Origin of the sequence: Rhizobium sp. RHZ02 (assembly GCF_014851575.1) — a bacterium.
Lineage (GTDB): Bacteria > Pseudomonadota > Alphaproteobacteria > Rhizobiales > Rhizobiaceae > Rhizobium > Rhizobium altiplani.
Genome location: NZ_JACUZX010000010.1, coordinates 111,668 through 160,046, shown reverse-complemented (window position 1 = coordinate 160,046; position 48,379 = coordinate 111,668). Strand labels below are relative to the sequence as shown.

62 protein-coding genes and 1 tRNA gene (1 of these 63 only partly in view) are annotated in these 48,379 nt (G+C 59.5%); 37 read left to right on the top strand and 26 right to left on the bottom strand.

Annotated features, from left to right (window positions below):
- Nucleotides 1–37 precede the first annotated feature (37 nt).
- From IB244_RS17200 to IB244_RS17120, 17 genes are all read left to right on the top strand, one after another.
- Nucleotides 38–187 (top strand): hypothetical protein, encoded by a 150-nt coding sequence (locus IB244_RS17200; protein WP_192304895.1) that lies wholly within the window; start codon nucleotides 38–40, stop codon nucleotides 185–187.
- A complete protein-coding gene (locus tag IB244_RS17195; RefSeq protein ID WP_192304893.1) occupies nucleotides 180–665 on the top strand; it encodes a transposase family protein in 486 nt (161 codons plus the stop codon). The genes IB244_RS17200 and IB244_RS17195 overlap by 8 nt, the downstream gene beginning before the upstream one ends.
- Nucleotides 658–894, top strand: a complete 237-nt coding sequence (locus IB244_RS17190; RefSeq protein WP_192304891.1) for a hypothetical protein — start codon at nucleotides 658–660, stop codon at nucleotides 892–894. Before IB244_RS17195 ends, IB244_RS17190 begins: the two co-directional genes overlap by 8 nt.
- Entirely contained in the window at nucleotides 878–1,642 is a 765-nt protein-coding gene (locus tag IB244_RS17185) for an ERF family protein (protein ID WP_210334283.1), read from the top strand. Before IB244_RS17190 ends, IB244_RS17185 begins: the two co-directional genes overlap by 17 nt.
- Complete coding sequence (locus IB244_RS17180) at nucleotides 1,635–2,303, top strand: lambda exonuclease family protein (RefSeq protein ID WP_192304889.1); 669 nt, start codon at nucleotides 1,635–1,637, stop codon at nucleotides 2,301–2,303. The genes IB244_RS17185 and IB244_RS17180 overlap by 8 nt, the downstream gene beginning before the upstream one ends.
- Before the next feature lies 1 nt (nucleotide 2,304).
- Entirely contained in the window at nucleotides 2,305–2,718 is a 414-nt protein-coding gene (locus IB244_RS17175) for a hypothetical protein (RefSeq protein ID WP_192304888.1), read from the top strand.
- Nucleotides 2,715–2,987 carry a hypothetical protein gene (locus tag IB244_RS17170; RefSeq protein WP_192304886.1) on the top strand — a complete coding sequence of 91 codons (273 nt, stop codon included), beginning with the start codon at nucleotides 2,715–2,717 and terminating at the stop codon, nucleotides 2,985–2,987. Before IB244_RS17175 ends, IB244_RS17170 begins: the two co-directional genes overlap by 4 nt.
- Nucleotides 2,984–3,184 carry a hypothetical protein gene (locus IB244_RS17165; RefSeq protein ID WP_192304884.1) on the top strand — a complete coding sequence of 67 codons (201 nt, stop codon included), beginning with the start codon at nucleotides 2,984–2,986 and terminating at the stop codon, nucleotides 3,182–3,184. Before IB244_RS17170 ends, IB244_RS17165 begins: the two co-directional genes overlap by 4 nt.
- 23 nt (nucleotides 3,185–3,207) lie before the next feature.
- Nucleotides 3,208–3,468, top strand: coding sequence for a hypothetical protein (locus tag IB244_RS17160; RefSeq protein ID WP_192304882.1), 261 nt, complete (start codon nucleotides 3,208–3,210; stop codon nucleotides 3,466–3,468).
- Entirely contained in the window at nucleotides 3,469–3,876 is a 408-nt protein-coding gene (locus IB244_RS17155; RefSeq protein ID WP_192304880.1) for a DUF968 domain-containing protein, read from the top strand.
- The gene (locus IB244_RS17150; protein WP_192304878.1) at nucleotides 3,873–4,457 is read left to right on the top strand and encodes a Lar family restriction alleviation protein; all 585 of its coding nucleotides are present in this window, start codon (nucleotides 3,873–3,875) and stop codon (nucleotides 4,455–4,457) included. The genes IB244_RS17155 and IB244_RS17150 overlap by 4 nt, the downstream gene beginning before the upstream one ends.
- Nucleotides 4,454–4,693 (top strand): hypothetical protein, encoded by a 240-nt coding sequence (locus IB244_RS17145; RefSeq protein ID WP_192304876.1) that lies wholly within the window; start codon nucleotides 4,454–4,456, stop codon nucleotides 4,691–4,693. Before IB244_RS17150 ends, IB244_RS17145 begins: the two co-directional genes overlap by 4 nt.
- On the top strand, nucleotides 4,690–5,010 hold the full coding sequence (locus IB244_RS17140; protein WP_192304874.1) for a hypothetical protein: 321 nt from the start codon (nucleotides 4,690–4,692) through the stop codon (nucleotides 5,008–5,010). Before IB244_RS17145 ends, IB244_RS17140 begins: the two co-directional genes overlap by 4 nt.
- Nucleotides 5,007–5,237, top strand: a complete 231-nt coding sequence (locus IB244_RS17135; RefSeq protein WP_192304872.1) for a hypothetical protein — start codon at nucleotides 5,007–5,009, stop codon at nucleotides 5,235–5,237. The genes IB244_RS17140 and IB244_RS17135 overlap by 4 nt, the downstream gene beginning before the upstream one ends.
- Nucleotides 5,234–5,488, top strand: coding sequence for a hypothetical protein (locus tag IB244_RS17130; RefSeq protein ID WP_192304870.1), 255 nt, complete (start codon nucleotides 5,234–5,236; stop codon nucleotides 5,486–5,488). The genes IB244_RS17135 and IB244_RS17130 overlap by 4 nt, the downstream gene beginning before the upstream one ends.
- Nucleotides 5,466–6,578, top strand: coding sequence for a site-specific integrase (locus IB244_RS17125; protein WP_192304868.1), 1,113 nt, complete (start codon nucleotides 5,466–5,468; stop codon nucleotides 6,576–6,578). The genes IB244_RS17130 and IB244_RS17125 overlap by 23 nt, the downstream gene beginning before the upstream one ends.
- 77 nt (nucleotides 6,579–6,655) lie before the next feature.
- Nucleotides 6,656–6,740, top strand: a tRNA-Leu gene (locus IB244_RS17120).
- Between the two features lie 465 nt (nucleotides 6,741–7,205).
- Here the strand turns inward: IB244_RS17120 and IB244_RS33125 are convergent.
- The 12 genes from IB244_RS33125 to IB244_RS17065 form a co-directional block, all read right to left on the bottom strand.
- On the bottom strand, nucleotides 7,206–7,412 hold the full coding sequence (locus IB244_RS33125) for a hypothetical protein (protein ID WP_026371760.1): 207 nt from the start codon (nucleotides 7,410–7,412) through the stop codon (nucleotides 7,206–7,208).
- Nucleotides 7,406–7,708: an amino acid permease gene (locus IB244_RS33120; protein WP_026371761.1), complete on the bottom strand. Its 303-nt coding sequence runs from the start codon at nucleotides 7,706–7,708 to the stop codon at nucleotides 7,406–7,408. Before IB244_RS33120 ends, IB244_RS33125 begins: the two co-directional genes overlap by 7 nt.
- 310 nt (nucleotides 7,709–8,018) lie before the next feature.
- Nucleotides 8,019–8,225 (bottom strand): CsbD family protein, encoded by a 207-nt coding sequence (locus IB244_RS17110; RefSeq protein WP_018856970.1) that lies wholly within the window; start codon nucleotides 8,223–8,225, stop codon nucleotides 8,019–8,021.
- 323 nt (nucleotides 8,226–8,548) lie between these two features.
- Nucleotides 8,549–10,528 (bottom strand): ABC transporter ATP-binding protein/permease, encoded by a 1,980-nt coding sequence (locus IB244_RS17105; protein ID WP_192304866.1) that lies wholly within the window; start codon nucleotides 10,526–10,528, stop codon nucleotides 8,549–8,551.
- 448 nt (nucleotides 10,529–10,976) lie between these two features.
- On the bottom strand, nucleotides 10,977–11,918 hold the full coding sequence (locus IB244_RS17100; protein WP_018856972.1) for a LysR family transcriptional regulator: 942 nt from the start codon (nucleotides 11,916–11,918) through the stop codon (nucleotides 10,977–10,979).
- A gap of 189 nt (nucleotides 11,919–12,107) precedes the next feature.
- Nucleotides 12,108–12,815 carry a class II aldolase/adducin family protein gene (locus IB244_RS17095; RefSeq protein ID WP_192304864.1) on the bottom strand — a complete coding sequence of 236 codons (708 nt, stop codon included), beginning with the start codon at nucleotides 12,813–12,815 and terminating at the stop codon, nucleotides 12,108–12,110.
- Between the two features lie 7 nt (nucleotides 12,816–12,822).
- On the bottom strand, nucleotides 12,823–13,812 hold the full coding sequence (locus IB244_RS17090) for an ABC transporter substrate-binding protein (RefSeq protein WP_192304862.1): 990 nt from the start codon (nucleotides 13,810–13,812) through the stop codon (nucleotides 12,823–12,825).
- A gap of 42 nt (nucleotides 13,813–13,854) precedes the next feature.
- Nucleotides 13,855–14,961, bottom strand: a complete 1,107-nt coding sequence (locus tag IB244_RS17085) for an ABC transporter ATP-binding protein (protein ID WP_018856975.1) — start codon at nucleotides 14,959–14,961, stop codon at nucleotides 13,855–13,857.
- 96 nt (nucleotides 14,962–15,057) lie between these two features.
- Complete coding sequence (locus IB244_RS17080; protein WP_246734430.1) at nucleotides 15,058–16,113, bottom strand: ABC transporter substrate-binding protein; 1,056 nt, start codon at nucleotides 16,111–16,113, stop codon at nucleotides 15,058–15,060.
- A 38-nt stretch (nucleotides 16,114–16,151) separates the two neighbouring features.
- Complete coding sequence (locus IB244_RS17075; protein WP_192304860.1) at nucleotides 16,152–17,213, bottom strand: ABC transporter substrate-binding protein; 1,062 nt, start codon at nucleotides 17,211–17,213, stop codon at nucleotides 16,152–16,154.
- A gap of 34 nt (nucleotides 17,214–17,247) precedes the next feature.
- On the bottom strand, nucleotides 17,248–18,993 hold the full coding sequence (locus IB244_RS17070) for an ABC transporter permease (RefSeq protein WP_018856978.1): 1,746 nt from the start codon (nucleotides 18,991–18,993) through the stop codon (nucleotides 17,248–17,250).
- A 36-nt stretch (nucleotides 18,994–19,029) separates the two neighbouring features.
- The gene (locus IB244_RS17065) at nucleotides 19,030–20,280 is read right to left on the bottom strand and encodes a flavin-dependent oxidoreductase (RefSeq protein WP_018856979.1); all 1,251 of its coding nucleotides are present in this window, start codon (nucleotides 20,278–20,280) and stop codon (nucleotides 19,030–19,032) included.
- 545 nt (nucleotides 20,281–20,825) lie between these two features.
- Here IB244_RS17065 and IB244_RS17060 point away from each other — a divergent pair.
- Entirely contained in the window at nucleotides 20,826–20,963 is a 138-nt protein-coding gene (locus IB244_RS17060) for a hypothetical protein (protein WP_018856981.1), read from the top strand.
- 68 nt (nucleotides 20,964–21,031) lie between these two features.
- Here IB244_RS17060 and wrbA read toward each other — a convergent pair whose 3' ends face one another.
- The gene (gene wrbA / locus IB244_RS17055; protein ID WP_018856982.1) at nucleotides 21,032–21,628 is read right to left on the bottom strand and encodes an NAD(P)H:quinone oxidoreductase type IV; all 597 of its coding nucleotides are present in this window, start codon (nucleotides 21,626–21,628) and stop codon (nucleotides 21,032–21,034) included.
- A gap of 216 nt (nucleotides 21,629–21,844) precedes the next feature.
- Between wrbA and IB244_RS17050 the strand changes: the two genes are divergently transcribed.
- The 8 genes from IB244_RS17050 to IB244_RS17015 all read left to right on the top strand — a co-directional run bounded on the left by IB244_RS17050 (nucleotide 21,845) and on the right by IB244_RS17015 (nucleotide 32,102).
- Nucleotides 21,845–22,621 (top strand): competence/damage-inducible protein A, encoded by a 777-nt coding sequence (locus IB244_RS17050; RefSeq protein ID WP_192304858.1) that lies wholly within the window; start codon nucleotides 21,845–21,847, stop codon nucleotides 22,619–22,621.
- 109 nt (nucleotides 22,622–22,730) lie between these two features.
- Nucleotides 22,731–23,573: a universal stress protein gene (locus tag IB244_RS17045; RefSeq protein WP_018856984.1), complete on the top strand. Its 843-nt coding sequence runs from the start codon at nucleotides 22,731–22,733 to the stop codon at nucleotides 23,571–23,573.
- Nucleotides 23,574–23,755: 182 nt separating this feature from the next.
- The gene (gene gpt / locus IB244_RS17040; RefSeq protein ID WP_025659992.1) at nucleotides 23,756–24,253 is read left to right on the top strand and encodes a xanthine phosphoribosyltransferase; all 498 of its coding nucleotides are present in this window, start codon (nucleotides 23,756–23,758) and stop codon (nucleotides 24,251–24,253) included.
- A 196-nt stretch (nucleotides 24,254–24,449) separates the two neighbouring features.
- A complete protein-coding gene (locus IB244_RS17035) occupies nucleotides 24,450–25,037 on the top strand; it encodes a hypothetical protein (RefSeq protein ID WP_018856986.1) in 588 nt (195 codons plus the stop codon).
- Nucleotides 25,038–25,628: 591 nt separating this feature from the next.
- Nucleotides 25,629–29,450, top strand: coding sequence for a vitamin B12-dependent ribonucleotide reductase (locus tag IB244_RS17030; protein ID WP_192304856.1), 3,822 nt, complete (start codon nucleotides 25,629–25,631; stop codon nucleotides 29,448–29,450).
- Nucleotides 29,451–29,607: 157 nt separating this feature from the next.
- Complete coding sequence (locus tag IB244_RS17025; RefSeq protein WP_156828752.1) at nucleotides 29,608–29,847, top strand: cupin domain-containing protein; 240 nt, start codon at nucleotides 29,608–29,610, stop codon at nucleotides 29,845–29,847.
- 369 nt (nucleotides 29,848–30,216) lie between these two features.
- A complete protein-coding gene (locus IB244_RS17020) occupies nucleotides 30,217–31,047 on the top strand; it encodes an alpha/beta fold hydrolase (protein WP_029792462.1) in 831 nt (276 codons plus the stop codon).
- A gap of 191 nt (nucleotides 31,048–31,238) precedes the next feature.
- On the top strand, nucleotides 31,239–32,102 hold the full coding sequence (locus IB244_RS17015; protein WP_083929854.1) for an MBL fold metallo-hydrolase: 864 nt from the start codon (nucleotides 31,239–31,241) through the stop codon (nucleotides 32,100–32,102).
- 10 nt (nucleotides 32,103–32,112) lie between these two features.
- On the opposite strand, the gene IB244_RS17010 is transcribed toward IB244_RS17015, so the two are convergent.
- Nucleotides 32,113–32,286: a hypothetical protein gene (locus tag IB244_RS17010; protein ID WP_018856991.1), complete on the bottom strand. Its 174-nt coding sequence runs from the start codon at nucleotides 32,284–32,286 to the stop codon at nucleotides 32,113–32,115.
- A 212-nt stretch (nucleotides 32,287–32,498) separates the two neighbouring features.
- On the opposite strand from IB244_RS17010, the gene IB244_RS17005 reads away from it, so the two are divergent.
- Complete coding sequence (locus IB244_RS17005) at nucleotides 32,499–32,753, top strand: DUF2188 domain-containing protein (RefSeq protein WP_026371762.1); 255 nt, start codon at nucleotides 32,499–32,501, stop codon at nucleotides 32,751–32,753.
- A 2-nt stretch (nucleotides 32,754–32,755) separates the two neighbouring features.
- On the top strand, nucleotides 32,756–33,082 hold the full coding sequence (locus IB244_RS17000) for a hypothetical protein (protein ID WP_018856993.1): 327 nt from the start codon (nucleotides 32,756–32,758) through the stop codon (nucleotides 33,080–33,082).
- A gap of 217 nt (nucleotides 33,083–33,299) precedes the next feature.
- Here the strand turns inward: IB244_RS17000 and IB244_RS16995 are convergent, their stop codons facing one another.
- The 3 genes from IB244_RS16995 to ftsZ form a co-directional block, all read right to left on the bottom strand.
- Nucleotides 33,300–33,503 carry a hypothetical protein gene (locus IB244_RS16995; RefSeq protein WP_018856994.1) on the bottom strand — a complete coding sequence of 68 codons (204 nt, stop codon included), beginning with the start codon at nucleotides 33,501–33,503 and terminating at the stop codon, nucleotides 33,300–33,302.
- A 92-nt stretch (nucleotides 33,504–33,595) separates the two neighbouring features.
- Nucleotides 33,596–34,444: an oxidoreductase gene (locus IB244_RS16990; protein ID WP_192304854.1), complete on the bottom strand. Its 849-nt coding sequence runs from the start codon at nucleotides 34,442–34,444 to the stop codon at nucleotides 33,596–33,598.
- A 149-nt stretch (nucleotides 34,445–34,593) separates the two neighbouring features.
- A complete protein-coding gene (gene ftsZ / locus IB244_RS16985; RefSeq protein WP_018856996.1) occupies nucleotides 34,594–35,622 on the bottom strand; it encodes a cell division protein FtsZ in 1,029 nt (342 codons plus the stop codon).
- Between the two features lie 195 nt (nucleotides 35,623–35,817).
- Between ftsZ and IB244_RS16980 the strand changes: the two genes are divergently transcribed.
- Together IB244_RS16980 and IB244_RS16975 are read left to right on the top strand one after the other, a co-directional pair.
- On the top strand, nucleotides 35,818–36,033 hold the full coding sequence (locus IB244_RS16980; RefSeq protein WP_029792471.1) for a hypothetical protein: 216 nt from the start codon (nucleotides 35,818–35,820) through the stop codon (nucleotides 36,031–36,033).
- 88 nt (nucleotides 36,034–36,121) lie between these two features.
- Complete coding sequence (locus IB244_RS16975; RefSeq protein WP_018856998.1) at nucleotides 36,122–37,126, top strand: ketopantoate reductase family protein; 1,005 nt, start codon at nucleotides 36,122–36,124, stop codon at nucleotides 37,124–37,126.
- Nucleotides 37,127–37,204: 78 nt separating this feature from the next.
- Here IB244_RS16975 and IB244_RS16970 read toward each other — a convergent pair whose 3' ends face one another.
- Complete coding sequence (locus IB244_RS16970) at nucleotides 37,205–38,362, bottom strand: pyridoxal phosphate-dependent aminotransferase (protein WP_018856999.1); 1,158 nt, start codon at nucleotides 38,360–38,362, stop codon at nucleotides 37,205–37,207.
- Between the two features lie 211 nt (nucleotides 38,363–38,573).
- Between IB244_RS16970 and IB244_RS16965 the strand changes: the two genes are divergently transcribed.
- The 5 genes from IB244_RS16965 (at nucleotide 38,574) to aat (ending at nucleotide 42,391) form a co-directional block, all read left to right on the top strand.
- A complete protein-coding gene (locus tag IB244_RS16965; RefSeq protein WP_018857000.1) occupies nucleotides 38,574–39,332 on the top strand; it encodes a DsbA family protein in 759 nt (252 codons plus the stop codon).
- A gap of 144 nt (nucleotides 39,333–39,476) precedes the next feature.
- Nucleotides 39,477–39,914: a type II 3-dehydroquinate dehydratase gene (aroQ, locus tag IB244_RS16960; protein ID WP_018857001.1), complete on the top strand. Its 438-nt coding sequence runs from the start codon at nucleotides 39,477–39,479 to the stop codon at nucleotides 39,912–39,914.
- A gap of 22 nt (nucleotides 39,915–39,936) precedes the next feature.
- A complete protein-coding gene (gene accB, locus IB244_RS16955; RefSeq protein ID WP_018857002.1) occupies nucleotides 39,937–40,413 on the top strand; it encodes an acetyl-CoA carboxylase biotin carboxyl carrier protein in 477 nt (158 codons plus the stop codon).
- Nucleotides 40,414–40,423: 10 nt separating this feature from the next.
- Complete coding sequence (gene accC, locus IB244_RS16950; protein WP_018857003.1) at nucleotides 40,424–41,770, top strand: acetyl-CoA carboxylase biotin carboxylase subunit; 1,347 nt, start codon at nucleotides 40,424–40,426, stop codon at nucleotides 41,768–41,770.
- Nucleotides 41,771–41,776: 6 nt separating this feature from the next.
- On the top strand, nucleotides 41,777–42,391 hold the full coding sequence (aat, locus tag IB244_RS16945; RefSeq protein ID WP_018857004.1) for a leucyl/phenylalanyl-tRNA--protein transferase: 615 nt from the start codon (nucleotides 41,777–41,779) through the stop codon (nucleotides 42,389–42,391).
- Between the two features lie 3 nt (nucleotides 42,392–42,394).
- Here aat and IB244_RS16940 read toward each other — a convergent pair whose 3' ends face one another.
- From IB244_RS16940 to gatB, 5 genes are all read right to left on the bottom strand, one after another.
- Nucleotides 42,395–42,826, bottom strand: a complete 432-nt coding sequence (locus tag IB244_RS16940; protein WP_018857005.1) for a DUF2155 domain-containing protein — start codon at nucleotides 42,824–42,826, stop codon at nucleotides 42,395–42,397.
- Between the two features lie 105 nt (nucleotides 42,827–42,931).
- A complete protein-coding gene (locus tag IB244_RS16935) occupies nucleotides 42,932–43,330 on the bottom strand; it encodes an NADH:ubiquinone oxidoreductase subunit NDUFA12 (protein ID WP_007792741.1) in 399 nt (132 codons plus the stop codon).
- Between the two features lie 104 nt (nucleotides 43,331–43,434).
- Nucleotides 43,435–43,896, bottom strand: a complete 462-nt coding sequence (locus IB244_RS16930) for a GNAT family N-acetyltransferase (protein ID WP_192304852.1) — start codon at nucleotides 43,894–43,896, stop codon at nucleotides 43,435–43,437.
- 14 nt (nucleotides 43,897–43,910) lie between these two features.
- Nucleotides 43,911–44,414 carry a GNAT family N-acetyltransferase gene (locus tag IB244_RS16925; protein WP_029792475.1) on the bottom strand — a complete coding sequence of 168 codons (504 nt, stop codon included), beginning with the start codon at nucleotides 44,412–44,414 and terminating at the stop codon, nucleotides 43,911–43,913.
- 4 nt (nucleotides 44,415–44,418) lie between these two features.
- A complete protein-coding gene (gatB, locus tag IB244_RS16920) occupies nucleotides 44,419–45,921 on the bottom strand; it encodes an Asp-tRNA(Asn)/Glu-tRNA(Gln) amidotransferase subunit GatB (protein ID WP_192304850.1) in 1,503 nt (500 codons plus the stop codon).
- 138 nt (nucleotides 45,922–46,059) lie between these two features.
- Here gatB and IB244_RS16915 point away from each other — a divergent pair, with 138 nt between their 5' ends.
- Nucleotides 46,060–46,374 carry a DUF1294 domain-containing protein gene (locus tag IB244_RS16915; RefSeq protein WP_018857009.1) on the top strand — a complete coding sequence of 105 codons (315 nt, stop codon included), beginning with the start codon at nucleotides 46,060–46,062 and terminating at the stop codon, nucleotides 46,372–46,374.
- Here the strand turns inward: IB244_RS16915 and IB244_RS16910 are convergent.
- Nucleotides 46,366–46,872 (bottom strand): GNAT family N-acetyltransferase, encoded by a 507-nt coding sequence (locus IB244_RS16910; protein ID WP_026371764.1) that lies wholly within the window; start codon nucleotides 46,870–46,872, stop codon nucleotides 46,366–46,368. The two genes, IB244_RS16915 and IB244_RS16910, sit on opposite strands and share 9 nt — an antisense overlap.
- A 293-nt stretch (nucleotides 46,873–47,165) precedes the next feature.
- Between IB244_RS16910 and IB244_RS16905 the strand changes: the two genes are divergently transcribed.
- Nucleotides 47,166–47,423 carry a YjhX family toxin gene (locus IB244_RS16905; protein ID WP_007792755.1) on the top strand — a complete coding sequence of 86 codons (258 nt, stop codon included), beginning with the start codon at nucleotides 47,166–47,168 and terminating at the stop codon, nucleotides 47,421–47,423.
- 37 nt (nucleotides 47,424–47,460) lie between these two features.
- Here the strand turns inward: IB244_RS16905 and IB244_RS16900 are convergent, their stop codons facing one another.
- Together IB244_RS16900 and gatA are read right to left on the bottom strand one after the other, a co-directional pair.
- Nucleotides 47,461–47,736 carry a hypothetical protein gene (locus IB244_RS16900; RefSeq protein WP_018857011.1) on the bottom strand — a complete coding sequence of 92 codons (276 nt, stop codon included), beginning with the start codon at nucleotides 47,734–47,736 and terminating at the stop codon, nucleotides 47,461–47,463.
- Between the two features lie 123 nt (nucleotides 47,737–47,859).
- Nucleotides 47,860–48,379 carry the 3' end of an Asp-tRNA(Asn)/Glu-tRNA(Gln) amidotransferase subunit GatA gene (gene gatA, locus IB244_RS16895; RefSeq protein ID WP_018857012.1) on the bottom strand. The gene runs 962 nt beyond the window's last position, so 520 of the gene's 1,482 nt are visible here — the last part of the coding sequence; the start codon falls outside the window, past its right edge; the stop codon is at nucleotides 47,860–47,862.

The following is a 48,379-nucleotide window of genomic DNA, read 5'->3' as shown; positions in this document are numbered from 1 at the left end:
CGCAGGCCTACCGAAATCTTGAAGATGAGGCCGCGTGATGGACGACGAGCCCGAAGACTTCACCATGCTCCAGCACCTCCTACGCCACGCCGAAGAGCACCTAGCGAAAGCCAAGGACGAAGCCGACAGAGCAGGATGGCAGGAGGTTGTGGATCATCTACGTTCGCAGGAGGCCGCCTATGTCTAAGATTTCAGCACTCTCCTACTTAAATGCGCATGTTATCCAGTTTGAAGGAGACGAATGTCTTATTTGGCCGTTCAATACAAAAGCCAAAAGACGCCCCGTGTTCCGTATCAAGAAAAAGGGGCATAACGTTTGTCGCTATATTTGCGACAAGATATACGGTCCAGCGCCTTCAATGGCGCACCAGGCCGCCCATTCTTGCGGCAATGGTCATATTGGCTGCGTTAATCCAAAGCATCTTCGGTGGGCGACGCCATCCGAAAATCAGCAGGATCGCGTGATCCATGGAACTTCCAATCATGGCGAGCGGAATGGGTATTCTCGCATATCTGATGAAGTCGTCCAAACCATCAGGGACTTGCACCGAACCATAGCCAATAAGGAGATCGCCAAACGCTTCGGTATATCCCCGCATACCGTTTGGGCGATTGCGTCCGGATATCGTCGGTCTATCGCAACAGGAGGAAATCGCAATGCGTGACCTCCATTCTGACCTCACCTCCGCATCAGACACCATAGCCCGTGTAGCAGCCATCAATGCCAAGCATGAGGCTGAGAGGCAGCGGATGCGGAACGTGCTCAACCACGCTTTGGCAACCATGTGGTGCGTGGTCGTCGTCTGGGTCTCGTGGACGCAGCTAGGGGCGCCAGAACAGCACCGGATCAATCTCAACAATCAGGAGGCAAGCATCAATGTCTACCGCCGTTAAGACCATCGACCACGTTCCGACCTCCGTAGCGCCGATCACGCCTATGGACATGCTGGACCGCGCTGTCACCTCTGGCGCCAATGTAGAGACACTGACGCAGCTCATGAACCTGCAGGAGCGCTGGCAGGCGACACAGGCACGCATGGCATTCGACGAGGCAATGGCGACGGCCAAGGCCAACATGCCGGCTATCATCAAAACCCGGAAAGTGGACTTCACCAGCAATAAGGGCCGCACCAACTACCAGTACGAAGACCTCGCCTCGATCATGAACCAGATTGGGCCCGTTCTCTCTGCAAATGGCCTTTCTGTTCGCTACCGCACGTCGGCAGAGCCTAACCAGCCGATCGCCGTCACCTGCATCATTTCGCATCGCCAAGGCCACAGCGAGGAAAACACGTTGATGGCTGGACGTGATGACAGTGGCAACAAGAATTCAATCCAGGCGATCGGCTCTACGGTCACCTACCTGCAGCGCTATACGCTCAAAGCCGCTCTAGGCCTTGCAGCGGCTGCAGATGATGACGGCGGCAAGGCAGACCAGACGCCGGCAGAGGCGCAGGCAATCACCGAGGCTCAAACCTCGGTCATCCGCGAACTCGTCGAGAAGGCCGAACTGCCAGTCGATCAGTTCTGCGAGCACTGGAACGTCGAATCCCTACCGGACATCCCAAAGGACAAGTTCAACGACGTTGTTGGCTCTCTGCGCCGCCGTATCGCCTTCCTGAAGGAGAAGAACAATGGATGATATCGTTCAGGGCTCGGAAGAATGGCTGGAAATCCGCAAGGGCAAAGTGACCGCCTCTCGCGTTGCCGACATCATTGCCAAGACGCAGAAGGGCTATGCTGCCTCACGCGCCAAGTATGCCGGTGAATTGCTCGTCGAACGCCTGACTGGCGTGTCACCAGAGCGATTCACTAACGCGGCAATGGCTTGGGGCACGGAGATGGAGCCGAGGGCGCGCGCCGCCTACGAATATAACCGCGTCGCCAAGGTCGATCTTATCGGCTTCGTCATGCACCCTACTATTGCCGACAGCGGCGCATCGCCTGACGGCCTTGTAGGCGATGACGGCCTGATTGAAATCAAATGCCCAGAAACGCATACGCACATCAAAACTCTCAAGGGCCGAGCCGTCCCAACGGACTACGCCACCCAAATTCAATGGCAGCTTGCTTGCACTGGTCGAAAGTGGTGCGATTTCGTCTCCTACGACCCGCGCATGCCCGAGGCTATGCAATTCTTCTGTGTCCGCGTCCATCGAGTTCCTGAAATCATCGAGGAGCTTGAAAAGGAAGTAATCACCTTCTTGAACGAGCTTCGCGCAGACATCACCGCGCTCCGCAAGATCTACGACCCAGACATGCAGCCGGTAGACGGCGCTGCTGAATTGCTGATGGCGGGCTGAGATGAGCAAGAAAACCTCAGAAACCGCCCCGATTTATGTTGTTCGCTACGGCTCCAACCTCGTTGGCGAGATGGCAGCCGACAGAGAGCGCATAGCCGAAATCAAGGAAGGTGAGCGCGTCCGCATCGACGTGCGCACCGGGAGAGTGCCGAGCCGGCTGAGGTTCTACTTCGCGTTCATCCGTGAGGTGAGACTGGCGACCGGCTGCGCACCGACAGACAAGGCATTTCACTCGCTCATCAAGCTTGAAACCGGGTTTACAGAAGAAGTCCTGTTCCGTGGCTTCAAGGTGAAAATACCGTCCAGCGTTTCATTCGAGGCCATGGACGAGACCGAGTTCGGCGCCTTCCTCCAAGAAGCTCTCGCCTTCATCGCCCGAGAATACGGCATCGTTCCAGAGGAGCGCGCAGCATGATCGATTGGCAGAAAACCGCATCCAGCGTCATTGGCGAGGTGCATCGCAACCTTCCTGCCGACGCTGATCTGGCTACTCGAAAGAAGGCTTTGCGCGCTGCTCGTCCGTGGGAGTTCGCCAGTACTAGCTGGGGCAAGAAAGTCTGGGCGAAGCACTCCCGCACCTACCTCGAAAAGTTCGGCTTGCCGCCACTCCATTCCAAAGCCCCTGAACAACACCTCTCCCCACTTGAGCGCCTGATGGCGAAAGCAAAGGCAGGTGCAGCATGAGCAACGCAGTCCACAAACATCTCATCCGCTATCCACACGCCAGAACCTCCACCATCCAATACCTGGCGAAGCGCGACGAGATAACCGCCCAGTTGCGCCGTGAGATATCCGACATGAACTCCCGCCCAAGAAGCGAGGGAGCGGTAAGGCGCATGATGCGAGGGATTGCTGCGCTCGTTGCGAGGATGCCGGTATGATGGGCGCTGCATGGACGAGAGTGATGCAGCCTACATTTGGCGCGATGAAGGTCATTGAGAGCGAAGCGGCTCTTGTACCGCCTAAGAAGGCTATTTCGGACGACATGCGCTTGATGGTCGATATCCTCGACCGTCTAGGCGAAGTCCGCATGAATCCGGGATGCTACCGGATCGGCGCGGATACTATGGTTGTCCATCCGGTTCTTTACGCGCAGTTGCGCCGCCGCCTGTCAAACTCGATCGACAAGATGGCTATGGATGTCTTCTATGGAAGGGGTCTGTAGATGGCCTTCAAGATCGCCTATTCCAATCCAGAGCCACCACCGAAGCGTCGGCCTCAGAAGCGGAGCGACTACCTGTCGTTCATCCACGAGCTTCCGTGCGCGGTGACTGGCCGCTACGGTGTGCAGGCCGCCCACGTCTCGTTCGCCAACTCCTGGCACGGTCACTACGGCAGAGCAAAAGGCACGAAAGCGCCAGATCGCTTTGCCCTTCCTCTCTCTCCCGAAGAGCACGACCTGCAGCATAGCGGCAAGCTTGGCTCAGAGCGCGACTACTGGGCCTCAAAGGGCATCGACCCTCACGAACTGGCGAACACGCTCTGGGGCCTCTTCTGTGACTACGACTATTCCGAAGCCGTCGTCCGCTGCACGGCTCGTATCAATCAAGGTTTGACGAGGATACAGCCATGAAGCGCGAGGAAGAACTGAAGCCGTGCCCGTTCTGCGGCGCAAGTGCTCACGTAGAGCAGTACGGCGATGCTCGGCAGTCCACCAAGTATCAGTGCGACAACTGCGGTTGCATGCTTGAGACCGGAGAGGAACGGGATTTCGGCCGCGATTGGAACCGTCGAGCACCCCTCCCCACTCCGGTAGGCTGGGAAACCGAGGCCGAGTGGGAGCTTGAAATGCGGTGCTGCAACATCACCGAGAAAACACCGTTCGCTGAAGTCAGCAAGCTGATCAACGACCTATGGCAGCAATACTGCCTCGCAGCCGAGCCAAAAGGCGTTGACCGCCAAGTCCACCACTCAAAGCCGGTTGCCTCCCAAAACACGCAGATCGTGGAAGACAACGCAACGGAAGGCGGGGCGCATGAGAAGGGGATCAGCGATCTGTCGCCGGACGAATACATGAAAGTCCACGATGCGGCGATCCTCGCTTATGAGAGCAACACGTCCGCGTCTTATCGATATTCAGCAGTTGGCCTGCGTCGCGCAGTCGACGCAGCTTTCGAAGCCCGCTCCGCCATCATAAACGGGAGAGGCGAATGAGCAAATGGTCAGCGCCCACCAAACGACGGCGGCAAATCCGCAACAACTGCGCTCGCAAGGTCGCCTACTTTTCTCATGCAGAAACCGAGGCGGCGATCGAAGAAGTCCGCGCTGCTGGAAAGCTAAAAGTAGACGACCCGATCATCTACGTGTGCGTCGTGTGCCATCATTTCCATTGGGCCACGGTGCCGATGCGCGAGAGCGATACAAAAATTGCTGCGGAGGCTTTCCCATGAGCGATATCGTGGAACGGCTTAGAAAGAGAGCCGATTGGCGACAGCCTTCGGATTTTTCAGAAGCAGCCGACGAGATCACCCGCCTCCGCTCCGAGCTAGCCAACGCCCGCAATGCGGCGCTGGAAGAGGCTGCGAAGGAGATCGAGCATCTGTCTCCTACTACTCATGTTCCAGAACGCCTGTCGCCAGTCACCGATGACTACGGTGAAATTGTTGGGCATTTTGTTAGCCCCGCAGGAGTTCGAAAGCGGTTCATCACTGGCGAGCGCGCTGCAAAAGCAATTCGTTCCCTCAAAGCAGAGGGGGAGAGCCGGTGACACGCGAGGCGCAAAAGCTAGAAACCCTCACCATCCGGCTATCGTCCGACCTTCGGGAGAGAATGGAACTGGTTCGGCTGGGTATGCCGTACAAGCCGACTATTACCACAATTGTCGAGCGCGGGATTGAACTTGCTCTCGTCGAGATAGAGCGGCTTGCGGGAGTTTGTGAAGACACCGTCGATGAAGTGCGCGCCGGCATATCCCCGGGGGGAGAGAGCCGGTGACAGAGAACACGCTACCTTACTGGCCGGCAGCGATGAACCAGAAAATGGCGGCGGCATACTGCGGCCTGTCCGTCGATCTTTTCAAGGAGCTTTGCCCTGTCCGCCCGCTAAGATACACTCAATCCACATGGGGCCATAGATATCTTCGTCAAAGGCTCGATGAATGGATGTCATCTCTCGACCCGAATGTTAAACAATCCTCGGTGGTCAAGTTCGAGGATTTCTTCAGTGGTGGTAAAGGTGCCGCTTAAAGGCCTGAACATTCGCCAGTCCCGGGGGAAATGGTATGTCTCCTACCGGTCGACTGGCGAAACCCTTATCAAGGGCTTCGAAGGAACGCGCGAGCAGCTCGATCGGCAGATCGCCAGCCACGATTTCAGAATAAAGCACCTCCATGCGGAGACGCGGGACAGAAGCCCTTCATACGATGAGGGAACTCTCGGCGCTATCATCAAGTGGTTCAAGGAAGAATGCCCGAGGTGGGATAAGCTTTCGGAGGCGAGCAAAGAGGACTACGAGAAGTCCTTCACCTACCTTGAGGCGGCCAAGCACGAGACCGCAGGTCCGGTCTATAACTTCCCGGTATCCATCATTACGCAGCCGAGCGTCTATGGGATGCGCAACAAGGCGGCCAAGGATAAGTGGGGACGGTTCGCTGATAAGCTGGTGAGCCACCTTTCGACCATCTTCAAGGAAGCCGTCAAAGTCGGGAAGATGGTGCAGAATCCTGCCGGGGGCGTGGAAAAGCTGCATACGGCCGATCCAAACGCCAACCACGAATGGACCGACGAGGAAGTGCAGACAGCGATCTGGCTCGCTTCCGACGCCATCCTGACGCCGTTGATCCTTGCCCGCTATCAAGGCTTCCGAGGCCAGACATGCGCAGCCCTCACCTGGCGGAACTACCTCCCGGACGCAAAAACCGGCAAAGCCTTTTCAGTTGTCCTGCGCAAGAACAACGAGGCGAGCTGGTTTCCATGTGCTCCCGAGACGCGGGAACACCTCGACGACGTGGAAGCGGTCCGCGCCGATGCGGCCGTCAAGGCGACGAGGATCTGCCTAAACAGTGACGGGCTGCCATGGAAAAACGAGAAGAGCATGCAGGGGGCTGTGAGCGATTACCTGTCCGAACTGAAGGCGGATGGCTTGATCCGGGAAGGCTGCACGCTTCATGGTCTGCGCGTCACATACGCGGCTGCCATAAGGCGTCAGGGCTTTGACACTGGGATCGTTGCTGATGCTCTCGGGGACCGCTCACGGCGCATGGGAGAGCACTATACGCGCCACGTCGAGAAGGAACTCGGGCGCCTAAAAGTCTTCAAAGGAAAGAACGATAAATGAACATGGTTTGCACAACAAAAAAGGCGTTGTGCAAAGCTTCCCAAATCAGATTCGCTAAGTTATTGGGATCATTGACTGCGAGCGTGGCGAAACTGGTAGACGCAAGGGACTTAAAATCCCTCACCGCAAGGTATACGGGTTCGATCCCCGTCGCTCGCACCAAATCGAAATCGCTATGTCAAGTACATCCAGAAATCCGCCCGGAGTGGACGAACTTTATGTAGGGCGCTGCACATGGCCTGAGGGTGTGGATTAAACCGGCAGGCGCCCGGCGATCGATTGATAACAATGATCTACGGTCATGAGTATAGCAGCGTCCATTGGTCCTCCGGACGAAACGTGAGAACTGTTCCCGGATGTCCTATCTCACCTTTTAACATAGGTCATCCGTTGATGCGCCACCTTTGAGCACGGCCTGAGCTTCCTGAATGAGGAATACAACCATTGTCATTCCGGACGCCGGTAAATCCTAAATGTACACACGCCGTAGACAACATGCTGGCGACGCGCCGGTGTCCTTGGCGAGTCCAGGTGCGGCCTGCTGGACAGGCACAGCCTTTGGGTGCTCGTCCGGGCAACGGCACGACGTTGTGATCCGCTTTTTGCATCGCGGTAGCCAGTGAAAGCCTAGATCAGCGCCGTGGCAGTCGTCAGCACGGCGATGGATGCCCGCAGAAGATCGCCCGTGTGTCCCTCAGGGTCGCGATCGTAAGTTTCACCGGTCAGGGCCAGGTGGAGCCCGTAGGCCGCGACCAGGATATAGGGGACCAGGATCATCGAGCTCGTCAACTCAAGCGCCAGATGGAAAGCGTATTCTGCAAACAGCGTCAACACGAGAAAGATCTGGACGACTTGGTAAGCCACAGGGCCATCGAAGGAACGCCGTTCTTGTTTTCGTGGGAAAGAAAGCGCGGCATGGTGTCGTAGTTCGAGGCGGAATAGAGGATTGCAGCCGCGAGGAGCACCCACGTGAGATATGCCCCAGCGACCGAAATCAGCAGGCCGATGCTGACGAAGACGTCGCCCCACCGGCCAACCACGGCCTGCAGCACGCCCGCCATCGAAGGATTGCGAAGGGGGGCGAGATCAGGGCGCAACAGCACGCCGTAGGACAGGATCGTGACCAACACGAGCAGGCACGCCGAGGAAGCCGAACACCGTGGCGACGCCGACATCCGACCGATTGCGGGCGTAGCGCGAGTAGACGCGCCGACGCTGTATGCAGAATTCGGATAACGGAGATCGTTGAAGTCCGGTACAGCCTAGCCCCTCTCGGACGGTCATCGCATCGGGCTGGGCCCTTGGTCGGCATGGCCGGGCTTCACCGTCGATTGCCGTCAGCAACTCGCGCTCGCCAAACGAGGCGAAAACGGTCGAGGCGTTGGCAAAGACTGGAGAGTTCAGAAAGAAAAGGCCCGGAAGCCCGGGGCCCGCTAAAATCTAGTGCCAGGTCTGGTTTCCGTACCACTCATCGATGTCGCGGCGAACTCGGTCGCGTTCGATGCCGTAGCGCTCCTGGATCTTGCCCTCCAGTTGTTCGCGCTTACCGGCGATCTGATCAAGGTCGTCATTCGTAAGCTTGCCCCACTGCTCCTTGACCTTGCCTTTCATCTGCTTCCAGTTTCCTTCGACGCGATTCCAATCCATTGTATTTCCTCCTATTGTGGATGAGGAAGTAACGGGCTTCACCGCCAAGTGTTCCCGAAGCGTCGATGCGGCAACCGGTAAGGATCAGTGCAGGCATGGGCGGGCCGTTGGCCTGCGCGTTGAGCGATCTACGGCTTCGGCCAACTTGTTGCACCGAAGATAACCTGGCCGCTCCACCACGCCGCACTCAACGGCCATGTCGGCAAAATGAGGTTTCGGGATGCCGTCAAGTTGAACTGGTGCCACAAGGCATCCTTGTCATATCGGGTCACAGACGCGAGTTCCCGCTCAGCGAGCTTATCTTGGAATGATCCCTGCCCTTGCTATCCGGGCGTCGTACTGCCTTTCGGCCGGGAGTGCCGGTTTTCGACAAGGCGCGAAAGCAAATTCCGCTTTCTCTTGCGCTGGAGAAGATCAATATCACTGACAAGCTTTGCGCCGCCCTCCCGCCGTTCCAATGTAATTTTGCGACTGTGGAAGGCTTCCAGCTCAGCTCGATGCGCTACGCTTATGATCGTGATCTGCGGCAATTCATGGATGATCATCTCCATCATCTTGTCCTGGCTTTTCTTATCGAGTGCCGACGTTGCCTCATCCAGCACGATCGTATCCGGACTGTGTAGCAGGAGGCGCGCAAACGCGAGCCTCTGTTTTTCACCACCCGACAGCGTCTGGTCCCATGGCGCCTCTTCCTCGATCCTGTCGTTCAGATAGTCGAGTCCCACCTTGTCGAGAGCCGCTTTGATCTTATCGAGCGGCCAGCTATCGGCGGCGCCGGGATAGGCAACCGCCCGGCGAAGCGTCCCGGAGGGGATGTAAGGCCGCTGCGGCAACATGAACAGTCGTCTGTCGCCATGAAAGTTGACGCTGCCGTCACCCCACGGCCAAAGGCCTGCGATGGCCCGCACCAGCGTGCTCTTGCCCGAACCGGACTCTCCGGCCACGAGGACCCGCTCGCCTGGTTCGACCGTGACCTGGGTCTCCTTGACGACGGCGGTACCGTCGTCAAGCGACACCGAGAGATCATTGAGGCTAAGCATCGCATCGCCTTCAGTTTCACCGTGCTGGATGCGCCCCAAGGCATCACTCTGTTCGGCGCGCTCCAGGCCGTCGAGCGACATCATCAGCGAAGCGACGCGCCGAGCGCAGGCGTGCCAATCGGCAAGACGCGGATAGTTGTCGACCAGCCATCCAAACGCGCTCTGAACGATGGCGAAGGCAGAGGCAGCCTGCATCACCTGTCCAAGCGTCATGCTGCCTTCGAGATACTTTGGTGCGCAAAGGAGAAGGGGTACGACTGGCGCAAGCAGGCTCGACCCCTGGGACACGAGCGTTGTGCGCATGTGTTGGCGTGAAAGGAGCGCCCACTGGCGAAGAACATGGGTAAACGTCTTGTCGAGGTCGCTACGTTCCTCCTCCTCGCCGCCCAGCAAGGCAATACTTTCGCCATTTTCCCGCACGTGCGTCAGCGTGTAGCGAAATTCGGCTTCCGCCTGATTCTTGACCTCGGAAACGTGGACGAAATGGCGGCCGATGACGGCCATCGAGCTGGACGTGATAGCCGCATAGAAAACGGCGGTAATGACAAGGAAACCAGGAACAGTGACGGTCGAACCTGCAATTGTCAGGGTCAAGGCCCCGCCGATCGTCCAGAGCACCACGATGAAGGTCGAGGCCGACAGAAATGCGGAAATGACACCAGCGATGAAATCGACGGGTGACTCGGTCGCAATCCGCAAATCCTCGGAAATGCGGGCTTCCGGGTTCTTGTGGTCACCGCCGATGAGATTCAACTGATAGTAACGGCCGTTGGCGAGCCAGCGCCCGATAAGCGCGGTCGTTAGCCAGGAACGCCAGCGGCGCTGGATCAGCATGCGGAGAAAGACTTGTGTAACGACAAGAGCGACGCTTCCGAGCGCGAGGGGCAGGAACACGGCGCTGAGGAAATATACGGTATGGGCATTGCGTTGCTCAATTGCGTCAAAGATTGCGCGATTCCAGATATTGATTCCATACTGGAAGCCGACATTGGTGACGATTAAGGCGAGCAGCCCAATTGAGCACGGCCACGCGAGCCATTCCCCGCCGCGGCCCCAGTAACCGCGCGCGCTGATCCAGAAGCGCGTCAGCAAATATCTCTTGCGCGCCCGCTCGGCCTCCTCGGGCGTCAGCTCTGGGTCGGGTTCGACGACTTCTGGGGGCAGCGCGCCCTCGTCAGTCGATGCCTTCTCTTGGCGCGATCTCTCGGCACTGTGCTGCTCGGAGCCGTCGACCGATTTCTGATCTAATTCAGCGTCTGACATAAGCGCGACAACGGCTTAAAAATCAAAAGGTTTCATGATGCCAATCTCGAGCCGGGAAGAAGCTGAAGGTGCTGCCCGCCGCGAGCGCTTGCGTGTCGGGATGAAGGCCGGCGACGGTGGTGGATCTCGGTGAGGGAACCAATAGAGAGGTCGCTCGCTTGACCTGGAGGAACAGCGATTTTCTTCCTGCCTCTCGTTTCGCAACTTTCAACTTCCAAGTTCCCCGCGTGTGCTGGCGGGCTTTTGGGGGACAGGACAATGGGAACAAAGTCCGCGACCGAGAGTTTCCTATATACACGCGCGCCTGCCCTGCGACCGCGACAGCAGGGCTCTCTTTCTCGCGTTGACCGCCTCGTGGCAAGCGCGTGATCGTCTCCGCGCATTCGGTGAGCCCCAGCTCGCATAGGGCGAAATCAGCCACCATTTCGTGTTATGCACGCAAGATAGCTTACACAGCTGGCGCTACTTCCTGCTCAACGATCTCGAAGGCCTCGTTCTTGGCTAGATGGCTGATGAAGCCCTGGATGATGTGCAGCGCCGAGCCGGCATGTGCGGGCTTTGGCCGGCCAGAGGGCTGGATCAGATAGAGCGTGCGCACGAGCGGCGGATTGACTATGCGCCGGGCGATCAGCGTGCCCGCTTCCACTTCGCGCGCCACGGTGCCATAGGGCAGCACGGCGCAGGCGTTGCCTTCGAGGATCAGACCCTTGATCGCATCCATGGATTCGATCTGGTAGGCAACCTTCAGCGGCAGGTGGAAGAATTCCATCGCATGTCTCAAGAGATTGATGATTTGGCCCTTCTCGGTCGGAATGACAAAGGTCGCTTTGGCAAGCTCGATCAGGTTGATCGGTCCCTCCTGACCGAACTCGGACTTTCGGCCAGTGATGAAGAAGACGGATTCCCGGAGGACGGCCGTTTGCTTGATACCCTTGCGCGGCTCGACATTGAAAGCGAGTGCGAAATCGAGATCGCCGCGGGCGACGCGCTCGCCGAGCAGGTGGCTCATCTCCTCGACGATCTGGACCTTGGCGGACCAGTTCTGACGGCCGAACTCCTGTGCCAGCGGACCGGCGAGCAGCGCCGAGAGGCTGGAGGTGAGACCGATCGAGATGTGTTCTTCCTGCGCCGGGTCGAACTGCTTGATCGTACGGCGGACGGTGGCCAGTCGATCGAGGATTTCCTTGGCCTCTTCGAGGAAATACTGGCCAGCCGGCGTCGTCGTCGTGCCGCGCGGGCCGCGCTCCAGCAACTGCACGCCGAGCTCCTGCTCCAGTGCGTTGATCTGTGCGCCGAGCGCCGGCTGTACGATGTTCAGCGCGGCGGCGGCCTGCGTGATGCTGCCGATTTCGCAGACGCTGACAAAGGATTCGATTTGGCGAATTCGCAAGGGGCCATCTCCTCCACGGCCATGGGCTGACAACCGCAAGACGCTTCCGGTCTCGGGCTCTGGTCTTCCACGTTCCGTGAAGGTCGCCATCCCCCGGTATCCGGGCGCGATTCCGGCGGCAAGCTTTCAGTCTGGCAGGAAAGCCGCGGCTTGCAAATCACTAAATCGCCAGCCGCAGATCGCGTGGCTTCAGTGTCCGGCCCTCGTCGCCCAGTAATCCCAGGCGCGGGCGAGCACCGGCGGTTCGAGGTTCTTCGCACCGGAAAGCGCGATTTCACCCGCCGTCAGCGGCGTCACGCCGCCGAAGGGCAGCGATCGCAGCAGCACATCACCGTTGCGGCAGAGCTGGATCGTGCGCATGACGAGCTCGCGCAACGAACCGCCGACGACGACTGCGCCGTGACCGCGCAGGAAGACGGCATTGCTGTTTGCGAGCGCCCGGGCAAGCGATGCTGCCTGATCGGCGGTGGAAACCAGCATGTCGGTATAGCCGAATTCCGCCTGGCTGTCCCAGAGAGCGACGCCGGTACCGATCGTCGCGCCGAGATGTGTCACTGGTTTCCAGGCGATATCGGCGACACAGAAGGGCATAATCGCCGGCGAGTGGAAATGCGCGACAGCCTTGACGTCCGGCCGCGCCTTGTAGATGCCGCCATGGATGACGCGTTCGATATAGCCACGTCGCTCGTCGTCGCCGAGAAGCTTCGAGTCGAGATCGTAGCGCTGCAGATCCTCGACCACGACCAGCTCGGGGCTGCGCGAGCGGGAGATGAAGTATTCGCCGTCGGCCTGCGGCGAGCGAAGGCTGACATGGCCGAAGGCATCGAGCACGTCCTCGCGGGCGAGGATGTGATTGGCGGTGACGAGTTCGGCGAGATCGCTGGCAAGTTCGCTCATGGCAGCCTCACACGACAACCTTGGTCATGATGCCCGCCGGGAAGATCTCGTCCGGCGTCATCAGGCGGCTCGCGATGCCCTGCTGGTGGGTGTAGAGCAGCATCTGCTCGAAGGTCTTGCGGTTCTTCTCGATGCCGAAGGGGAAGGGATCGCTGCCGAAGATGTCGCGCATGCGCCGCGCATAGGTCGGCAGCCAGGCGAGCGGATAGCGCGAAACCGCCGGATCGAAGAGCCGCTCCAGGCTGCGGCGCTTGGATTCCTCGAAGGCGTTGTAGAGATTGCGGGCGATCCAGGGGCTTTCGTCGAGAAGATGCTTCTTCATGGCGATGATGTGCATGATCGGCCAGACGCCACTCTCCTGGTAATAATCCTCCTCGATCTCCAGGAAGTTCGGGAAGAGACGTTCGACGCGCGGGTCCTCTTCGAGGAAGCAGGTCGGCGGGCGGGCGATGATGGCACAGTCGATCTCGCCGGAGGCCAGCATCTCCGACAGCGACTTGTCGGCGACGCGCGTCAGCGTCACGCCTTCCGGCAAGGCAAGATCGACCTTCTCCTCGCGGCCCGGCGCATTGGCGCCGGCCTGATACCAGTGGACGTCCTGCAGCTTGACGCCGCCTTCGTTATGCATCCAGCCGCGCATGTAGACGGCCGCCGAATGAGCCCATTCCGGCGAGCCGACGCGCTTGCCCTTGAGGTCGGCCACGCTTTTGATGTTGCTCGCCTTGTTGACGTAGAACGAGCTGAAACGGAAGAGCCGCGAACAGATGACCGGCAGGCCGATGATGTCGCTGTCGGGGCGGCTCACCTGCGCCATGAACTTGGCGAAGGAAAGCTCGCTGACGTCCCATTCGCGATTGAAGGTGAAGCGGGCAAAGATCTCGTGATGGCTGAGAATTGACCAGGTGAGGTCGATCCCTTCGGGCACCACGGTCCCGAGCCGCAGATCGCGGAAATGGTCATAGTCGGTCGTGGCGATAGAAAGCTGCTTGCGGCTCATGGCATTGTCCTGGGATATGGCACTGGAAACAGGCGCTGGCATTCAGCGCAGGATAACGTTGACTTTCGCGGGCTTGATATTGACGAGGATCCGCCCGCCGATCGGCGTCCTGACGCTCGGATGGACGCGCGCCAGAAGCTTCGCCTTGCCGACATTGACGATGTAGTCTACGCATTCGCCGAGGAAGACCTTGCTGTCGACGATGCCGTCGAGGACATTGCCGGAAAGGCTCTCGCCGTTGCCCGGCTCGACGAGGTGGATGTTCTCCGGGCGCACGGCGACCGTCAGATTGTCCTTGAGGTCAAGCGCCTCTTCGGCGCTGACGTCGATCTTGCCGGCCGGCGTCTCGACGGCCCAGCTGCCGCTCTCCTGACCGCGGCCGAGCACCTTGCCTTCGAGGAAGTTGCTGGAGCCGATGAAGTCGGCGACGAAGCGGGCGGCGGGCGCCTCGTAGATTTCGCGCGGCGTGCCGAGCTGGACGACCTGACCGGCATTCATCACAGCGATCTGGTGCGACAGCGCCAGGGCCTCCTGCTGATCGTGGGTGACATAGAGCGTCGTCAGGTTGAGCTCGCGCTGCAGCCGCTTCAGCTCGAAGCGCATCATCTCGCGCAGCTTGGCGTCGAGGTTCGACAGCGGCTCGTCGAGAAGCAGCAGGCGCGGCTCCATGATCAGGGCGCGGGCGAGCGCCAGGCGCTGCTGCTGACCGCCCGAAAGCCTGGTCGCTTCGCGGCCGGCGTAGTCGCCAAGAGCGACGGCTTTCAGCACGCGTTCGACTTTCTCCTCGATCTGCTTCTTGGAGAATTTCGTCTTGCCGACGTGCAATGGGAAGGCGGCGTTCTCGAAGACGCTCATATGCGGCCAGATGGCGTAGCTCTGGAAGACCATGCCGAAATTGCGATGGTTGGGCGCCACGAAGATGCCCTTGCCGGCGGCGAAGACCGGCTTGCCATCGACGGTGATCGCGCCCTTGACGGGACGTTCGAGGCCCGCGATCGAACGCAGGGTCGTGGTCTTGCCGCAGCCCGAGGGACCGAGCAGCGTAAAGAGCTTGCCCTGCGGCACCTCGAAGGACACGTCCTGGGCGGCCTTGACGACCTTGCCCTTGCCATCCGCATATTCCGTGCTCAGACCCTGCACACTCAGCATGGTATTCTCCTCACATTCCCTGCCGGTCGGATCATCGATCCGATAATTTCTATCAGGCTGGCGCCCCCACGTTCGGACGAGGGGCGCCCTGCCCGTTCATTTTACAGTCGCATTGAAGGTATCGCGCCACTTGGCAAGCTGATCCAGCATCTTCGCCCCATCGACGACCTGGACGTTCAGACCTTCCGGCAGCGGCACCAGCTTAACATTCGCGGGCGTGAAGCCGCGATCGGCGAGAATCTTCTGGCCGTCGGTCAGCGTGAATTCCTGGAAGAGCAGCGCGGCGGCGGGATGCGTCGCCGTCTTGGCAACACCGAGGCCGTTGACGCGGGCGACGGAGGGACCGAGCTGCAGCTTCTGGATCGGCGCGCCGTCCTTGTTCATCTGGTCGACCTTGTAGAGGTAGTTCGTCAGCGACACCGGCACTTCGCCGGAGACGACAAGGTTGGTCAGCAGCGTATGACCCTTGCGGAGCGAAATGCCGTTGGTCTTGGCCAGCTTCTGGAAGAAGTCTAGACCCTGCTGCTCGCTCGGGAAGCTCTTGTCGATCGTCGCCAGCCAGTCATAGGCTTCGGCTTCGAGACCGATCTTGCCGGACCACTTGGGATCGAGCAGATCATCCCAGCTCTTCGGCACGTCGGCGTCGGAAACGAGCTGCGTGTTGTAGGAGGCAGTGATGATGTTCAGGCGGCTGCCGACCCACTCCTTGTGGGCAGGGACGGCCTGCGGGAAGATATCGGCCATGGTGGCCGAATTGACCGGCTCGAAAACCTTCTCGCGATGCAGGGCCTCGAGTTCCGGCCCGTTCGTCTCGATGATGTCGGCATCATAGCGACCGGCCTTGATCTCGGTGACGGCACGGCGCAGCACGTCCTCCGAGCTGCCACGCCAAGTGGTGACCTTGATACCGTATTTGGCGGTGAAGGCATCGGTGATGGCGGCGACGTCCTCGACCGGCGTTGCCGTATAGAGCGTCAGCTCGCCTTCCGCCTTGGCCGCCTCCGCTAGCTTCTCCAAGCGGTCGGGGCCGTTGTAATTGGCGAGGTCAGCAAGGCTCGACTGCGCATAAGCAGAGCCTGTGGCAACGGCTCCCAGCAGCGCCATTCCGCCAAGCAAGCGGATGGCCGAAGTCATTTTAAACGATCGCAACATTTTCTCCTCCCGAGTATTCGGTTTGATCGCCGATGGAATTACTTGAACGTCTTTTCGAATTCGCCGCGCCAATCGCCCAGGTTATCAAGGGCGGCATCCGGATTGATCACCTTGACCTGCATGCCTTCAGGCAGCGGCGCGATCTTGATATTGGTCGGCGTAAACTGTCTCTCCGCCAGGATCTTCTGTCCTTCAGTGAGGGTGAAATCCTGATACAGGATCGCGGCATTTGGATGGGGCGCTGTCCGCGCCACGCCAAGGCCATTGATGCGGGCAATAGCCGGGCCGATCATGAACCGCTTGATCGGAGCACCGTCCTTTTCCATTTGCGCGACCTTGTAGAGATAGACCGTCAGGCCGAGCGGCACCTCGCTGGAAACAACGAGATTGGTCAGCAGGGGATGGCCGTTGTAGAGCCCCGGATGATCGGTCTGCGATAGCTTGCGGAAGAATTCCATCCCCTTTTCTTTGGACGGAAAGGTTCCGGCGGCCGTCGCGAGCCAGTCATAGGCAACGGCCTCGACGCCGAGCTTGCCGGCCCATTTCGGATCAAGCAGTTCCTCCCATGTCTTCGGAAGGTCCGCTTCGCTGACTGCATTCGTGTTGTAGGCCGCGGTGATGATGTTCAGCCGGCTGCCGATCCACTCGTGATGAGGCGGGACGGCATCCCGAAAGATGTCCGCAAAGAGCGGCGACTGGATCGGTTGCAGTAGCTTTTCACGATGAAGCGCCTCGAGTTCCGGTCCGTTCGTCTCGATAACATCAACATGATGACGTCCGGCCTTCAACTCGCCGACGGCACGCCGCAGGACGTCTTCGGAACTGCCACGCCACAAGGTCACCGGTATGCCGTACTTGGCTTCGAATGCCTTGGTAATGACGGTCACATCCTCGACGGGGGTGACGGTGTAGAGCGTTAGAGCGCCCTCCTGCTTTGCGGCGGCGACCAGCTTGTCCATCCGATCGGCGCCGGTATAGCCGGCGATCTGGTCGATGCTGGACTGGGCGTGGGCCCCAGTGGCCAAGGCGGCCGCAGCAATGGTTCCCAATAGCATCCCACAGCGCCAGAGCCGCTGCACATTCTTCATGAATTCAGGCATTTTGTCCTCCCATGCCAATCCTCGAGGCTTCTCCTCAAGCCTCCTTGACGCCGAAGCGTTTGCCGACCCACTGGGCCAGCATGACGATCGTGAACAACACCAGGATCATCATCACGCCGAAGGCCGAGAGTTCGACATACTGGCCGTTCTGCCAGAGCTCCCAGATCACCACCGAGACCACCTCAGAGCCGGGGCTGTAGAGAAGGACCGAGCTCGACAGTTCACGGATCGAGACGACTACGATGTAGATCCAGCCCGCCACCAGGCCTGGCTTCAGGAGCGGTAAGACGATGCGCCAGAAGCTCTGGCCCCAGGAGGCACCGCTCATGGCGGCGGATTCCTCAAGATCCTTGTGGATCTGCAGCATCGACGTTGTGTTGTAGCGGATGCCGTAGGGCATGAAGCGGGTGAGATAGGCGATCAGGATGATCCAGGTCGTGCCGTACACGCCGATATCCAGATAAAGATAGAAAATCATGATCGACAGGCCGAGCACGAGACCGGGGAAGACCATCGGCAGCGAGGCAAGGTTGTCGAGCAGCCAGCGGCCCGGCAGCTTGGTGCGAATGACGATCCATGAGATCACGGCTGTCAACAGCATCAGGCCGGTCGCCGCGCTGAAGGCAAGGATCGCACTGTTCCAGACCGCCTGGCCGACGGCCGGATAGTTGATGACGGTCACATAGGCATTCAAGGAAAGCCGGTGCATCGCGCTCCAGGAGGGCACGCTGTAATATTTGTTCAGGGACGACCAGAGAAGCACCAGGAACGGCAGGATAATCACCAGCACCATGTAGACGACGATCAGGACGGCGGCAGGAACGCGCCACGGGCCAAGATCGAACGGCCGCGGGCGAAAACCCTTTCCGGTGACGGTCGAATATTTGCTGCCCTTGGTCGACAGTCGCGACTGGAAATAAATGCCGAAGGAGGCAATCACCAGAAGAAGGATCGCATAGGCCGAAGCGAGGCCGACATTGCTCGGATATTCGCGGATCGCGTCATAGATCGACGACGTGAAGACCTCGATGCCGACAGGCGTGCCGAGCAGCGCAGGGACCTCGAAAGATTCGATCGAGCGCGTGAACATGATGAAGAAGGCTGCGACCAGCGCCGGCCAGACAAGCCTCAGCGTGATCCGGAAGAGGATCTGCCAGATCGAAGCACCGGACATCAGCGCCGATTCCTCGAGCGACGGGTCCATGGCGCGGAAGGCCGCCGACATCAGCAGGAAGGCGACCGGCGAATAGTGCAGGCCCTCGACCCAGATCATCCCGCCCATCGAGTAAATGTTGAAGACAGGTCCGGCGATGCCGAAGGTATTTTTCAGGACAAGATTGAAGAGGCCGATCTGCGGGCTCGCCATCATGATCCAGGAGACGGTGAAGAGGATCGACGGGATGACGAGCGGCACGATCGAAGCCGCATAGAAGAGCATCTTGAAGGGTGTGTTCGTTCGCTCGTTCAGCCACGCGAAGAGCGTGCCGATCGTCAGCGACAGACAGGCTGTGCCGGTCGCGAAAATCACCGAATTGCGGAACAGCGGCAGGATGCGGCTGTCGCTGAAGGCCTTTGTGTAATTATCGAGGGTGAAGACGGCAGGCACATCGCCTGCCGCCGGGGTCATGAAGCTCTGCCAGATCAGAAAGACGAGCGGCACGAGGGCGAGCCACGCGACGGCGAGGATCACGGCCGCGATGACCAGCCATTTCGCGTTGATCCTCGCAAGGGGTCCATGGTTTTGCGCCATCTTGGCGTAAGTACTTTCCTGCAATGACATGAAGGTCTCCCAACCGACGTCTTTCCTCCGGGTCCGTCAGGAGCCGGCCGGTACAGCGAGGTTATCCTTATGATAACCGGCAATGCGCTGATAGTTTGTGGAGAGCTGCTCGAGATCTTCACGGCTAATGACGTCGTCAATATGATCGAACGGCTTGTCCTCGGTGCGCAAGAAGACTTCGCGCAGGATCGCATCCGGCGGATTGGCGCGATTTGTCAGCACGACCTTGGCGGTTGCCGGGCGGCGGATCGCCTCATAGGCATGCATGGCCTTGATCGGATCGCCTTCACGGACGAGCGCGTCGGTCAGCGCGCGGCAATCGAGGATCGCCTGGGCCGAGCCATTCGCGCCGCGCGGATACATCGGATGGGCGGCATCGCCGAGCAACGTCAGGCGACCGAAGGTCCACTGGTCCAGCGGGTCCTGGTCGACCATTGGATATTCGAGGATCGCATCGGCGGCCTTGAACATCGCCGGGCAATCGAGCCAGTCGAATTTCCAGTCCTTGACGACGTCGAAGAAGTCTTCGAGGCGGCCCGGCTTGTTCCAGTCGCGCTGCGACTTGTACTTGTCGGTCTCGATGTCGACGACCCAATTGATGAGCTGGTTGCCTTCGGCGTCGATATTGTCGCGGATCGGGTAGATCAGCACCTTGGCGGTGTTAAGCCAGCCGACGCGCACCATGCTGGCGCCGGTCAAGAACGGCTTCCAGCGCGTGACGCCGCGCCACATGTTGATGCCGGAATACCGCGGCGGGCCTTCGTTCGGATAGAGCTGCTTGCGGATCCTGGAGTGGATTCCCTCGGCACTGACAACCATTTCGGCCTTGACGGAAGGCCGGGCGGAACCGTCGCGCGGATCGACGAAATGCAGGGTTACGCCGCTGTCGTCCTGGTCGAAGCCGGTGCAGGACCAGCCGGTCATCAGGCGGTCAGCGCCGATGCGCTGCTTGAAGGCCTCGACGAGGACCATGTGCAGGTCGCCGCGATGGATGGAGAATTGCGGCCATTCGTAGCCGGCATGGCGACCCGTCGGCTCGGTGAAGATATGCTGGCCATGGCGGTTGTAGAAACCGGACTCGCGGGTCGTGATGGCGACCTTCGCAAGCTCTTCCTCGAGGCCGAGCTGGCATAGTTCGCGGGAGGCATGCGGCAGAAGATTGATGCCGACGCCGAGCGCCTTCAGCTCGGGCGCGGCCTCGTAAACACGGGATGGGATTCCCTTTTCGTGCAGCATCAGAGCAAGCGTCAGCCCCCCGATCCCACCACCAACAATCGTGACTTCCATAGTCGACTCCAAATGTCCTGGCCGGGAAACCCGGCAAAGTTCGAATAGGGCATCGTCCAACAGGATTGGAAAATGCCGATGTCGCTTCAGATGAAAGTTGCAGGCAATGGAAACCCGTTCGCCGAAGCAACGCTCCGACAGCGGCAGTTATTCCAGATTTTGCCGATCATCCTCCGATAGGCACCGGTTGCTCTTTCATCGCCCGAACCACTCGCGCGTCCTCACTCGAAAGAACCATCGATGTTGGAAGGACCCTAGAAACAAAATTGACATTCATCAAATAGATAGATTTTTTGAGGTCATAGCGAAAACAGATGACTGAGGTCCCTCACCGTGAAACACTCAAGTGCGGCTGGCCTGACCTTTGCTATAGGGCACGTGGCTTCGATCCCGTCGCTCGCACTATCATGCCCGAGGGCACCGACTTCCGACGGCAACGTCCCTTGGCCTTTATAATCTCTTGCGAATGTGCTTGTATGCACGCGCCAGAAGGACCGCGGTTGGGGCTGCGCATAGTTGTAAGCTAGTCTTGTGGGAGTATGGCAATGGTTTACGATTGGGATGGCACAAGAGCGCGACGTCTCAAATTGTTCAGGGCAGGAACGGCGTTCATGATCGCGATTGCGGTCGTCGGAATACCGCTTCTTTTCTTCGCAGCAAAGCTGCACAACCTCTACGGCTGAATTGGCAAGTTCGTTGCCCGGTATAAGCAGGCGTGACCCAATGGCCGCGCCTGCTAGTGAGGACTGATTTAGCCGAGCTTTGCAGCGATCTTGGCGACGTGAGCGCCCTGATACTTGGCTGCCTCAAGCTCGATCGCTGAAGGCTGGCGGGATCCATCGCCATCCGTGATGGTGGATGCGCCGTAGGGCGAACCGCCCTTGATTTCATCAACACCCATCTGGCCCTGGAAAGCATAGGGAAGACCGGCAACGACCATGCCCTGGTGCAGGAAAGTGGGGATGAAGCCGAGGATGGTGGATTCCTGGCCGCCGTGCTGCGTGGCCGAGGACGTGAACACAGAGCCTACCTTCCCGACCAGCTTGCCGGCGAACCAGAGGCCGCCCGTCTGATCCCAGAAATTGCGCATCTGCGAAGCAACGGTTCCGAAGCGCGTACCCGCACCGACGATGATCGCGTCGTAATCGGCAAGTTCATCGACCGTGGCGATCGGGGCAGACTGGTCCATCTTGTAGTGCGACGCCTTGGCAACCTCAGCAGGAACCAGTTCCGGAACGCGCTTGACGGTGACGTCCGCGCCGACCGACTTTGCGCCTTCGGCGACGGCGTATGCCATGGTTTCGATGTGGCCGTAAGCCGAGTAGTAGAGCACGAGTACCTTAGCCATTTATCTAACTCCATCAATTGCGTTTGAATTCGTGAACGTGCGGAGTTGTAGCAGCGGTGTGTGTCGAACATAGCCCCACGCGGCAGAACGCACTGTTCAATGGTCATAGACGAAAACTTGCTTGCAGCCATTTCCCAAGTTGGCGGCGGCGACACGGTTTGCAAGACAGGCGAAGGGCGCTACCTATGTGGGAACGCAAATGTTCGGAAATTTCCAATGACCAATGAGACGATTGTCACCGCCGCCATGCTTGCCATTGGCGACGAACTCTTATCCGGCCGCACCAAGGACAAGAATATCGGCCACCTGGCTGACATGCTGACGCTTTCCGGCATCGACCTCAAGGAAGTGCGCATCGTCGGTGACGAGGAGAATGCCATCGTCGAGGCTCTCAATGCGTTGCGCGCAAAGTACGATTATATCTTCACCTCGGGAGGTATCGGACCGACCCATGACGACATCACCGCCGATGCCGTATCCGCAGCGTTCGGGCTGCCCTGCGAATACGATGCTGACGCAATGACCCTGCTCGGCGAGATGTACGCGCGCCGCGGGCTCGAATTTACGGAGGCCAGAAAGAGAATGGCTCGCATGCCCAAAGGGGCGCGCCATATCCCCAACCCGGTCTCGACCGCGCCCGGGTTCGTGATCGGCAATGTTCATGTCATGGCCGGCGTGCCGCAGGTCTTCCAGGCCATGGTCGACGCGGTCATCCCGACATTGCGGACCGGCACGCGAGTGCTCTCGCTCGGTATCTCCTGCCCTTATGGTGAAGGCGACATCGGTACACCGCTTGCTGCGATCCAGATAGCTCATCCGGAGACGAGCATCGGCTCCTATCCCCGCTATATTGGCCAGGCGTTCTCAACGGAAATCGTCGTCCGCGGACGCTCACAGGATGCGGTCGATGCAGCGGGAGATGATGTGCGCGCTATGATCGAGACCATCCGCCAATCAAAGGAGGTGGCTGAAAACCGCTCGGCAGAGGCGTAGCATCGAGGTGATCCCGGTTCGCCGTTGATATGCATCAAAGAAGCGGCGCCCTCGCCGGCGCATTCTCGTTGAAAATTAGTCGATTTCATCCGCGTAAGGAGAATTGCTGATGTCTTACAAAACCATACTTGCCATTCTCGATACCGTCGATAACGCCACAGCCGTGGCCGATTTTGCGTTTGCCATTGCCGCACAGACCAATGCCTACGTTATCGGACTTCATGCGGAAACCGTCGCGGTCGTGCCGCTCGTAGCACCGATGGAGATACCCGACCCCGTCGCCGTGCAGGCGCTGCAGGACATGGCGCGCGCGCAAACGCTCGAAATCGAACGCATCTTCCGCAGGAAGGCGCAGGCTGAAGGCGTTTCCCATGAATGGCGCAGCTTCGCCTCATCCACCGGCTACGGCTCGGCGCCGCTGATCGAAAGCGCCCGAAGCGCCGACTTGCTCATCGCCTCACAGGCCGATCCGTTGAAGCCGTCCGACAGTCACGTAGACATCGACAACTATCTCTTCGAAAGCGGTCGCCCGGTTTTGATGATTCCTTTTGTGATGCGCCAGCCGAAACCGATCAAGCGTGTCCTCGTCGCATGGAACGGCTCAAGGGAGGCCGCGCGTGCGGCGTTCGATGCCTTGCCCATCCTGAAGGCGGCCGCCGAAGTCGAGATTTTCTCCGTCGATCCCGTCGACAATGCACTTCAGTCTGCGGCCGTCGCAGGCGCCGACATTGCTGCGGCTCTTTCCCGTCACGGCGTCAAGGTAACTCTGGCAACTGCGCAAAGCGTTGACAAGTCCGCCTCGGCTGTCATCGAGAACCGCCTCTCCGACAGCAGCATCGACCTGCTCGTCATGGGCGCTTACACGCATTCGCGTCTCTGGCAGTTGATCTTCGGCGGCACCACGAGAACGCTGCTGCAATCAATGACGGCCTTGACGCTGCTGTCGCGATAAGAATCGCGAGGGGCTTGCGTTTTGCCTCCGGAATCCGTTAATTGCGGCGACCGATGACGAGCTCCGGCTTCGGTCCTCCTATCGCGCAGTCTCGGCTGCGCGATTTGCGTTTGGCCGATCGCGGAATGCCTTGTCCGGCCGCCGGCAAACGGCGTGTCATCATTCATGCCGCGGAGCAAACCATGTCTCTTCCCGATAAAGCCTTTCCCGTTTCCTGGGACCAGTTCCACCGCGACGCGCGCGCGCTCGCTTGGCGTCTCGCCGGGCTCAAGCGCGATTTCAAGGCGATCGTCTGCATCACGCGCGGCGGTCTCGTACCCGCGGCAATCATCTCGCGCGAACTCAATATCCGGCTGATCGAAACGGTCTGCGTCGCCTCCTACCACGACTACGTGAACCAGGGCGAAATGATGCTCCTGAAGGGCATTGCACCGGAGCTGACCGCCGACCAAGGCGAATCCGTCCTGGTCATCGACGATCTTACCGATACCGGCAAGACCGCCTCCGAAGTTCGCTCGATCTTGCCCAAGGCACACTTCGCCTGCGTTTACGCGAAGCCCCAGGGCGTGCCGACGATCGATACGTTCGTTACGGAAGTCAGCCAGGACACCTGGATCTACTTCCCCTGGGACATGGGGTTCACCTATCAGGAACCGATCTCCAAGGCCGGCCGCGGCTGAGCGCTATCCGCGGCGCAACCAAACAGATTGGTGACAATTTCAAATTGCACCAATCTTTGTTTAACTAACCCATCGGATTCCGCTATCGCGTCGGCCGCGCTGACCTTATCCTTCAAAGCAATTCCCGCGCGGCAACCTTGTCGCGTTGCGGACTTGCGTTAGAGGTTAAGTCGCGGGGCGCGACCTTGGAATGAATATGATGCGTTGGGGCTATGTCGAGATAGCGGCGGCTTTCGGTTTGTGTCTCTGTCTCTCGCATTTGACCGCTTCGGCGGAGCCGGCCTATGTGTCCGTCGTTCGGAAATATGTCGAGACAACAGTCAAGCCGATGGTGAATGTCGCGATCGTCAAGAAGGCGATCGAAGCTCAGAATACCAAATTCAGCAAAATCAGCGACATGGACATCCAGGTGCTGGATAACACCTATCGGTCCGAAGTTCTGGCCGGCGGTTGGCAGATGGTGAGGCAACTGCTCAACAAGCCGGTGTCGCGATACCTCAAATCCAAGCAGGATGATTCGCAGGGCGCCATCGTTGAATTCTTCGTGACCGATCGCCACGGACTCAATGTCGGCCAGGGCACGATAACCAGCGACTATTGGCAGGGCGACGAAGACAAGTTCCTGAAAACATTCGGAAGACAGTCCGACGACATATTCATTGATCGGGCCGAGCGCGATGAACAGACACAATTGCTGGAAACGCAGGCAAGTTTCGTCATCAATGATGAAAACGGACAGCCTATAGGCATCGCAACGGTGACGATTGCGATCGACGCATTGTGATTGAAATTAACATGAACGAATCGGCTGTCGCATTTGGCCGGCAAAAGCTGCAACCAAATCAACACGGTCGCAACTTTTCTTAGATTTTTTACGCTCCGGGACGACGAAAGCTCGCAACCCATTGAATTTCTTGCACGACTTTCTTTTCCCCATTCTCCACAGCCCGATCCACAATATGTTGTGGTGAACGCTTCATTAAAAACAACCTCTTGACGGAATCGCACGATTCAAACTTAATAGGTTCCGATGTTGCGACGGCAGTTGGACCGGAATTAACGAGGCCGGTTCCCTCCAAAAATCGAGCGTAGAATCAGGGTGTTGCGTCCATGAAGGGCGACCGCCATGAGGGGTTTCGTGCGCGATTTTTATCTTCCGGAAAAGTGACATCCGGGGCTGGCGATAATAAGCTGTTAATACTATATTTAGTGTTTGCAGCCACGATCACTACAAGATACGGGAGAAGCATCTCCGGATGACACTCCTGTGATAGTACGGAAACGAGAACTGGCTGCGCTCCTCACGGCGCGGCCGGAGGTGGAAACTTGCGCCTTGGTCGACGGGGACGGGGCGCGCAAGCTAGAGGTTAGAGAAATGCGCATAGAACGCCGTTTCACGAAGGCAGGACTGAGCGCTTACGCGGACATCGAATTCCGCAAGGCGACGAGCGAGATCAAGAACCCGGACGGGTCGATCGTATTCCGCCTCGAGAACATCGACGTTCCGGCGCAGTTCTCCCAGGTCGCCGCCGACATCCTGGCGCAGAAGTATTTCCGCAAGGCCGGCGTTCCCGCCAAGCTGAAGAAGGTCGAGGAAAACGAGGTTCCTTCCTTCCTGTGGCGTTCGGTTGCCGATGAAGCAGCTCTGAAGGATATTGCGAAGGACCAGCAGTACGGCTCCGAAACCGACGCGCGCCAGGTCTTCGACCGTCTCGCCGGCACCTGGACCTACTGGGGCTGGAAGGGTGGCTATTTCTCCTCCGAGGAAGACGCCCTAGCCTTCAAGGATGAACTTGCCTACATGCTTGCCACCCAGCGTGTTGCCCCGAATTCCCCGCAGTGGTTCAACACCGGCATGCACTGGGCCTACGGCATCGACGGCCCCGGTCAGGGCCACTTCTATGTCGACCCCTTCACCGGCAAGCTGACGAAGTCGAAGTCAGCTTACGAACATCCGCAGCCGCACGCCTGCTTCATCCAGTCCGTTGAAGACGATCTCGTCAACGAAGGCGGCATCATGGACCTGTGGGTCCGCGAAGCACGCCTCTTCAAGTACGGCTCCGGCACCGGCTCCAATTTCTCCTACCTGCGTGGCGAAGGCGAAAAGCTGTCCGGCGGCGGCCGTTCTTCCGGCCTGATGAGCTTCCTGAAGATCGGCGATCGGGCTGCCGGCGCCATCAAGTCGGGCGGCACGACGCGCCGTGCGGCCAAGATGGTGGTCGTCGACATCGACCATCCTGATATCGAAGAGTATATCAACTGGAAGGTGAAGGAAGAGCAGAAGGTTGCTGCCCTCGTCACCGGTTCCAAAGTTGTCGCCAAGCACCTCAAGGCAATCATGAAGGCTTGCGTCAACTGCGAGGCTGACAACGGCGATTGCTTCGACCCGAACAAGAACCCTGCCCTGAAGCGCGAAATCCGCGCTGCCAAGAAGGACCAGGTTCCGGAGAACTACATCGGCCGCGTCATCCAGTTCGCCCGCCAGGGCTACAAGGATATGGAGTTCAAGACCTACGACACGGACTGGGATAGCGAAGCTTACCTTACCGTATCCGGCCAGAACTCCAACAACTCGGTCTCGATCAAGGACGACTTCCTGCGCGCCGTTGAAAGCGACAGCGACTGGCAGCTGAAGGCCCGCAAGGACGGCAAGGTTATGAAGACCTTGAAGGCGCGCGACCTGTGGGAGTCGATCTCCTACGCCGCCTGGGCATCGGCCGATCCGGGCCTGCACTTCAACACGACGATGAACGACTGGCATACCAGCCCGGCTGCCGGCCCGATCCGCGCATCCAACCCGTGCTCGGAATACATGTTCCTCGACGACACGGCCTGCAACCTTGCCTCGCTGAACCTCATGCAGTTCAAGGATGCCGCCACCAAGCGCATCAACATATCAGACTACGAGCATGCGGTTCGCCTGTGGAGCGTTGTTCTCGAAATCTCCGTGATGATGGCGCAGTTCCCGTCGAAGCGGATTGCCGAGCTCTCTTACGAATATCGCACGATCGGCCTCGGCTACGCCAACATCGGCGGCCTGCTGATGTCTTCCGGCATTCCCTATGACAGCGACGAAGCCCGTGCCATTGCCGGCTCCCTGACCGCGATCATGACCGGCATTTCCTACGCCACCTCGGCTGAGATCGCTTCTGAGCTCGGACCGTTCCCGATGTTCGCGCCGAACCGCGAAAACATGCTGCGCGTCATCCGCAACCATCGCCGCGCCGCTTACGGCGAGACGTCTGGCTATGAAGGCCTGTCGATCAACCCGGTCGCGCTCGTCCACTCCTTGAACCCCGACCAGGATCTGGCGGCTCATGCCAAGAGCGCCTGGGACAAGGCTCTCGAGCTCGGCGAAAAGCACGGCTACCGCAACGCCCAGGCAACCGTCATCGCGCCGACCGGCACGATCGGCCTCGTCATGGATTGCGACACAACCGGTATCGAGCCTGACTTCGCACTGGTGAAATTCAAGAAGCTCGCCGGCGGCGGCTACTTCAAGATCATCAACCGCGCCGTTCCGGAAGCCCTGCGCACGCTCGGCTACTCCGAGAGCCAGATCGCCGAGATCGAAGCCTACGCTGTCGGCCACGGCAATCTGAACCAGGCGCCGGCCATCAACCCCTCGACGCTGAAGGCCAAGGGCTTCACCGACGATAAGGTGGAAGCCGTCAACGCCGCGCTGAAGTCGGCCTTCGACATCAAGTTCGTCTTCAACCAGTGGACGCTCGGCGCCGACTTCCTGAAGACGACACTGAAGGTTTCCGACGAACAGCTTGCCGACATGAGCTTCAACCTGCTCGAGCACCTCGGCTTTGCCAAGAAGGACATCGAAGCTGCCAACGTTCACGTCTGCGGCGCGATGACGCTGGAAGGCGCACCGTTCCTGAAGAACGAACACCTCGCCGTCTTCGATTGCGCCAACCCTTGCGGCAAGATCGGCAAGCGTTACCTCTCGGTCGACAGCCACATCCGCATGATGGCTGCTGCCCAGCCGTTCATCTCGGGTGCGATCTCCAAGACGATCAACATGCCGAACGACGCGACGGTCGACGATTGCAAGAGCGCCTACATGCTCTCCTGGAAGCTCGGCCTGAAGGCAAACGCTCTCTACCGCGATGGCTCCAAGCTGTCGCAGCCGCTGAACGCCTCGCTGATCGAAGACGAAAGCGATGAGGACGCACTGGACGATCTGCTGCAGCAGCCGGTCGCCGCCCAGGCCGTCACCATCACCGAGAAGATCATCGAGCGTGTCGTCGAACGCGTCACCCGCGAGCGGGAGAAGCTCCCGAACCGCCGCCAGGGTTACACCCAGAAGGCCGCCGTCGGCGGACACAAGGTGTACCTGCGCACCGGCGAATTCGGCGACGGCCGTCTCGGCGAGATCTTCATCGACATGCACAAGGAAGGTGCGGCCTTCCGTGCGATGATGAACAACTTCGCGATCGCCATCTCGCTCGGCCTGCAATACGGCGTGCCGCTCGAAGAGTATGTGGAGGCCTTCACCTTCACCAAGTTCGAACCGGCCGGCATCGTCATCGGCAACGACGCGATCAAGAACGCCACGTCGATCCTCGACTACGTGTTCCGCGAACTCGCCGTCTCCTACCTCGGCCGCCACGATCTGGCGCATGTCGATACGTCCGACTTCTCCAACACGGCGCTCGGCAAGGGGATCCAGGAAGGCAAGACGAACCTCGTCTCGACCGGTTGGACCCGTGGCTACAAGCCGACCCTGGTAACGGGCAACGAGCGTCAGGCAGGCGGGGAGCCGAAGGGTGCCGCGACGGCGGCCCCGGCGCGCGCATCCTCCGGCGCCACGGTGACCTCCTTTGCGGGTGCTGCCGCCCGCAAGATCGAGCCGACGCTTGCCGTCTCCTCCTCTGAAATCGTCGCCTTCAAGCGCGACTACGAGGAGCGGGCAAAGGAACTGGCCGAAGAGATCGCCGAGGAAGTGGCCGAGGAGATCGCAACCGAGACCCAGCAGCAGGCAACCGCCCTCTTCTCCGACAAGGCCGCCGCCGACGCGGCATCGGCCAAGACGGAGGCCAAGAAGGTCGAAGCCGAACGCCGCGCCCGCTCCATCATGCAGGGCTACACGGGCAACATGTGCTCCGAATGCCAGAACTTCACGATGGTCCGCAACGGCACCTGCGAGAAGTGCGACACCTGCGGCGCGACGAGCGGCTGCAGCTGATAACCGGCAATTCCGGCGGTTGGTGATGATGATGATAGCTTTCACTCCTCACCCGCCGGAACGTTGTCCGACCCAGGTCGGGAACTTGACGCGAAGACAAAAGTCAAAGAGCGGCCCTTGGCCGCTCTTCTGCTGTGATCAACGGCAACCTCGGCAAGTGACCGCCGGCGAAAGCGCCTTCTTCCCACGCGGCATTCCGCACCAGCTTATGAACCCGAGCGACAATCATTGCAGGCACGTCCTGATCGACACCCCTGCTCTCTTCGATCAGTTTATCAAGGAAGACGGACCTGACGAAGTCTTCGGGCCACCGACTGCGAAGGGAATTGAGCGTCTGCGGGCGACCTGCCCCAGGTTCGGCATCACCCTGCTCTCGAACTGCCCAACGCCTCAGTAAGTCAACGCCAAGCGCAACGGCATAACCAGGGCCCAGCTTAATGTTGAGGCCCAATTCGAGGGCTCCACGCCAGACCAGCCCTCGAAACCGATGTTGCTTCTGTACGGGCGCGTTACCGGCGCTATCCGTCCACAGGGGTGTTATACACGCAAGCATCACTGCCATTCTTCAACATGGCATCTTCCCTTCTTCTTGATTTTGGTCAAATTACCGTTGGCTCGCAGCGCCGCTAACGTCGCGTCATGACGAGGACGTAGAGGGGCAGCGACGCGAGTCAGGCTTTGCCCGACGCCCGACAATATGGGCACCGGCAGGATGCTTGCGTGCCTTTACCACCAATGCAATCACATCCAGAAAGAGGACTTCATCATGCCATTCATCAAGACCACGGACGGAACCGAAATCTTCTACAAGGATTGGGGTCCAGCCACCGCCCAGCCTATTGTTTTCCATCACGGCTGGCCGCTCAGCGCTGACGATTGGGACGCGCAGATGATGTTCTTTCTGGACAAGGGCTATCGCGTGATTGCCCACGACCGGCGCGGCCATGGCCGTTCCAGGCAGACGTGGCAGGGCAACGAGATGGACACCTATGCCGCCGACGTCGCGGCCCTCACAGATGCGCTCGATCTCAAGAATGCAATCCATGTCGGCCATTCGACCGGCGGCGGTGAGGTTGCCCACTACGTCGCCCGCGCAAAGCCCGGACGCGTCGCCAAGGCGGTGCTGATCGGCGCCGTGCCGCCGATCATGGTCAAGTCGGACAAGAACCCCGGTGGCCTGCCGCTCGAGGTCTTCGATGGTTTCCGTGCCGCGCTCGTCGCCAACCGCGCGCAGTTCTTCCTCGACGTGCCCGCAGGCCCGTTCTATGGCTATAACCGCCCGGGTGCCAAGGTCAGCCAGGGTGTTATCGAGAACTGGTGGCGGCAAGGCATGATGGGTGGTGCAAAGGCGCATTACGATTGCATCAAGGCCTTCTCCGAAACTGATTTCACCGAGGATCTGAAGCAGATCACGGTGCCGACGCTCGTCATGCACGGCGACGACGATCAGATCGTTCCCTATGCCGACTCCGCACCGCTGTCCGTCAAGCTCTTGAAGCACGGCATACTGAAGACCTATGCCGGCCTCCCGCACGGCATGTGCACGACGCATCCGGATGTGATCAACGCCGATCTGCTGGAATTCTTCCTGGACTGAGATGTTGGCTCGACCGCCGGCCTTCTGATGGAACGGAGGCAAGACAACACTCGTAGGCGGGTCCTCTTCGCCCCGCCTGCGGCACGCCGGATATTTTCTCTTCAAGGGAGGCGCTTGTGATAACGCGAGATACCATTTCGGACGGCTTGTCCCGCCGCGATCTGCTGAAGTTGACGGCCGCGGCAGCAGCGATGCTCGCGTCACGTAGCGCCGTCGCAGCCGACTTCCACCGCTTCAAGCATGGCACGTTCGACATCACGGTCGTCAGCGACGGTTTTCTCACGCTCCCAGTCGAGATCTTGTTGCCCGACGCCACGCCTGAAGAGCGCAAGGCGATCATGCCTCGGCTGGGCGGAAGTTCGGCGGCCGCTCCGGTCCAGGCCAACATCCCGCTGATCCGCCATGGCGACGACCTGATCCTTATCGACACTGGCTCGGGTAACCGCTTCCAGGCCAGCGCGGGCAAATTGGCCGCAAACCTGCAATCGCTTGGGATCGCGCCCGAAGCGATCACCAAGGTGGTTTTCACCCATGCCCATCCGGACCACTCCGGTGCGACGACGACAGCCGATGGAAAGGTGCTTTATCCGAACGCCCAGTATTTTGTCAGCGAAGCCGAGTGGGACTTCTGGACCCACAAGGACTTTGAGATGCACATGCCGTCGGCGCTTCATGATTTTGCGCGAGGCGCGCAACGTGACCTGTTTGCGGTCAAGGACCGGCTGACGCTCTTGCGCCCGGATCAGGAGATCATTCCCGGAATGCGGATTTTGGAAACCCGCGGCCATACGCCGGGCCATGTCTCGATCGAACTGGCGGGCGACGGCGGCCTGCTGATCACAGGCGACGCCTGTACCAACGACGTGATTTTCTTCGAGCATCCCGCCTGGCATTTCGGCTTCGACACCGAACCTGAGATCGCGCTGAAAAACCGCCAGATGCTGCTCGATCGCGCCGCGAGCGAAAAGCTCAAGATGCTCGGCTATCACTGGACCTATCCGGCCGTCGGATATGCCGAGCGCAAGGATGCCTCCTACCGATTTCTGCCGGCTTAGGATCGCCGAATTATCGCGCCTCGGCGGTTTCCTCGAGCGCGGCAGATTGCTGCGGCATTTCTTCCGCAATCTCCTCGGCAACGGCTGCAAGATCGAGGTTGCCCCAGATCGACGCTGACTGGCGACGTTCTGGGCGGCGGGAGGATTTGACTTCGACGACGAACGGCTTCGACTGAGCGCGCATGAGTTTCCTATGAAGAGGCGTTGAACGAATCCATCAACGCCCCAAGCCTATGAAGCGTTCCGCGCTTGCGCAAGGTCGCCATTCGCTTTGAATCCAGCCTCACACAGGCCAGACCGCGACGGAACAAGCATATGGCGAGCCGCGTTTCGGCCTTTCAATCTGCATGGAGCCTCTACGCAAATTCCTGCGAAAAGTCCTTGAAGGAACGATCGATGTCGATTACCTACCACGTCGCCGAACATGATGGCGCCTGGGCCTACCGCCTGGACGATGTCTGGTCGGAAACTTTCCCAACTCACGAAGAAGCATTGGCAGCGGCTAAACATGCCGCGGAGCGACAAAAGCTCGGTGGCCAGGATGCGGACATTACATATCAGCGTGCAGACGGCAGCTGGACAGCGGAACGGTCGAACGGAGGCGACCGCCCCGAGGCCGATGTCGTCGATGACGCCAAGGAAAAAGACTAGGAATGACTATCAAAGAACGCTTTTTGAAGCAGCAGCATGCGTGGATGCTCGGCGCATGCTATTCCCGGAAACATCCCGACTTTCATCGCTTTGGCGGCGTCGATGTTTCGATCTCGCCTCGCTGGAAAGACAGCGTTGAAACCTTCGTCAATGATATGATCGACACCCTGCCGCGCAGCCTCTCCGAGCGCCGGATGGCACTGAGAAACCCGCGCCGCCCGTTCGAACCCGGGAATGTGGAATGGGTATTCGCAAGCAAGCATTACGGCCTTCGCGCTCCTGACGGCACACGGCCCGACATGGCGGACGTTCGCGCGCGCCGCGTATAAACCGCTATTTACTCGTTACAATCTTCGCCGGCGGAAACATGGCTAGGGCCTTCTTTCGCCGGCGAACTGTTTTATGGCGGCAGTAGTCACCCCGAAATCACCAGTCAGTGACGACATGCAAGCCGCTTGCATGACCATCCGTTCGGTGCCCCAGTCGTTGGCTGCCGCGCTTGACGACGTATGTTGCACTCCGGGCCAGTTCGCAGTGCCGCTGAATTCAGTGCGACCGGTGCCGCGCGTTCCTCGTCACCACAATCACAACAAGTCCGACGACGACAGCCAGCGCGCCCCAATAGACCCATGACGTCTGGTTGATCATGAAGCTTTCCGCCGGGTAGGGAAAATAGCCGCTACCCTGCCCCATCCAGACCAGCCCGATAAGGATCAGCACGCCGGCGATACAATAGGCGATCTTCACCATTCAATGTTCCTCCACCATACCAGTTGCGTAACGTCATGCACCCGTCGCGGACGCAGTGCTTCGACGGAGCGCTCTGGCACGCCTTGAGGACCTTACTCTTTCGGGAAATCGGCTCCCAGGCTCGTTTCGCGCCATTCCTCGATCTGCGCCAGCCGTTCGCGCAGCTTGTTGGTGACGTTGTTGTAGCCAAGTTCGCCAAGCACGAGATGCCGCGGTGGGTTCTCCACTTCCGTGATCCGGATCATCGCCTCGCCAGCGCGCACGGGATCGCCGGCTTGCTTGCCGCTGTATTCAGCTGTTTGCCGCATGCGGGCTGCCGCGGTTTCGGCGTAGTCCGGAATTGTGCTCTTCGTCTGCCGGAGTGACCGGCCCGCCCAATCGGTGCGGAACGGACCGGGCGCGACGCAGGTCACCTTGATGCCGAGCGGCCTGCCCTCGGCGTGGAGTGCATCGGAAAAACCCTCCACCGCATGCTTGCTAGCGGCATAGAAGCCGGAGCCAGGAAAGCCGATAAAGCCGGCAACCGAGGTGATGTTGATGATGTGGCCATGCCGGCGCCGCCGCATACCGGGCAGGACAGCGCGGGTTATCGCAAACAGGCCAAAGACGTTCGCCTCGAACTGATCGCGGATTTCCTGCTCTTCCGCCTCCTCTACCGGTGACAGGTAGCCATAGCCGGCATTGTTGACCAGCACGTCGATGCGGCCGAAACGCTGCTCGGCGGCCGCGACTGCCGCTTTGACCTGAGTCGGATCGGTCACATCGAGATCCAGCGCCAGCGTGTTCGCTTCATGAGCGGTTGCCAGATCGGCAACGCGCGCCTTGTCGCGCGCCGTCACGACCGTCGGCCAGCCACGGGCAATGGTGAGTTTCGCAAGCTCACGGCCGAAGCCGGTAGAGCAGCCGGTAATGAGCCAGACGGGAGACTTGTCCTGAGACATATGATTTTCCTGATGCTGTCGGGGACGCCTGAATGGGCGAGAGCGGATTTAGGGCCGCCGCCTGACATTTCCAGCGAATGAGTACGCCGAAAACTGCGTGGATCAGGACAAGCCTGCGCGCCCGATCGGACGCGCAGGCGATAGGAGACTTACTGGAGCGTACGCGTGTGGATGTCCTGGCCGAGCGCGACGCTAGGACGGGCCTGCGTTCCAGCGGCCACGCCGTCGAGGCCCGTCGCCACTACGGAGACGCGGAACTTACCGTCCAGGTTGCGATCAAAGATCGCTCCAACAACGATATCGGCTTCATCCTGGACCTCGTCGCGGATACGGCTTGCCGCCTCGTCCACTTCGAAGAGCGTCATGTCGGAGCCGCCGGAAATCGAGATCAGCACGCCCCTGGCACCCTTCATGGAAATATCGTCGAGCAGCGGGTTGGCAATGGCAGCCTCCGCGGCCTTCATCGCGCGCCCCTCACCCGAAGCCTCGCCGGTGCCCATCATTGCCCGGCCCATGCCGCGCATGACAGACTTCACGTCAGCGAAATCGAGATTGATCAGGCCTTCCTTGACAATCAGGTCGGTGATGCAGCCAACACCGGCATAAAGCACGCGGTCGGCGGTCATGAAGGCATCGGCGAAGGTGGTCTTTGCATCGGCGATGCGGAAAAGGTTCTGGTTCGGGATGACGATCACCGTATCGGCTGCCTCGCGAAGCGCCTCGATACCGGCATCAGCGGTCTTCATGCGGCGATTGCCTTCGAACGTGAACGGCTTCGTCACGACTCCGACTGTCAGGATGCCAGCGTCGCGAGCAGCCTTGGCAATAACAGGTGCAGCACCTGTGCCGGTGCCGCCGCCCATGCCTGCGGTGACGAAGCACATGTGGGAACCGGCCAGATGGTCCATGATCTCGTCGATCGATTCTTCTGCAGCTGCGCGGCCGACTTCCGGCAGTGAGCCGGCGCCCAACCCTTCGGTCACATGGGCGCCGAGCTGGATACGGCGGGGTGCCTTGGAGGTCGCCAATACCTGTGCATCGGTGTTGGCCGCAATGAAATCGACGCCTTCGAGATTTTCCGCTATCATGTTGTTGATGGCATTGCCGCCGCCGCCGCCGACACCAATTACTGTAATTCTGGGGCGCATTTCGGAAATTCCGTTCTTGGCGTTCGACATCGCAATCTCCTTCGTGCGTTTTCGTCGTGGCTCCACCTCTTATGGAGCCGAATCGAGCATTAGCGTAGTGGCGCAACAAGGCAGAGCCGGGGCGAAAGAACAAGATGAAGCGTCCTTGAAACTTTATCCGGAACCTTTTTTGCATTCGCGCTTTATTTTGAATCATCCCCTGTCAGAGAGAGGAGCACCGTACAGATGATCACGCCAGCCACCCGCCACTCAGTTACCCCTCCCAACGAGCATATTCTTACGGCTCAAGAGGCCTTAGAACCACTGTTCCTCAAGATCGAAGAGGAGGCCGAAGTCCGGATGATCGCTGCGGCCATCCGCGCGGGCTGGTCTGCCGAAGATGCCGTGGCGGCCATCGACCAGCTTCGCCGGAACGAACTTATTCCCGGCAGCGGCCACTAAAACCTTTCGGCGGCTTCAAAATATCACTCGCCTTGAGAAAGGGATGACCTAAGTTCAGCGCGACCACCAATCGCGGAAAGATCATCGCATGTCCTTCAGAAATATCTGCATCTTCGGCGCCGGTGCACTCGGCGGCGCTATCGCTGCCAAGCTTGCCTCTTCAATCGGCGCAGAGGCGACAGTTTCGGTCGTTGCCCGCGGCGCTCATCTCGACGCCATCCGACGCGATGGATTGCGTCTCATGGAGGCGGACGTAGAAGCACCCCTCACCATAAACCTCACGGCGACCGACAATCCGAGGGAACTGCCGCCGCAGGATCTCCTCATCACCGGGCTAAAGGGCCACCAGCTCAGCGCCGCCGCAGAGGGAATCGGCCTTCTGCTGAAAGATGGCACACGCGTGATGATGATCCTCAACGGCATTCCGTGGTGGTATTTTCATCGCGATCAGGACAGTGGGCATGCGGAACTACAGTTCGATGAGCTCGATGAGGGCGGCAAACTATGGCGACTTGTCGGCCCGGAACGCGTCATCGGCTGCGTCGCCCATCAGGGCGCTGAAGTCAGCAAGCCCGGTGAGATCAGGCTCAGCAACAAAGGGCATTTCATCCTCGGCGAGCCCTCCGGCGACATCAGCAATGATTTGCGCAACGTCGAAGCGCTGCTGCAGCGCGCCGATATCGGCGTGAAGCTCTCGAGCCGAATTCGCGACGACATCTGGAGCAAGCTGATGGGCAACGCCTCCTTCAACCCGATAAGTGCGCTGACGCGATCTTTGATGTCCAACCTGATGGCCGATGCGGCAATCACCGACCAGATCGGCAAGGTCATGAAGGAGGTAAAGGCGGTCGGAGAGGCGCTCGGCGCGAATGTCGGGATGTCCGTCGAGCAGCGACTGGAACAGGCCCGACAGATCGGGCCCGTTCGCACCTCTATGCTCCAAGACCTCTTGGCGGGAAAGTCGCTCGAGACTACGCCGCTGGTGGGAATGGTCGTTTCACTGGGCCGCCTGACGGCAACGCCGACCCCGGTTTCAGAAACGATCCTGGCGCTGGTGTCGCAGCTCGACCGTGAGAATTGCCAAATCGGCTAACTAAGTAGGGCGGCCCGCCGCGAAGCCGCTCAGAAATTGCCTTAGCAAGTCTCCAGAGGACTCTCGATTAGAAGAAACTTATTTCAACCACGCTGCGATACGTTCGATTGCTTCGATGATCTCGGCTTCGGAACCGGCGTAGGACATGCGCATCGAGCGATTACCTTCCAGCGGGTCGAAATCCAGGCCCGGCGTCGCGGCGACGTTGATCTCCGCCAACATCCGCTTCGCGAAGGCCATGCTATCATTGGTAAAGCGCGTTACGTCGACATAGGCGTAGAAGGCGCCATCCATCGGCGATGCGATGGACAGGCCGATCTCCGGCAGACGCTTCAGCAGAAAATCGCGGTTGGCCGCGTAGCTCGCCTTGTAGACATCGAGTTCCGCGGCCGCGCCGAGAGCGGCCGTCGCGGCGATCTGCGAGAGTTCGGGCGGCGAGATGTAGAGGCTTTGCGCGACGCGCTCGATCGGGCGCACCAGCCGCTCGGGCAGCACCATCCAGCCGATCCGCCATCCCGTCATGCAATAATATTTGGAGAAGGAGTTGATGACGATCGCCTCGTCGGTCAATTCCAGCGCGCTGGTCTCTTCGCCGGCAAAGGTCAGTCCGTGGTAGATTTCGTCTGAAATGAACGCGATCGAATTGGCCGCGCAATAGTCGGCCAAGGACTTCAGCCCCTGGCGGCCGGTCACGGTACCTGTCGGGTTGGCGGGGCTCGCCAGCAGAACGCCCTTCAGCCTGACATTGTTTGCCGTTTGCGCGGCCTCGAGACTCTCGGGCGTCAACGTGAAGTGGGTTTCGGCCGTTACCGGCACCTCGATCACCCTCAACCCCAACGCGCCGAGGATGTTGCGGTAGGCGGGATAGCCCGGCCGGGCAATCGCGACCGCGTCGCCGGCATCGAACAGCGAGAGAAACGCCAAATTGAAGCCGGCGGAAGAACCCGTCGTTATCGCGATCCGTGCAGGATCGATTTTCAGCCCGTGACGGCCGCGATAATGGTCGGCCAGCGCTTGTTTCAGTCTCGTCGTACCAAGCGCGTCCGTGTAGCCGATCTTGCCCTCCACAAGCGCAGCCTGCGCTGCCTCCCGCGCGGCCCGCGGCGCCGGATGGGATGGCTGGCCGACGGCCATGGAAATGACCGGATGGCCGTTCGCTCGCCGCCTTGTCGCCTCCGCCAGAACATCCATGGCATGAAAGGGTTCGACTTCGCTGCGTTGGGAAATGGAAAACAAGATCGCTTCTCTCTAACTTTGCTTGCGGCCAGACAATTGCCGCAATAATCGGGTCATCACAATCCCGCGATTGAACCGCGGATGCGAAAATTCCTGTTTGAAGACGACCGGACGCACCGTAATTTGGCGGCAGCGGCGTGCCGCCGTTAACCGGGCAGTGTTATTCGACGCCTAGAACCGACGCATGTAAACTGCTGATGACGAGGATATAATGGCCATACTTCCGAAAATCTTCACCGCGCTCGCGCTCACTGCCTCGGTGGCAACTGCCTATCCGGCGGCAGCACTCGACGACGCGCAGAAGAAGGAGTTCGGCGAGTTCATCAAGCAATACCTGATCGAAAATCCAGAGATCATGCTCGATGTTCAGGATGCGCTGCAGAAGAAGCAGGAGCAGGCGCGCCTCGTTAAAGCCAACGCCGTGATTGCTGACAACAAGTCGACGATCTTCGATTCGAAGTATGACTTGGCGATCGGCAACCCGAAGGGCGACATCACGATCGTCGAATTCTTCGATTACAATTGCGGCTATTGCAGGCATGCGCTTTCGGACATGCAGACGATGCTCGAAAAAGACAAGAACGTCCGCTTCGTGCTCAAGGAATTCCCAATCCTCGGACCGGAATCGGTTGCCGCACACAAGGTATCCGACGCATTCCGCAAACTGGCGCCGCAGAAATATAGCCAGTTCCACATCGCATTGCTTGGCCGCGACGGCCGCGCCGACGAAGCGAGCGCTCTCGAAGTCGCAGAGTCCCTTGGCGTCAGCGAAAAGCAGATAAGGGATGAGATGGCCAAGAGCTCCAGCGATGCTTCCGTCAAGGAAACCTATGACCTTGCTCAGAGCCTCGGCATCACAGGCACACCGTCCTATGTGGTCGGCAACGAGCTCGTTCAAGGCGCGGTTGGCTTCGACGACCTTGAAGCCAAGGTGAAGAATATGCGCGCCTGCGGCAAGACGAGTTGCTGAGGCGACGCTCATCAAATCGCCAAAATCGAAGCGTTTCAGCCATGTGGACAAATATGGCGTGATTCGGGCTGCGCTTCCCAAAGGGCTTTCATTAGGCCCGTGGGGAGTCTATAGGTTGCCGTCCCGCACTTATTGGAACATTCGATGACGCAAACGATATTCGTCCTGAACGGCCCCAACCTGAACATGCTCGGCAAAAGAGAGCCCGGCATCTATGGTGGCAAGACCCTTCAGGATATCGAGGCGGACTGCAAGGCGGCCGGGCGTGAGCTCGGCTTCGATATTGATTTTCGCCAGAGCAATCACGAAGGCACGCTCGTTGATTGGTTCCATGAAGCGAACGACAAGGCCGTTGGTGTCGCGATCAATGCAGGTGCCTACACGCATACGTCGGTCGCGCTCCACGATGCAATTCGCGCTATTTCCATTCCGGTAATAGAGCTCCATATCTCCAACGTTCACGCGCGGGAAGAATTCCGCCACAAGTCGATGATTGCGCCAGCGGTGAAAGGCGTCATCTGCGGCTTCGGGCCTTACAGCTATATTCTGGCGCTCCAGGCGCTGAAGAATCTTACGGCATAAAAAGAAGACAGGGCAAACACTCATGGCTGAGAAGAAAAACGGTATCGACCAGGCGCTGATCCGCGACCTCGCGAACATCCTCAACGACACGGATCTGACGGAAATCGAAGTCGAGCAGGACGATCTGCGCATCCGCGTTTCGCGCGCCGGCAACACCCAGTACATTCAGGCTCCGATGGCTGCGCCCGCGTTCGCAGCGGCTCCGGCCGTAGCGGCCCCGGCAGCTGCAGCACCTGCTGCTCCGGCAGCGGCGGTACGCAACCCTGCCAACACTGTCAGCGCTCCGATGGTCGGCACCGCCTACATGGCTCCGGCTCCCGGTGCACGCGCCTTCATCGAGCTCGGCGCGACCGTGAAGGAAGGCCAGACGCTGCTCATCATCGAAGCGATGAAGACCATGAACCAGATTCCTTCGCCGAAATCCGGGAAGATCACCGAAATCCTCGTCGAGGACGGAAGCCCCGTCGAATACGGCCAAGCCCTCGTCGTCATCGAATAAGGCGGGCGTCATGGTCTCGAAAATCCTCATCGCCAATCGCGGGGAAATCGCGCTTCGCGTGCTGCGCGCTTGCAAAGAGCTCGGCATCCCGTGTGTCGTGGTCCATTCGACCGCCGACGCCGACGCCATGCATGTGCGCCTCGCCGACGAGAGCGTCTGCATTGGTCCTCCGCCCTCACGCGACAGCTATCTGAACATCCACCAGATCGTGGCCGCCTGCGAGATCACGGGCGCCGATGCTGTGCATCCTGGTTACGGCTTCCTCTCCGAAAACGCCAAGTTTGCGGAAATCCTGGAAGCGCACGGCATCACCTTTATCGGCCCGACGGCGGAACACATCCGGCTTATGGGTGACAAGATCACCGCCAAGACGACCGCCCAGGAGCTCGGCATTCCTGTCGTTCCGGGTTCGGACGGCGAGGTAAAGACCGAAGAAGATGCGGTGCGGACGGCTGCCGAAATCGGCTATCCGGTGCTGATCAAGGCAACCGCCGGCGGCGGTGGTCGCGGCATGAAGGTTGCCAAGTCCGAGGCCGACCTGATCGAAGCCTGGTCGACGGCCCGTACCGAAGCGGCGGCCGCCTTCGGCAACGATGCGGTCTACATGGAAAAGTACCTCGGCCAGCCGCGCCACATCGAAATCCAGGTGTTCGGTGACGGCGAAGGCAATGCGATCCATCTCGGCGAACGTGATTGCTCGCTGCAGCGCCGCCACCAGAAGGTCTGGGAAGAAGCCAATTCCCCGGCTTTGAACGTCGAGCAGCGCATGAAGATCGGCCAGATTTGTGCCGACGCCATGAGGAAGCTGAAGTATCGCGGTGCCGGTACGATCGAGTTCCTGTACGAGAACGGCGAGTTCTATTTCATCGAAATGAACACCCGTCTGCAGGTGGAACATCCGATCACCGAAGCCATCACCGGCATCGACCTTGTTCACGAGCAGATCCGCGTCGCTTCGGGCGGCGGGCTCTCCGTCAAGCAGGAAGAGATCAACTTCAACGGCCACGCCATCGAATGCCGGATCAACGCCGAGGACGCGCGGACCTTCGTACCCTCCCCGGGCACGATCACCCACTTCCACGCACCGGGTGGACTTGGTGTTCGCGTCGATAGCGGCGCGTACCAGGGCTACAAGATCCCGCCGTACTACGACAGCCTCATCGGCAAGCTCATCGTCTTCGGCCGTACGCGCGTCGAATGCATGATGCGTCTGCGCCGCGCGCTCGACGAGTTCGTCGTCGACGGTATCAAGACGACGCTTCCGTTGTTCCAGGATCTGGTGGACAATCAGGATATCGCCAACGGCGACTATGATATCCACTGGCTGGAAAAATATCTGGCCAAGAAACCGGCGTAACAAAGAATGGCAGGATCGCGCAGGAAGTCTCCAGGCATAACACCGGAAATCCTCCTGCGCGCCTACTCTATCGGTCTTTTCCCAATGGCCGAATCGGCTGACGATCCAGAAATATTCTGGGTCGAGCCCGACCTTCGCGGCGTCCTGCCGCTCGACGAATTCCACGTTTCCAAAAGCCTCGCCAAGACGATCCGGCGCAAGCCGTTCGATATCCGCTTCAATTACGATTTCGACGCGGTCATTGCGGCCTGTGCGGCAGAGACCGGGGACAGGCCCAGCACCTGGATCAATCAGACCATCAAGACGCTATATTCGACACTGCATCGTATCGGCCATGCTCACTCGGTCGAGGCCTGGGACGGCGACGAACTTGTCGGCGGATTATACGGAGTGTCGCTGGGCTCGGCATTCTTCGGCGAAAGCATGTTCTCGCGGCGGACCGACGCCTCGAAGATCTGCCTCGTTCATCTGGTGGAACGGCTGCGCGCCAAGGGTTTCACCTTGCTCGATACGCAGTTTACGACCGAGCACCTGAAGACGTTCGGGGCGATCGATGTTCCGAAGAATGAGTACGCCCACATCCTCACGGCGGCAATGGAATCGCCGCACCTTGAATTCTAGGAACTAGTTGGCTGCCTTGTCAGGCGCGGGAACGTCCGAGTTCTGCTTGCAGTCCTTTAGCCAGACGTCATAGATCGGATGCTCTACGGCATTGAGGCCGGGGCTGTCGGCAAACATCCAGCCGGTGAAGATGCGGCGGATCTTACGGTCGAGCGTGATCTCGTCGACTTCCACAAAACCATCGATCTTCTGCGCTTCCGCCTGATCGCGCGAATAGCAGGCCTTCGGCGTCACCTGCAGCGCACCGAACTGCACGGTCTCGTTGACATAGACGTCGAAGGTGGTGATACGGCCGGTGATCTTGTCGAGGCCGGAGAAAACCGCAACCGAGTTCTCAATGCGGGCAGCGGAGGCAGCCTGCGGCAGAAGGATCGAGCCAAGCACCAGGGAAAGCCCGGCGGCACGCAGGAGCTGGTTCCGCGTGATAAGCTTCATATCTGCCCGTCTCCACAGCGTCTGAAAATCGAAGGCCGCAATCGCTGCGGCCATTCTGCGGGTAATAGTCAATTGTGGCTAAAAGCAGGGTCGGCGACCAGCTGCTCAGTTGCCAGGCGTCCAGGCGTCGTAGTCGCCGGTAACCCGCGGACGTTCGCCGGGAACGACGAGCGAGCCCGGCGGACGATAAGCCTGCGGCGACCCGGTCGGGTTTGCGCGATGCGGCTTCTGCCATTCCTTGGCAACGTAGTTTTCCTGGCTCGGCGGGACATTCGTGCGATGATGCATCCAGCCATGCCAGCCCGGCGGAATTGCAGAGGCTTCGGCATAACCCTTGTAGATCACCCAACGCTTCGGAAGACCGTAGGATGACATACCGCCTTCGTAATAAACATTACCCAATTCGTCTTCACCGACGCGCTTGCCAAAACGCCAGGTCGCAAAACGCGTACCGATCGTCTGACCGTTCCACCAGGTGAAGATTTGCACGAGGAGATTCTTCATGTCTTTTCCTTGAGCTAGCCGGAAGGCAAGCGGGACCAGAATTTGATCCCTCGCTTATGCCGCCAGCGATCCGCATTGTCCAGTGATTCCGGTGCCACACCGGCTCATTTCAGCGCCATCTTGAAGCCGAGATGCGATTGCTTGAAACCAAGTCTTTCGTAGAAGCGGTGCGCATCCGTGCGGCTGGCATTCGACGTCAGTTGCACGAGCCGCAAACCGCGACGTTTTGCCTCCGCAATGGCAAACTCAATCATCTGGGCACCGATGCCCTGGCCACGCATGTCACCCCGCGTCTGCACCGCCTCAATGATCATCGACGAGGAACCACGACCGATCAGCGACGTCACGACCATGGTCTGAAATGTGCCTACGACCTGCCCGTCACGCTCCGCGACGTAAAGCGTTTGGTCGGGCGATGAAGCAATCCGCTCGAAAGACCGAAGATACTTGCCGAATATCTCGGGCGCGGTCGTGTCGCCGTGACCGCCGAGTTCATCAGCGGCAAAGATGGCAACCAGCGCGGCGACGTCGGAGCTGCGTGCCTCGCGAATCGTGGTTTGGCTCATGATCGTATTGCGGCCTAGCGCTGTTCGAGAAATTTTTCGAGGATCAGCGTCGGTATGCCGGATTGGCCCGGCCCGTCGTTTTCATTGCGGCCGACATCCTCGAAGCCGTGAGCATGGTAGAAAGCGATCGCCGCCTTGTTCCGCGGCTCGACCTCGAGGCGCATGATTTCGGCATCGGGAAAGCAGGTTTCCAACTCGGCAAAGATCTCCCGACCGATGCCCTGGCGATGCAGCGGCGGACGGACATAGAGCAGGTGCAGCATGACGGTTTTTGTCATCTCGTCGGACATGGCGGCATAACCGATGCCGCCGATGTCCTTGCCGTTGTCGGCAACGAGGAACTCCGCATTCTTCTTCGCCAGCCGCGCCTGAAGCGCAGCTGGCGAAAAAAGGTGAGCAATGATCTCATTCACCTTTGCTTCGCCGTAGAGGCCCGCGTAGGTTGCGCGAAAACCCTCATCTAGCAAAGTGCGCATCTTGCTGAGATCACCCTCGCTGGCAGTGCGCACGAAATACACGGTCTTACTCCTCGATGCCGAGCTTCGCTTTCACGAGAGCCTGGACGGCCTGCGGGTTGGCCTTGCCGCCGGTGGCCTTTATGACCTGACCAACGAACCATCCCGCAAGCGTTGGCTTGGCCTGGACCTTTGCGACCTGATCGGGGTTGGCGGCGATGATCTCGTCCACGGCCCGTTCGATCGCGCCGGTATCGGTCACCTGCTTCATGCCTCTGGTTTCGACGATCTCGGCCGGATCGCCACCCTCGTTCAGCACGATTTCGAACAGGTCCTTCGCGATCTTTCCGGAAATAGTCTCCGCTTTGATGAGGTCAATGATCGCACCAAGCTGAGCCGGCGAAACGGATGTTTCCTCGATGCTCTTGCCCGTGCGGTTCAGGGCGCCGAGCAGATCGTTGATGACCCAGTTGGCAGCCGTCTTGCCGTCGCGGCCTTCCGCCACGGCTTCGAAATAGTCGGCGATCGCCTTTTCCGAGACCAGGACGGAAGCATCGTAGATCGAAAGACCGAGTTCGCGCACGAAGCGCTCCTTCTTGTCATCAGGCAATTCCGGCAGGTCGGCTTCGAGCGCCTTGACGAAGGCATCGTCGAACTCCAGCGGCAGCAGGTCCGGATCCGGGAAGTAGCGGTAGTCGTGCGCATCTTCCTTGGAACGCATCGAACGCGTCTCGCCCTTGTTCGGGTCGAAGAGACGGGTCTCCTGCTCGATCTGCCCCCCGTCCTCAAGAACGCCGATCTGGCGCCGGGCTTCATATTCGATTGCCTGGCCAATGAAGCGGATGGAGTTGACGTTCTTGATCTCGCAACGCGTGCCGAAGCCTTCGCCCGGACGACGGACGGAGACGTTGACGTCAGCGCGCATCGAGCCTTCGTCCATGTTACCGTCGCAGGTGCCGAGATAGCGGACGATCGAGCGCAGCTTCGTCATGTAAGCCTTGGCTTCATCCGACGAGCGCATATCCGGCTTGGAGACGATCTCCATCAGCGCGACGCCCGAGCGGTTCAAGTCGACGTAGGACATGGTGGCATGCTGGTCGTGCAACGACTTGCCGGCGTCCTGCTCCAGATGCAGACGCTCGATGCCGATCTCGATATCCTCGAACTGACCCTGGCGATCGGGGCCGAGCGAGATGATGATCTTGCCCTCGCCGACGATCGGATCCTTGTACTGCGAGATCTGATAGCCCTGCGGCAGGTCGGGATAGAAGTAGTTCTTGCGATCAAACAGCGAGCGCTTGTTGATCTGCGCCTTCAGGCCCAGGCCAGTCCGGACGGCCTGCCTGACACATTCCTCATTGATAACGGGCAACATGCCGGGCATGGCCGCATCGACGAGCGACACGTTGGAATTCTGCGGCTTGCCGAATTCCGTTGCTGCACCCGAGAACAGCTTCGAATTCGACAGCACCTGCGCATGGACTTCCATGCCGATGATGACTTCCCAATCGCCAGTGGCGCCGGGAATGAAGCGTTTCGGATCGGGCGTGCGAACGTCGACAATGGTCATTGAGATGCTCTTTTCAGGCTGTTCTGTTCAACTGGTGAGGTAACGGAAATGGCTTGCCGGTGCAAGGCTTTCGGCTATTCCGCGGCGGGGAGCCAACCGGTTTGGGCGTGTTAACTCAATGTCGCTAGCGTGACCCGCATGATGGCAACCGATATCCTCAAGTTCATCGCGCTTTTCCTGGCACTGAATGCCTTCGTGTTCTCGATCTATTTCCTCGACAAGCAAGCCTCTCGCCACCATGGCACGCGGATCAGCGAGAGGACCTTGCTGACGCTTGCATTCGTCGGCGGCAGCCTCGGCGCTGTTTGCGCGCAACGGCTCCTGCGCCACAAGACCCGGAAGGAACCCTTCCGATCGAACCTCAGAGCGATCGTCGTCTTTCATGTGGTGGCCACGCTTCTGCTATCGGGCGCTCTCGGCTACTTCACGCTGGAAGGTCAGTTGCTAGACTAGCCCGTAAGTGCCATCGTCCGCAGATTCCAATGACTTTGACAGGCCGACGGACGGCACATCACGATCGAGCTTGGGATTGTAGGCAATTGATAGCCAATGAATTGCGTATCCATGCTTCTGGAAAAAGCTGATCGCTTCGGAGTTCCCTGAGTGCGTCTGCATCATCGCCGTATCGAACCCCTGCGCTGCGATGTCTTCTTCGATATTCTGCAAGAGTGCCGTTCCGAGACCATGACCGACAAAGGCAGGATCAATCCAGAAATCCGAAATCTTCTCGTCGAGGCTCTCGCGTGCTGCCCATCCTGCCGGATGTCCGTTCCATTCGATGACAGTGGCGGTGATCCAGCTACTTGCGACGAAATTGAAAAACGCACTTCGGGCGGCATCGACCATGGCATCTCCTTCGCCGATGGCCGCCATGGCCTTCTGCCAGGCTCTTACTCCGATCTCGCTCAAGAGCTCCGCTTCGTCTTCGCGGGCATTGCGAATATGGATCAACACTACCTCCGCGTTTCCACGAAAGTAAATCACCGAATCACCCCGTTCTCCAAGCCTTGCGTTTCGTGCGCGAGGCGCGGCAGAAAGATCCTCTATCGGTTGCAAATCTTGACGCGATGTCGCCTAGCCAGTATCAAGGCCGCATGTTGAATTCGTCTTCTCAGACCCGGTAGAGGCCCTGCCCGCAGGTTTTCCTTGCGCGCACGGGCCCGAAAAAAGCGAAGCCCTGACGCCTCTTCGGGCGCCAGATCGTTTTTGCGCGCCTTCATGGCGCAAGACCGGATCAACATTCCATGGATATTTCACGCACGGAGCAGCGCATCCTGCACCTATTGGCCCAAGGTGGCCGCATTGAAATCGAACGCGACGACAACCGGAAAATCGAGGCCGTAAAATGCTTCACTCGCGACGGCTGGGTCTATCCCGGCTTCGGCCTCGAGCTGTTTCGGAAACTGAAGCAGAAGCGGGCCATCAAATCGTCGGGCGGCAAGCCTTACCGGATCACCGAACGAGGACTGGTTCTCGTAAGAGCAGAACAGGACAACAGATAGCTGTCCAAGCCGCGCGTCGCATGGCGCGCGGCTCCCTTCAAAGGTGTTTGGAAAGCGCCGCCTTCATCACCGACCATTCTTCGGCAACCGTACCGCTTCCGCGGCGTTTGCCTGCGCGGCGATACCAATAATCGGCATTCCAGTCGTCGCCCTCGATGCGGTGGCAAATGGCATGCCCCCAGTCGAAAGGTGCCTCGCCCTCATGCGCCTGGCAGACTTCATGCACGGCTTGCCATTCAGGACCCACGGTGAAACCTGCCGCCGATAGGCGGTCGAATGCTTCGATCATCAGCGTGATATCTGACGCCGACATGAGCCTCCTCCTGGGTGTCACCAGCGATGGACAAACGCGAAATCCGCGACCCCTGAGGTAGCGGACTCAATCACCCGACAACGAAGCGGCCGCCTCTTGGGCGGCTGATACCGATGCGACTCGTTACCACCACTTGGCGGGCGTGAACTTGCCTGCGGCCTGTTCGATCACATGCGCCGTCTTGAAGAGCGTTTCTTCATCGAACGGCTTGCCGATCAGCTGCAGACCGAGCGGCAGGCCGCCATGGTCCAGACCAGCAGGAACGGCGATACCCGGCAGGCCGGCCATGTTCACCGTCACCGTGAAGATGTCGTTCAGGTACATCTTGACCGGATCGGAGGCGAGATTCTCATCGGCGACGCCGAAGGCGGACGAGGGGGTTGCGGGCGTCAGGATCGCGTCGACGCCGGCGTTGAACGCCAGTTCGAAGTCGCGCTTGATCAGCGTGCGGACCTTCTGGGCCTTGATGTAATAGGCGTCATAGTAGCCGGCCGAGAGGACGTAGGTACCGATCATGATGCGACGCTTGACTTCCTTGCCGAAGCCCGCTGCGCGCGTCTTTTCGTACATGTCGACGATGTCCTTGCCATCGACGCGCAGGCCGTAGCGGACGCCGTCATAGCGGGCGAGGTTCGACGAGGCT

What these genes read in the sequence shown, in the direction of transcription:
- IB244_RS17200 (WP_192304895.1), top strand. Translation starts at nt 38, where the DNA reads ATGGACGACGAGCCCGAAGACTTCACCATGCTCCAGCACCTCCTACGC.
- IB244_RS17195 (WP_192304893.1), top strand. Translation starts at nt 180, where the DNA reads ATGTCTAAGATTTCAGCACTCTCCTACTTAAATGCGCATGTTATCCAG.
- IB244_RS17190 (WP_192304891.1), top strand. Translation starts at nt 658, where the DNA reads ATGCGTGACCTCCATTCTGACCTCACCTCCGCATCAGACACCATAGCC.
- IB244_RS17185 (WP_210334283.1), top strand. Translation starts at nt 878, where the DNA reads ATGTCTACCGCCGTTAAGACCATCGACCACGTTCCGACCTCCGTAGCG.
- IB244_RS17180 (WP_192304889.1), top strand. Translation starts at nt 1,635, where the DNA reads ATGGATGATATCGTTCAGGGCTCGGAAGAATGGCTGGAAATCCGCAAG.
- IB244_RS17175 (WP_192304888.1), top strand. Translation starts at nt 2,305, where the DNA reads ATGAGCAAGAAAACCTCAGAAACCGCCCCGATTTATGTTGTTCGCTAC.
- IB244_RS17170 (WP_192304886.1), top strand. Translation starts at nt 2,715, where the DNA reads ATGATCGATTGGCAGAAAACCGCATCCAGCGTCATTGGCGAGGTGCAT.
- IB244_RS17165 (WP_192304884.1), top strand. Translation starts at nt 2,984, where the DNA reads ATGAGCAACGCAGTCCACAAACATCTCATCCGCTATCCACACGCCAGA.
- IB244_RS17160 (WP_192304882.1), top strand. Translation starts at nt 3,208, where the DNA reads ATGCAGCCTACATTTGGCGCGATGAAGGTCATTGAGAGCGAAGCGGCT.
- IB244_RS17155 (WP_192304880.1), top strand. Translation starts at nt 3,469, where the DNA reads ATGGCCTTCAAGATCGCCTATTCCAATCCAGAGCCACCACCGAAGCGT.
- IB244_RS17150 (WP_192304878.1), top strand. Translation starts at nt 3,873, where the DNA reads ATGAAGCGCGAGGAAGAACTGAAGCCGTGCCCGTTCTGCGGCGCAAGT.
- IB244_RS17145 (WP_192304876.1), top strand. Translation starts at nt 4,454, where the DNA reads ATGAGCAAATGGTCAGCGCCCACCAAACGACGGCGGCAAATCCGCAAC.
- IB244_RS17140 (WP_192304874.1), top strand. Translation starts at nt 4,690, where the DNA reads ATGAGCGATATCGTGGAACGGCTTAGAAAGAGAGCCGATTGGCGACAG.
- IB244_RS17110 (WP_018856970.1), bottom strand. Translation starts at nt 8,225, where the DNA reads ATGGATTGGAATCGCGTCGAAGGAAACTGGAAGCAGATGAAAGGCAAG.
- IB244_RS17105 (WP_192304866.1), bottom strand. Translation starts at nt 10,528, where the DNA reads ATGTCAGACGCTGAATTAGATCAGAAATCGGTCGACGGCTCCGAGCAG.
- IB244_RS17095 (WP_192304864.1), bottom strand. Translation starts at nt 12,815, where the DNA reads ATGAGCGAACTTGCCAGCGATCTCGCCGAACTCGTCACCGCCAATCAC.
- IB244_RS17090 (WP_192304862.1), bottom strand. Translation starts at nt 13,812, where the DNA reads ATGAGCCGCAAGCAGCTTTCTATCGCCACGACCGACTATGACCATTTC.
- IB244_RS17085 (WP_018856975.1), bottom strand. Translation starts at nt 14,961, where the DNA reads ATGCTGAGTGTGCAGGGTCTGAGCACGGAATATGCGGATGGCAAGGGC.
- IB244_RS17080 (WP_246734430.1), bottom strand. Translation starts at nt 16,113, where the DNA reads ATGTTGCGATCGTTTAAAATGACTTCGGCCATCCGCTTGCTTGGCGGA.
- IB244_RS17075 (WP_192304860.1), bottom strand. Translation starts at nt 17,213, where the DNA reads ATGCCTGAATTCATGAAGAATGTGCAGCGGCTCTGGCGCTGTGGGATG.
- IB244_RS17070 (WP_018856978.1), bottom strand. Translation starts at nt 18,993, where the DNA reads ATGTCATTGCAGGAAAGTACTTACGCCAAGATGGCGCAAAACCATGGA.
- IB244_RS17065 (WP_018856979.1), bottom strand. Translation starts at nt 20,280, where the DNA reads ATGGAAGTCACGATTGTTGGTGGTGGGATCGGGGGGCTGACGCTTGCT.
- IB244_RS17060 (WP_018856981.1), top strand. Translation starts at nt 20,826, where the DNA reads ATGGTTTACGATTGGGATGGCACAAGAGCGCGACGTCTCAAATTGTTC.
- wrbA (WP_018856982.1), bottom strand. Translation starts at nt 21,628, where the DNA reads ATGGCTAAGGTACTCGTGCTCTACTACTCGGCTTACGGCCACATCGAA.
- IB244_RS17050 (WP_192304858.1), top strand. Translation starts at nt 21,845, where the DNA reads ATGACCAATGAGACGATTGTCACCGCCGCCATGCTTGCCATTGGCGAC.
- IB244_RS17045 (WP_018856984.1), top strand. Translation starts at nt 22,731, where the DNA reads ATGTCTTACAAAACCATACTTGCCATTCTCGATACCGTCGATAACGCC.
- gpt (WP_025659992.1), top strand. Translation starts at nt 23,756, where the DNA reads ATGTCTCTTCCCGATAAAGCCTTTCCCGTTTCCTGGGACCAGTTCCAC.
- IB244_RS17035 (WP_018856986.1), top strand. Translation starts at nt 24,450, where the DNA reads ATGATGCGTTGGGGCTATGTCGAGATAGCGGCGGCTTTCGGTTTGTGT.
- IB244_RS17030 (WP_192304856.1), top strand. Translation starts at nt 25,629, where the DNA reads ATGCGCATAGAACGCCGTTTCACGAAGGCAGGACTGAGCGCTTACGCG.
- IB244_RS17020 (WP_029792462.1), top strand. Translation starts at nt 30,217, where the DNA reads ATGCCATTCATCAAGACCACGGACGGAACCGAAATCTTCTACAAGGAT.
- IB244_RS17015 (WP_083929854.1), top strand. Translation starts at nt 31,239, where the DNA reads ATGCTCGCGTCACGTAGCGCCGTCGCAGCCGACTTCCACCGCTTCAAG.
- IB244_RS17010 (WP_018856991.1), bottom strand. Translation starts at nt 32,286, where the DNA reads ATGCGCGCTCAGTCGAAGCCGTTCGTCGTCGAAGTCAAATCCTCCCGC.
- IB244_RS17005 (WP_026371762.1), top strand. Translation starts at nt 32,499, where the DNA reads ATGTCGATTACCTACCACGTCGCCGAACATGATGGCGCCTGGGCCTAC.
- IB244_RS17000 (WP_018856993.1), top strand. Translation starts at nt 32,756, where the DNA reads ATGACTATCAAAGAACGCTTTTTGAAGCAGCAGCATGCGTGGATGCTC.
- IB244_RS16995 (WP_018856994.1), bottom strand. Translation starts at nt 33,503, where the DNA reads ATGGTGAAGATCGCCTATTGTATCGCCGGCGTGCTGATCCTTATCGGG.
- IB244_RS16990 (WP_192304854.1), bottom strand. Translation starts at nt 34,444, where the DNA reads ATGTCTCAGGACAAGTCTCCCGTCTGGCTCATTACCGGCTGCTCTACC.
- ftsZ (WP_018856996.1), bottom strand. Translation starts at nt 35,622, where the DNA reads ATGTCGAACGCCAAGAACGGAATTTCCGAAATGCGCCCCAGAATTACA.
- IB244_RS16980 (WP_029792471.1), top strand. Translation starts at nt 35,818, where the DNA reads ATGATCACGCCAGCCACCCGCCACTCAGTTACCCCTCCCAACGAGCAT.
- IB244_RS16975 (WP_018856998.1), top strand. Translation starts at nt 36,122, where the DNA reads ATGTCCTTCAGAAATATCTGCATCTTCGGCGCCGGTGCACTCGGCGGC.
- IB244_RS16965 (WP_018857000.1), top strand. Translation starts at nt 38,574, where the DNA reads ATGGCCATACTTCCGAAAATCTTCACCGCGCTCGCGCTCACTGCCTCG.
- aroQ (WP_018857001.1), top strand. Translation starts at nt 39,477, where the DNA reads ATGACGCAAACGATATTCGTCCTGAACGGCCCCAACCTGAACATGCTC.
- accB (WP_018857002.1), top strand. Translation starts at nt 39,937, where the DNA reads ATGGCTGAGAAGAAAAACGGTATCGACCAGGCGCTGATCCGCGACCTC.
- accC (WP_018857003.1), top strand. Translation starts at nt 40,424, where the DNA reads ATGGTCTCGAAAATCCTCATCGCCAATCGCGGGGAAATCGCGCTTCGC.
- aat (WP_018857004.1), top strand. Translation starts at nt 41,777, where the DNA reads ATGGCAGGATCGCGCAGGAAGTCTCCAGGCATAACACCGGAAATCCTC.
- IB244_RS16940 (WP_018857005.1), bottom strand. Translation starts at nt 42,826, where the DNA reads ATGAAGCTTATCACGCGGAACCAGCTCCTGCGTGCCGCCGGGCTTTCC.
- IB244_RS16935 (WP_007792741.1), bottom strand. Translation starts at nt 43,330, where the DNA reads ATGAAGAATCTCCTCGTGCAAATCTTCACCTGGTGGAACGGTCAGACG.
- IB244_RS16930 (WP_192304852.1), bottom strand. Translation starts at nt 43,896, where the DNA reads ATGAGCCAAACCACGATTCGCGAGGCACGCAGCTCCGACGTCGCCGCG.
- gatB (WP_192304850.1), bottom strand. Translation starts at nt 45,921, where the DNA reads ATGACCATTGTCGACGTTCGCACGCCCGATCCGAAACGCTTCATTCCC.
- IB244_RS16915 (WP_018857009.1), top strand. Translation starts at nt 46,060, where the DNA reads ATGATGGCAACCGATATCCTCAAGTTCATCGCGCTTTTCCTGGCACTG.
- IB244_RS16905 (WP_007792755.1), top strand. Translation starts at nt 47,166, where the DNA reads ATGGATATTTCACGCACGGAGCAGCGCATCCTGCACCTATTGGCCCAA.
- IB244_RS16900 (WP_018857011.1), bottom strand. Translation starts at nt 47,736, where the DNA reads ATGTCGGCGTCAGATATCACGCTGATGATCGAAGCATTCGACCGCCTA.